This is a genomic window from Harryflintia acetispora (assembly GCA_004340125.1).
In the GTDB taxonomy this organism is placed as follows: domain Bacteria; phylum Bacillota; class Clostridia; order Oscillospirales; family Ruminococcaceae; genus Harryflintia; species Harryflintia acetispora.
This window is the reverse complement of the sequence record SLUK01000002.1, coordinates 339,271-395,926: the sequence shown is the minus strand read 5'-3', so window position 1 is coordinate 395,926 and position 56,656 is coordinate 339,271. Positions and strand designations below refer to the sequence as shown.

Sequence of the window (56,656 nt, the reverse complement as noted above, 5' to 3'; positions counted from 1 at the left end):
GAGCAGAAGCCGGCCGACGTCGCCGCGCTGCTCGAGTGCAAGGCTTCGGGCGCGGATGAGACGGTGGCCGATCTGCTCAGAGAGAAGATCCTGACCATCGGTGAGAACATGAACATTCGCCGCTTCGCCCGCTACGAGGGCCACCTCGTGACCTATATCCACGGCGGCGGGAGAATCGGCGTCATGGTCAACTTCGACACCGACGATGCGACCGCTTCCAAGGACGGCTTCAAGGCCTATGCCAAGGACATTGCCATGCAGATCGCGGCGGCCACCCCGACCTATGTGCGCAAGGAAGAGGTTCCGTCTGAGATCATCGACAAGGAGAAGGAAATCCTCACCGCTCAGGCGATCAACGAGGGCAAGCCCGCCAACATCGCCGAGAAGATGGTCAACGGCAGAATCCAGAAGTACTACAAGGAAGTCTGCCTTGTCGACCAGGCTTTCATCAAGGACGGCGATCTGTCTGTTGCACAGTACACCGACAAGATTGGCGAGGAGCTGGGCGGCAAGATCGCGATCGTCAGCTTTGTGCGCTTCGAGAAGGGCGAGGGCCTCGAGAAGAGAGAGGACAACTTTGCCGACGAAGTCGCTTCGATGATGAAATAAGGAACAATCGCTGAAAAAGGCTGGAACCAATCGGTTCCAGCCTTTTTTTGTCGTTTGGAAGGGGTTTCCCGCCGAAGGGAGCTCAGTCTTGCCGCTCCTGGCGCTTTTGGTAGAGAAGCTGTGCCGCCCGCCCGAGGATCAGGCCCTGTTCCACCGCGTCGAGCTGCCGGAACAGGTCGAGCAGCTGTTCTTCATTCTTTTCCCGGGCAATCGGGGCGGGGACAGCTTCCTGCTCACCCGTCAGCAGAAAATGTTCGGAGCAGGAAAGAAAATCTGCAATTGCAGATATATACCGGGCCGGCGGATCGGTCCCGCGCCGCTTCCAGGCGCTGAGCGTCTTTTCTGATATTTTGGTATGCTGAGAGAGTTCTTTCTGGGTATATTGGGACTCCTCCAGCAGATGAAAAAAGCGTTCGTTGATGGTCAATTCGTTCACCTCATATAAAAGAACCCACCGGTTCTCTCTTCCTTATTCTTTGCAGAAAAGATCATTACAGTAAAAAATGTCGAAAATAACTACAAATGCAGTTAACAATTCGACAAATGAAGATTATAATAAAAATGCACGAAAATCCAGGATGATAAAGGGGAAAAGGGGATAGATTGACCTTTCCGCATTCTCCTGTGATTCCGGGAAAAAGCAGAAATAAAAATAAACCTCGGTTCTGATCCAAGATACCATCCCAAAGGGGGAACCGCGGCCGGGAATATGTTGTATGAAACCTCCCTCCGGATAGGGGGAGATAAAAACGGAATAAACGCCGGGACCGGAGGAGGCGCCTTCGTGTCCTCTGGTTTGTTATACCATTCTTTTTCCACCGAAAAGGTTATGCGCGGCCGTACGCGGCGCATCCCCCTGCCGGCGGAGGATGTTATTTTTTTACCCAAAATGCGTTTAACCCCGGCGAAGGGACCGGCTTTCAGGATTTTTCCAGCCGCCCAGATACGCCGGGTTGGCGATAAGGAACAAAAAAGATATTGAATAAACGGGATTTTATTCCAATATATATATTCTAGCATCAACTGGTGTATTGCGCAAGGATTGTGTACAAACATTCTTTCGACATGGGTTCCTGCTTGTCACCTTATCTGGGTGTTAACGTCCGTTAACATATATTTCAGTAAAGACATGAGGAGGTTTACTACATGAAGAAGACCCTATCACTCTTGCTGGCTGCGTCCATGCTCGCTTCGATGGTGGCTGGCTGCGGCGGCTCTCCCGCGGCTTCGTCTTCCGAGGCTCCCGCGAGCAGCGCGGCCCCGGCTGCGTCCGAGGCTTCCAGCGAAGCGCCCGAGAGCCAGGCGGCTCCGACGGGCGAGAAGAAGGAGCTCACCCTCTGGCACTACCATGACGGCGACCTGAGCACCCTGGCCAAGGAGTACTGCGACGAGTACTCGGCGCAAAGTGATGTGGCAAACGTCACCTCGGTGCAGCTGCCCTTCGGCGATTTCAAGAAGCAGCTTTCGGTCGGCTCGGCTGCCGGCAGCCTGCCCAACATGGTGTTTATCGACAACTGCGACTGTGTTGCCTACTCCGCGATGGGGATGTTCAAGGACATCACCGAGCAGATGAAGGACAACGAGGACATCCACGACTATTATGAGCAGATCCTCAATACCTGCTACTACGAGGGCAAGATGTACGCGGTCCCGGCGAACTCGAACAACATGCAGATTTACTACAACAAGGATATGTTCGACGCGGCCGGCATCACCAAAATCCCCGAGACCTGGGATGAGCTCAAGGCGGACGCCAAAACCCTGACCAAGGACGGCGTCTACGGCTTCGGTATGTGCGCGGTGGGCAATGAGGAAGGCACCTTCCAGTACCTGCCCTTCCAGTACACCGCCGGCGGCGACAGCTACCAGCTCGACAGCGAATCCGGCATCAAGGCCATGACCCTGCTCGCCGACATGGTGCAGGACGGCTCGATGCCCAAGGACGTTGTCATGTGGTCCCAGTCCGATGTGCAGACCCAGTTCAAGGCCGGCCGCCTCGCCATGATGTTCATGGGCTGCTGGGCGATCGGCGGGCTCGAGAAGGGCCAGGAGGACGGCTCGGTCGCCTTCGAGTGGGATAACTTTGCCATTCCGAAGGACGCCACCTACGGCTCGGTCTACGGCGGCGAGAACCTTGCGATCGTCAAGGGCGACGGCGAGGAAGAGTCGGTCGATTTCCTCAAATGGTTCATGGAGTACGACCGCAACAAGAAGTGGAACATCGATTCCGGCCACTTCATCCCGCGCGAGAAGACCCTGAGCGATCCCGACTTCACCGACCGTCCGCACTGGAAGGTCGTCATCGACCTGATCCCGTATACCAACGCCCGTCCGGCGGATCCGAAGTGGCCTGAAATTTCGCTGGGCTACCAGCAGGCCCTCCAGGAGGCCCTGACCCTGCAAAGCACTCCCGACCAGGCGTGCAAGAACGGCCAGGCGGTCATCGACGCGGCCAGAGCATAAACTGAAAATCTCATAGGGGTGCGGGGGATAGATCGGCCCGTTTGCGAGGCGCGCCCCATTTCCAATTGAGGTAGGAGGTAGAGGGTACATTTTATACCGTTTTCATTTTGTCCCCGGTATGATCTGTACCCTCTGCTTTATTTTTGCCAAAATTCGGCCAAGCATGCGAAAAACCGCCCCGCCGGGGCGCTTCATGGCGGATCATTACGGGAAGGGAGCGCATGTGCTTTTGACGGATGAAAGATTTTAGGAAATTGAGGTGATAACCGTGAGAAAGAAAAAACATTACCTGAATACCGACCGGGTGGGCTATGGCTTTGTGTTACCCGCGCTGCTGTTCATGGGGGTATTCATCGTCTTCCCAATCGTCTACAACTTTATCCTTTCCTTCCAGCAGGTCGACGTGATGACCCTGATGTCCCCCCACAAGGAGTGGATCGGGTTTCAAAACTATAAGAATGTGATCGGGAGCCAGTATCTGCTCAAGTCCTTAAAGAACACCCTGATTTTCACGGTGGGGTGTATCTTCTTCCAGTTTACCATCGGCTTTGCGCTGGCCATCCTCTTTAACGGCCCGGCCAAATGCCTCAAGCCGATCAGCGGGCTGACTATGATCAGCTACATCATGCCCGCGACGGTCACCGCGATTCTTTTTAAATTCATGTTCGCCACCAGCGGCGGCATCTTCAACGAGCTGGGTCTCAGCCTCGGGCTGATCCAGGAGCCGATCGAGTGGCTCCTCAAACCGGATACCGCCATGTGGTCGGTCATCATTACCAACACCTGGTCGGGCATCCCCTTCAACATGATTTTGCTGCTTTCAGGTCTGACCACCATCCCGACCGAGATTTACGAAAGCGCGGTCATCGACGGAGCCAACAGCATCCAGAAGTTCTTCAAGATCACCCTGCCGATGATGAAATCCTCCATCGAGGCGGTGCTGGTGCTCGGCTTCGTCTACACCTTTAAATGCTTCGAGCTGATCTACGTCATGACCACCGGCGGCCCGGTCTATTCCACCGAGCTGATGAGCATCTACTCCTACCGGCGGTCCTTCATGGAGTTTAATTTCAGCGAGGGCGGTGCGATCGCCAACATCCTGTTTTTGATCCTCTTCGTCATCGGCCTGTTCTATACCAAGACCATTGGAAAGGAGGAGCTGATGTAATGTTCAGTTACCGTTTTAAAAGAAGAGCGGGCAGGGTGATCCCCATCATTATCGCGGTGATCCTTTTCATCATCATGCTCTTCCCGCTGTATTGGATGTTTACCTGTTCGCTCAAGACCGAGACTGAGATTTTTGCGCGGCCGCCCTACATGCTGCCGCCGCATCCGACGCTGAACGCCTATATCTCTCAGCTGACCATGGTGGAGAGCTTCCCGATCATCCCGTCGTTTAAGAACAGCATGGTGATCTCCCTGGCGACCATGGCCATCTCGGTGGTGCTCTCCACCCTGGCATCCTATGGGCTTGCGCGGTATGACATCAAATTTAAAAAATCGATTATTTTCCTGTTCCTGGTTTCCCAGATGCTGCCGCAGGTCTTCACCCTGGTGCCCAACTTTATCATTTTCAAGCACATCGGGATTTACAACACCTACTGGGCGCCCATCTTCGCCAATTGCACCACCGCCATTCCGTTTTCCATTTTGATGCTGCGCACCTACTTCCTCAACATCCCCAAGGAGGTGGACGACGCGGCCCTGATCGACGGGTGCAACCCGCTGACCTCCTTTTTCAGGGTCATGCTGCCCATCGCCTCGACCGGCGTGGTGGTGTCCTTCGTGTTCTCGTTCCTGTTCGGTTACGCGGACATGATGTACAGCCTGACCTTCGTCAACGACGCTTCCAAGTGGCCGGTGACCACCGGTATTTATAACGTGGTGGGCCGCTACGGGATCGAATGGAGCCGGGCGATGGCCTTCGGGTGCCTTGCCGTGGCCCCGGTTGTCATCATCTTTTTGCTGATGCAGCGCTACATTGTCGAGGGTCTGGCCTCGGGCGCCGTCAAGGGCTAAAAAACGTCTGGAAAATTTCTTCAAAATATTCTTCAAAATTACCGAATAAAGTACAATCCTGAATCGCCGGTTTTTCCTATTCTTTTTATAAGGAGAGATTCGGACAAATCTGAGTTACAAAGAACCCAAACAACAGGAGAGGAGCAAGAATAAATGGTAATCGACGTACATACGCATGCGGAATTCATGGAGCCAATGTACAAGGGGGACGAGGTGACCCGGCAGCGCAAGGAGATCATGGGGCGGGAGTTCCTGGGATACAGCGACATCTCGATGGCGCTGTTCCAGATGGACCACGCGGGGATCGACAAGCGGGTGCTGCTGCCGCTGGATCTGACCACGCAGTACGGCTGCACCATCGTCTCGAATGACGAGATGAAGAAACTCGTCGGGGAGGCGCCGGAGCGCTTCATCGGCTTTGCCAGCGTGGACCCCTACCGGGAGGACGCCATAAAGGAGCTGGACCACGCCTTCGGGGAGCTGGGGCTCTCGGGGCTCAAGCTCAACCCCTCGAAGCAGAAGTTCTATCCCACCGATTCGATCATGAAGCCGGTCTACGAGAAATGCATCGAATACGGCAAGCCCATCCTGTTCCATTGCGGGACCTCCTGGGAGCCGAACACCCCGGCGAAGTACTCGAAGCCCCTGTGCTTCGAGGAGGTGGCCATCGAGTATCCGGAACTCCGGATCGGCCTGGCGCACTTCGGCTGGCCCTGGGTGCAGGACACCGCGATGATGCTGCTCAAGTACCCGAACGTCTACGCCGACACCTCCATGCTCTATTGCGACCGGGCGAAGGACTTCTTCCACCAGATCTTCAAGGTGGACCTCAGCCCGCTGTGGATTGAAAACATGTTCTCGGATAAGGTGATGTTCGGCTCGAACTCGCCGCGCTTCGGGGAAGAGGACATGAAGTACGGGCTCGAGAAGCTGGGGCTGCGTGAAAGAACGCTTGCGAAGGTCCTGGGCGGCAACGCGATGAAATTCTTAGGGATGGAGGACTAAAGGCCATGAAAATGAAACTGGACTCGTTTGAGCTGCGCACCAAGAACGAATTCGATATGATCAACATCACCGAGCGGGTACATAAGTTTGTGGAGGAGAGCGGGGTCAATGAGGGGATGGTCTATGTGATGACCGCCCACACGACGACGAGTATCATCGTCAACGAGAGCCTGCCCTGCCTCGAGACGGACATCGAGGAGAAGCTCGAGGAGATGGTACCGAAGGACGCGCAGTATGCGCACAACCACTTCCTACCGAGCTACGGTGCGACGGGCGGGAACTGCCCGGGACATCTGAAGAGCATGCTCTGTAACTACTTCGCGTACTTCCCGGTCAAGGACGGGAAGGTGGTGCGCGGCCGGGCGCAGGAGATCTACTTCGCCGAGTTCGATGGAATCCAGGACCGCACGGTCTATATGCAGGTTGTGGGGGAATAACCCCTTCACCATTAGACGGCGTCCGGCTCCAAAGGAGCCGGACACTGCCGGACAACTGCCTAGAAAGGGAGGATTCACGATGAGAGTAGCCGCAGTAGGCGACAACTGCATCGATATTTACAAGGAACAAAACCGATATTACCCGACGGGGAACTGTGTGGATTTCGCGGTGAATATCCGTAAGCTCGGCGTGGAGGTCACAGTCGTCAGCCTGACGGGCACCGACCACTATGGCGACGAATTGATTGAAATGCTCAAAAAGTACGACGTGGATGTCAGCCACCTGCACCGCAAGGAGGGGAAGACGGGCACGGTGCTCATGCAGCTGGTGGGAAACGACCGGCTGCATACCATCAGCGACCCGGGGGTCTTCGCGGACTTCGACCTGACAAAAGAGGACCTCGAGTTCATCAAGGGGTATGACGTGATCCACAGCGTGATCTGGGGGAACGTCAACCAGTATATGAAGACCTTCAAGGAGTGGGGGAAGACGATCGTCTACGACTTCGCCACCGACCTTGACGATCCCGAGATCCAGAAGCTGCTGCCCTATGTGGACTACGGCTTCTTCTCCTACAAGCAGGATGATGATTTCATCCGGGAGTATCTGAAGGACTGCTGCGAAAAGGGCTTAAAAGTCGCGATCGCGACCTTAGGCGAGCACGGGAGCATAGCCTATGACGGGAAGAAGTACTACCTGCAGGAGGCGCTGCCGGTGACGGTGGTGAACACCGTGGGGGCCGGGGACAGCTTCATTTCGGGCTACACCTACGGGGTGATTGGGGGACAGGACGTGCCCGGCTGCCTGCGCAGCGGAGCCGAGATGTCCGCCAAAATCATCCAGCTCTTCGATCCCTATTGATTGAACGGAAAGGGGCAAAAACTTGAACAAGCTTAAAAAGAACAAGATCGCCGGCATGAATATCTGCTATAAATTCTTCTCCCTGAAGTATTTCCTGGACTCGATGGTCCGGGTCGGGACCGAGAGCATAGAGTTTTGGGGCGGCTTCCCGCACCAGTATATCGACGACATCTCCCACCCGCCCGTCGGGGAGGTCAAAAAAATGATCGAGGAGCGGGGCCTGCGCCTCAACTGCTACACCCCGGAGCAGCTGCTCTACACCTACAATATCGCATCGCCCGAGAGGGACATCCGGGAGAAGAGCGTCGAGTTTTTCCGCAAGAACATCTACGCCGCCTACAAGCTCGGTACCCGCAAGGTGCTGATGACCAGCGGCTGGGCCTACGAGGACTACGATAAGGAGGAGGCCTGGAAGTACTCAAGGGAATCCCTCTTCGAGCTCGGGGAGTATGCCCAGCATCTGGGGATGACCATCGCGCTGGAGAATTTGCAGCATGTGGAGAGCAACCTGGTCTATTCCCTCCCGGCGCTTAAAAAAATGCTGAGCGAGCTTCGGCACCCGAACATCAAGGCGATGGTGGACACCGTACCCATGCATCTGATGGGGGAGACGATGGCGGACTATCTCGACGCGTTCGGCCAGGACCTGATCCATGTGCACCTGGTGGACGGCGCGCCCACCGGGCATATGGCCTGGGGGGACGGCGAGCTGCCACTGGACGAGGACATGAAGACGCTCTGCGAGCGGGATTACCAGTACACCGTGACCTTCGAGCTGGCCCACGACAGCTACCTCTTCGACCCCGAGCCCGCGATGAAGCGCAGCTTCGAGCGGGTCAAACCCTATATTGAGTAAACGGTTCCGGGAGGGCGGCAATTTCGCGCAGCGATACCGGCACGAAACGTCCAGAAAGGAATGGTCATTCAAATGAAAATTGCAGCCGTCGGATTTTGCTGTATCGACGAGTACAAGGAGCTCGGCCGCCGTTATCCCACCGGCAACGGGGTGGACTGCGTGATCAACCTGGCCAAGAAGGGGATATCCGCTTCGGTGGTCAGCGCGGTGGGGAACGACGAGTACGGCAAGGAGATGTTCGAGGTACTAAAGCATTACGGGATCGACGCCTCCCACCTGCATGTGCGGGAGGGGAAGACCTCGCTGATGGAGATGGGGTTAAACGGGAACGACCGGGTTCATCTGTATAACCACCGCGGCGTGATGGCGGACTTTGCCCTGACGCCGGAAGACGTCGCTTTCATCAAACAGCATGAATACCTGCACACCGACTATGACGGGAGGATCGCTCCCCAGCTCCAGGAATTTCGCAAGGCCGGGGTGAAGGTGATCTTCGACTTCTCGGTGCACTACCAAAAGCGGGAAAACACCGATGCAATTATGAAGGAGACCGATTACGCGTTCCTGTCCTACGAGCGCCGGGACTCCTTCATCGAGGACTACCTGCGCCGCGCCAAGGCTTTGGGCGCGGGGATTGTGACCGCAACCCTGGGGGAAAACGGGAGCCTTTGCTACGACGGGGAACGCTTTTATGAGCAGCCCGCCATCCCGGCCGAGGTGGTCAACACCGTCGGGGCGGGGGACAGCTTTGTGGCCGGCTTCATGTATGGGGTCATGCAGGGCTGGGACATCCCGCGCTGCCTTTACAGCGGCACCGAGACCGCCAACGCGATCGTGCAGAAATTTGAGCCCTATTAATAATCATGGAGGTAGACGACAATGGAGAAACTTGGGAAAAAGCAGCTGAGCGGGATGAATATCCACTATAAGTTTTACACCCTCGAGTATTTCCTCGACTCGATGGTGCGTCTCGGAGTGGAGAGTGTAGAGCTCTGGGGAGCCTATCCCCACCAGCTCAACAAGCTGATCGACGATAAATCCTATCCGCCGGTCAAGGATGTGAAGCGGATGATCGAGGAGCGCGGCCTCAACCTCGTCTGCTACACCCCCGAGCAGGTAATCTATCCGATCAACATCGCGGCCAAGGAATCCTTCATACGCGACTTCAGCATCCGCTACTTTAGGGACTGCCTGGAGACCGCCGCCGAGCTCGGGACCGACCGCATGCTCGTCACCCCGGGCTGGGGCTACTTCAACGAGCCGGTCGAAGAGGCATGGGCGCGCTGCCGGGAATCGCTGCAGATTTTGGGCGAGCACGCAGAGAAATGCGGGATCATGATCGCGCTGGAAAACCTGCGCACCGACGAGAGCAACCTCGTCTATAACCTACCCACCCTGAAACGGATGCTTGAGGAGGTGGGCCACCCCTACGTCAAGGGGATGGTGGACACCATCCCGATGGCGATTAACGGCGAGACTGTGGGGGATTACCTCAAGGGACTGGGTGACGATCTGATCCATATCCACTTCCTGGACGGCGCCCCGCGCGGGCACCTGGCCTGGGGGGATGGAATCCTGCCGCTGGACAAGTACATGAAGGAGATTTTCGAGGCCGGCTATCAGGGCGCGCTTTCACTGGAGATCACCGACAACCGGTACGTCTTCGAGCCCGACGAGGCCGTGCGCAAATGCGCCGAGGCGATCGGGGCTTATATGTAAACCGCTTGGAAATTTTTGATACCACGGCTGTTCATTTTAGTGTCTGCCGGGGGCGATCCCGGCAAGAAATGGAGGGTAACAAATGGTAATCGACGTACACGTACATCCCGGTTTCTACGGCACCATCAGCAAGGATCCCGGGGAGGTCGAGCTGCGCAAGAAGGCGGCCGGATGGGATTTGATGTCCCCCCATCCGGAAAAGGTGACCTTCACCCAGATGGATGCCTTCGGCGTGGATAAGCTGGTGCTTCTGCCGCTGGACCTCACCACCACCATGGGCGGCTGGGTCTGCACCAACGAGGAGATCAAGACGCTCGTGGACCTGGCACCGGAGCGCTTCATCGGCTTTGCCAGCGTGGACCCGCGGCGCAAGGATGCTCCTGAAGTGCTCGAGCATGCCTTTAAAAACCTCGGGCTTTGCGGACTGAAGCTCAATCCTTGCAAGCAGGCCTTTTTCCCGGCCGATCCGATGATGGACCCGATTTATAAGCTGTGTCAAAAATATAACAAGCCCATCATGTTCCATGCGGGCATGTCCTGGGAGCCGAACTGCCTGATGAAATACGGCCATCCCTTAAACTTCGAGGAAGTTGCACAGCGCTACCCCGAGGTGCGCATGTGTATGGCGCACTTCGGCTGGCCCTGGGCGGTGGAGACGGCGGCGCTGATCTTAAAGTACCCCAATCTCTACACCGATACCGCGGCGCTCTATATGGATTCGCCCGAGGCGTTTATGGACCAGATCTTCAACAGGACCTGGGGACCGCTGTGGTTTGAGCACAACTTCGCGGACAAAGTGATGTTCGGCTCGAACAACCCGCGCTTCCGCAGCGCGCGGATCAAGCGGGGGCTGGACAGCATAGAGATGCGCGAAGAGACGCGCGAGAAGCTGCTCGGCGGCAACGCGCTGCGCTTCCTGGGAATGGAGGGCTAAACTTGAAAGATGAATCTTTCAAGATTGGAAAGGAATGGTCATTTCAATGGTAAAGACAACGACAATCGAGCTGCTCAGCAAAAAGGAATTCGAGCTGATCAAGATCACCGGGGATGTGCGCCGCCTGGTGGAGGAGAGCGGGATCCAAAACGGCGTGGTCTATGTCATTACGGCGCACACCACCACCGGTATTATCGTCAACGAGAGCCTCTCCTGTTTGGAAATCGACATCGAGGAGATGCTCGAGCGGATGGTCCCCACCGTCTACCCCTACGCGCACTCCCACTTTCTACCCAGCTACGGGGCGACCGGCGGGAACGCACCCGGCCACCTCAAGAGCCTGCTGGCGGGGAACCATGCGGTCCTGCCCGTGATGGACGGCAAGCTTTACTGCGGGCGGGCACAGGACATTTACTTCGCCGAATTCGACGGCGTGCAAAGCCGTAAGGTGTTCATCACCGTGATGGGCGAATAGTTTTAGATAGCCTCCAGTTTAAAGGGGGCCCGCAAACGGCAATCGCCGTTTGCGGGCCCCCTCTTTGTATGGGCGTTTTAGTTCAGCGCCGCGATATAATCCACAGCGGCCTGGCTGATCGCCTTGCCGATTTTCAGCATGTTGGCTTCGTTGCAGATCTGCTCGTACTCCTCCGGATTGGGCATGAACCCGAGCTCACAGAGGATGGCCGGTGCGAGGGTGGTGCGGCAGACCACATAGTAGCCCTCTTCCGTACCGCGGTCGTCCCGACCCGAAGCGTCCAGGATATGCTCGAGAAAGACACCGGCCATCTTCTCGGAAATGTCGTTGTAGTGAAAGACCATGCTGCCCTTCGCCTTTCCGGGGTCGATGTTTTCATTCAGGGAATTGTGGTGCAGAGAAATGAAGAGATCGGCATCGTGCCGCTCGGTGAAGCCGACGCGCTCGGTCAACTCCAGGAAGTCCTCGTCGCTCTCCCGGGTGAGGAAGACGTTCGCGCCCAGTCCCTCGAGGTATCTTGCCACGATGTGGGCGATGTACATATTGGCGTTCTTCTCCATCGGCCCGGTCACCCCGGCCAGTCCCAGGGCGCCCACGTCTAAAGCCCCGTGCCCGGGATCGACGACGATGTTGAGTCCCAGCAGCGGCCGCCCCTTGACGGAAGAAATCTGAGGCTTACCGGTGAAGCGGATGACGGTGGTGTTTTCGTCCTCATACTCGACGTTGTATCCGAAGTAGGATTCCGCCCCTTTTTTGCAGGTGAAGGTCAGCGTCCCGGCGCCGTCGTTTTTGGCGGTGATGGAATCGAAGAACCGGCTCTCGGCGGGGAGGACCCCGTTTGCGACGCCGTAGGTGTCGAACAGGCGGATGGTAAAGTTCCCGTCCTGCTTATCATCCACGACGAAGGAGGCAGCGGCGCTCCCGTGCAGAACAATCGCTTCATCCCCGCCATCCTGTTCTGCCGCGCGGTACTGGGCCGAGGCGACGGTGTTCTCTGCGCTCTCAAGCCCGGTGTCGAGAGTCACCTCGCTCTTCTTGATGAAGCCCCCAAAGGAGGTCTTATAGTAGGTGTCGGTCTGGCCGGTGATCTCGCCGACGCTGCCCGCCTTGAGGCTGGTCATAAAGTTTCCGTTGGTCAAAGACTCGTCGAGCACCGTCCCCAGGTCCACCGAGACCTTGTAGACCGGGGTGCGTCCGGCCCCGTAGAGGTAGACGTCCCCCTGCGACTCGACCTCGGAGGTCTCGCCGTCGTATTCCAGCGTGTAGGTCACCCGGCCGAGGTTCTCGATTTCCCCTGCCGTCCCGGCGGGGAGCTTTACCTCCTTGCGGTAGACGACGGGGGTCCCGTCCTCGGCGCTGGAGGCGGCCTTCAGCTCGTAGCTTTCACCGTCCAGTGTGGCGCTCACGCTGCCGCCCGCGGGCGCGGTGCAGCGGAAGACCATCGCGAGGCCCTCGCCCACCGCCTGGTTCGAGTCCGGCAGGGGCGGGGTATAGGTACTGATCTTGCTGATCTTGGTGGTTTCGTTCGCGTAGGGCCGGTAGATTTTCGCGGTGAGGGTCACGCCATCCTGCTCGAAGTCGTAGGTATTGAGCCCCTCATCGACCTCCACCAGCACGCCGAAGGTGCCGTTCGAGCTTTGGCGCTCGAGCTCCTCCCCCTCGAAATAGACCGGCTTGCCGGGGTCGGAGGTACCGGTGATGTAGTAGCTGTCCCAGCTGCGGTCGGGTATGGTCAGGCGGTCGCCGTCCAAGGGGCGGGTAAGCCGAAATTCGGTCGGGATTTCCAGGGAGGTGTCCGGCAGGATCTTTTTGTCGATATAGAGCATGGGGATGACGGCTTCCATCACGCTGTCGTTGCCCTTTAGCATGGAGTACCCGTCGAGCACGCCGCCCTGCAGCCCCTCGCAGTTGTTGACGAAGAGCATATCGCTAAGCGCCTCGGCGGTGGCCCCTTCGGCTTGCAGCGCGGTATAGACCGGGGTCTGGTATTTCTTTGCCGGGGTGAGGAAGGTCTCGAGCGCCGTGGCGTAGGGGGAGGCGAGGGCCCCGCCGGCCGAATCGCTCAGTGTTGGGGCGATGAAGTCCACGCTGACCCGGCAGGTATTGTCGAGGAATTTTTCCCGGTTCTGGGTACGTTCGGCCTTGTCCGAGAGCAGGAGCCCAAGCTGCTTGCCTTCGGCCTCCGTCACGTCCGACAGGTCGGACATCAGCGCCGCCAGATAGGTGTAAAACCCGTCGTAGTCGTTGACCTCGCTGTCGTCCGCGTCGCCGACCACGATCCCGGCCAGGGGATAGCTTTGCAGCAACTCCTGCGCGACTAAGAGCGCCTGCTTATGTACCTCGGGATTGTCCGGGCGGTAATAGAGCTTCTCCCCGAAGGCGATGGTGCTCTCGGGGAACTCGCGCGCGGCGTTGCCCTTGGGGAGCTTGTCTGAGCTCGTTCCCGCCGCGTAAGGGTTCACGACGGCGTAAACCGCGATCCCCTCGGCCGCGGCGCGCTCGGCAAGGATTTTCAGCGGGTCGAGCTTGCGCAAAAAGCCGGCGGAGAAGTTAAAATGCCCACTTCTCGGCAGTAGCTTGGAGAGGTACATTGCCTGCCCACCCGGCGCGCTCTCGTAAAATATGGCGTTGAGGCTGCTCTCCTTGGCAAAGCCGACGATCTCGTCGGCCAGCGCCTCCAGCTCCTCGCGGTCCTGCTTTTGGGCGCTGGGATATTCCGCATTGGCGCCCGAGTGGACGATCAGGGCGCGCAGTACGTCGGGCGCCGCGGCGGCAGCCGAGACTGGCAGGGCGGATTCGCCGTCCTCCTGCGTCTCCCTACAGCCGGAAAAGGAAAGCAGCAGCGCGCCGCTCAGCAGAATGGCCAGGGTCTTATGAAAGAGTCGTTTCATCGTGATTTGGACCTCCGTATGGTTTGAGAGCCTAAAGCTCGAAATCTTCTTTGGTATAGCTCGGCAGCTTGGGCGCACGGGTGGGGATCCGCTTGAGCGGACAGTAAAGAAACCTGCGGCAGCTGCCATGCGGCGGGACGGGGCCGCGCTTCTCGCAGAGGTACTGGTTTTTATCCCGTGTGGGAAAGCCGAAGCGGCAATATTGGCAGGCGGGGGGGATTTCCTGGGAAAAGAAACTCTGGCGGAACATAAGCCCGGCCTCCTTCCTGATAGGCTGAGCTTTTATTCTACCAGATTTTCCGAAAGATTTCTACCGTTTTCCCGCTTTTGCGCTTTCCTTTTTGCTCTCTTTGGGGTCGAGCCGGGAGCCGAACAGGTAAAGCGGCGCACAGACCAACAGGAGCACCGCCCCGCTCACCAGCAGCAGGAGGATGGTGGCGATCGGCGTGTTGGGGTTATAATACCCCACCGGCGGATAGGGGTAATAGATAGGGTAGAAGGTCTGCTGTGCCAGATGCAGCGAGCGGTAGAGCGGCCAAAAGCCGCCCAGCGTGAGCAGGGCATGCAGGAAGCGGCAGAGGGTAAAACGGCGAAAGGAGAGGCCCCGGCTACTCAAACAGGAACGCACCTGAAAATGGATCGAGAGCCCGGCAAAGGAGATCATCGGCGGAATCAGCACGGCCGGCAGCACCCCGGGCAGGGCAGCCGCCTGCAGGCAGCCGGTGGTCACCTCCATCATCCCGACGACGATGGCGCGCAGGGCGTCGCCCCCCAGCGCCGCGCCGGGCAGCAACGCGCTGAGGCGGTCCATCACTCCGCTGTAATCGAGCAGCTCGCCGCAGGCGGAGAAGAGAACCACGAAGGCACAGATCATGAGGATCCCGCTGGTGGCGTTGTTCACCGCAAGCACGAAGGCCTGCCCGGCCGGCAGCGCGGCCCCTTTGGTGCCGCCCTTTGGCGGAACGGGCGCGCGGCGTGAGAGGAATATCCCGATGAGCAGGGCGGACAAGATGTGCACCCCCAGCAGCGCGGCGCCGAAGGCGGGGGAGTGGAGCATGCGCGCCCCGATGGCCGTCACCACGAAGGAGGGCCCGGCATTGCAGCAAAAGCAGATCGCCCGCTCGGCCTGTTCCTTGTTGATCCTTCCGCTTTCGAGCATGCAGTCGATCGTCTTGGCCCCGACCGGGTATCCGCCGAGGAAGCTGAGCAGCACCACCGGGCCCATACATTCGGGGAGGCGCAGCAGGTGGCGGGTGAACAGTGACAGGGGGCGTGAAAGGAGCTCCCCCGCCGGGCTGAGCGCGATAAAACCGGAGACGGCCATAAAGAGATAAAGGGAAGGAATGATCACCTCGGCACAGGTGCGCAGCCCCCGCTTCACCCCCGCGGCGGCGGGCTCGCCCCAGGCCAGCAGCAGTATGCACAGCACGGCGCACCCGAGTGCCAGTGGCAGGTGGCGCAGCCGAAATTTCTCTTTCATCCGATCCTTCCTTTCTCATAGCCGCAGACGTTACCTCACATTCATATGAGGGCAAGGCCGAAATTAAAACCGTCTAAGCGGGGAGGCACGCTCATATAAATGGATATGAGGCGCCCGCGTAAAAAGGCGCAGAACGAGCAGGAAAGGAAGAGTGGGATGAGCGCGAAGCAGGGCATACGAAACCGCAGGCAACGCGAAGCGGAGCAGATGCAGCCCCCGAAGGAGAAAAAAACGCTGATCGGTTCCATCTTGCAGATGCCGGAGGCTTCTTTAAATAATATGTGCCAGATCGAGCTGATGTCCAACCGGGAGGCGCTGGTGGACGGCTGCAAGGGCGTGGTGGAATATAACGAGGACTTTATCCGTTTAAATCTCGGCAATATGACGGTGCGCTTTTGCGGCCGGGCGCTGCAGCTGCGCAGCATGAGCGAGGAGAGCGTGGTCATCGAGGGGTACATCCAGTCGGTGGACTTCATCAATTAGCCGGTCGGGGGAATGAACATTGTTTATCAGACTGTTAAGATATATCAAAGGGGTCGTGCGTTTTTCGCTCAGCGGGGGATTTATCGAACGGTTTTTGAACCTGTGTACCCGCGCAGGGGTCCCGGTTTGGGATACGGTGCGCAGTAAAACGGGGGTCACAGCCTGCACCACGGCGGCGGGCTACAAGCGGCTGCGCCCCATCGCCAAGAAGACCGGGGTGCGCATGCGCCTGATTGAAAAGGGCGGTATGCCCTTTACCCGCTTCCGCTACCGCAAGAGGATCGGCCTGCTGGTGGGGGCGCTGCTCTTCGCACTCTTCCTCGGCGGGATGAGCCGGTTTATCTGGAATGTCGAGATCGAGGGGGCCGAGACGATTAAGGAGGAGTACCTGCTGGACAACCTGCGCAAGGTCGGGGTTTACGAGGGAGCCTATATCGGGTCGATCGATACCCTCAACGCAGAGAACCAGATGATGCTCCTCACCCCGCAGCTGAGCTGGATCGCGATCAACCTGCACGCCTCGAGCGCCACGGTGGAGATCAAGGAGCGCCAGATGGCCCCCGAGCTGATCGACAAAAAGTCGCCCTGCAACGTGGTGGCTGCGCGCACCGGGCAGATCAAGTATATGGAGGTCTACGAGGGGCAGCCCATGCTCAAGGTCGGGGACACGGTGCAGGAGGGCGAGATCATCGTCAGCAGCTACATCGAGGGAACCCAGATTAAGGAGCGGGGATACTTTACCCATGCGCGCGCCAAGGTGATCGCCGAATTCCAGGAGGACGTGCGCATAGCGGTCCCGCTGCGCGAGGAGCTGCGCACCCCCACCGGCGAGGTGGTCAGGAAGCGCAGCCTCCACCTCTTCGGGCTGGACATCCCGCTGCACCTGACCGGAGCGCCCAAATCGCCCAGCGAACGGGAGACCGAGACGGGGAGCCCCAAGCTCTTTGGGGTTAAAATCCCCTTGCAGATCACAACCGACACCTACCGGCTGGTGGAGGTCCATACCGCCACCCTGAGTGAGGCGCAGGCCAGGGAACAGGCGCTGGAGCAGCTTAACCAATATGAAAGTGATTTTTCGTCGATCGGGACCATCGCCTCCAAGACGGCCAGCGGCCGGCTTGAGGGGGAGGAATATGTAGTGGACGCCCAGTTCCTGTTACAGCAGGACATCGCCCGCCAGAAGGAAATTGACGTCGTGGAGGAACCCAGTGCACAGCCACCGGCGCAGAGCGGGGAAACAAAACAGTAGGAAAGGAAAAAATTCTTAAAAAAACTGGCGGAAGTTCATAGAAAATCCTGAATTTTTTGTGAATTACTAAAAAGAATCAACACCCTGTGGCAAAGTGTGCTATAATAATGTGAGTAGTTTTATCACACGATGAAAAATGACATGGAAGAAAACGATACAGGGAGTCTTACACCAGATGGCGGAAAGAACGGTAGAAATCCAGAAGATCGAGCAGGCGCTGGCCCTGTTCGGCAACTTTGACTGCAACATCCGGCTGCTGGAGCGGGAGTTTGGGGTCGGCATGGTAAACCGGGCCGACCAGCTTAAAATCACCGGAGATGAACATTCGGTGCTGCTCTGCGAAAAGGCGGTGCACGCCCTGCTCGAAAGCCTGGAGCGGGGGGAGACGATCACCGAGCAGTCGGTGCGTTATTGTATCCAGATGGTGCGCGAGGGCAGCGAGGAGGAGCTCTCCTCCCTGGCGCAGGACTGCATCTGCATCACGGCCAAGGGGCGGCCGCTCAAGCCCCGCACCCTGGGCCAGAAGCAGTATAACGACATGATCTCTCAGAACACGGTGGTCTTCGGCGTCGGCCCCGCAGGTACCGGAAAGACCTATCTCGCGGTGGCCAGAGCAGTGCGGGCCTTCAAGGACCACCAGGTCAGCCGGATCATCCTGACCCGTCCCGCGGTGGAGGCGGGCGAGAAGCTCGGCTTCCTGCCGGGGGATCTGCAGAACAAGGTCGACCCCTATCTGCGCCCGCTTTACGACGCGCTTTTCGACATGCTGGGGGCCGAGGGCTTCACCCGTCTGCAGGAGCGCGGGAGCATCGAGGTCGCCCCTTTGGCTTATATGCGCGGCCGCACACTGGAGGACAGCTTCATCATCCTGGACGAGGCGCAGAACACCACCCCCGAGCAGATGAAGATGTTCCTCACCCGTCTGGGCACCAATTCCAAGGCGGTGGTCACCGGGGACATCACCCAGATCGACCTGCCCGACCACAAGGTCAGCGGCCTGGTCCAGGCGTGCAAGATACTCAAAAATGTGGACGATATTGCGATCGTCTACTTTACCGAAAAAGACGTGGTACGCCACCGGCTGGTGCAGGACATCATCAAGGCGTATGAGAAGTATGAGGAGGGCAAAAGAAACAGGTCATGAGTGTTGTAAAAGTGATGATTTCGGACAGGCAGAAAGAGGTCAAGATTCCCACCGGCATCCGCCTTCTGATCCGGCGCAGCTGCCACGCGGTGCTGGAGATGGAGGGCTTTCATGAGCCCTGTGAGGTGAGCGTCAGCTTCATCGGAAACGACGAGATCCGTCAGCTCAATAAGGAATACCGCGACAAGGATGCGGTGACCGACGTGCTCTCCTTCCCGAATTCGGACAACGGGCAGTACGACCTCAATCCCGACACCGGCTGCTACATGCTGGGAGACATCGTGATCTCGGTGGCGCGCGCGGCCGAGCAGGCCGAGCAGTTCGGCCATTCGCTGCAGCGGGAGATTTCCTTTTTGACCGTCCATTCGATGCTCCATCTTCTGGGATATGATCACGAGCAGGGCGGGATCGAGCAGGTGCGCATGCGTGAGAAGGAGGAGGCCGTGCTCGCCAAGCTCGGTCTCGAGCGCAACGCAAGCTACGTGCTCGACGAAGATGAGTAGACCGATCCGCAGCCTGCTTGGCAGCTTCAAGGTCGCCTTCTATGGCATACGCTACTGTATCGCCAACGAGCGCAACATGCGCATTCACCTTTCGATCGCGCTGGGCGTGGTCTTTCTCTGCGCCTTTTATTCCTTTTCGGCGGCGCAGTATGCGCTGATCGTACTGCTGTTTTGCATGGTGATCGCGGCGGAGATGCTCAACACCGCCATCGAGACGGTGGTCAACCTCCTCTCGCCCGGCTACAACCACCTCGCCAAGCTGGCGAAGGACATCGCGGCCGGCGCGGTGCTGATCTGTGCCGTCGGCGCGGCGGTGATCGGGTTGATTCTTTTTTGCGATCCCGGCGGGATCGGACGGCTTCTGGCGGTCATGGGGGCGCATCCGGTCCTCTTCTTCGGCGGCGCGATCGGGTACCTTCTGCTGGCGGCGGCCTTTATTTTTGTACCGGAACAAAAACAAAACCCCAGGCAGGGGAAAAAAGATGAATAGGGAATGGGTCCCGCAGTTTGGGCCCGGAGGAATATAAATGGAAACAAAATCCGCATTTGTCGCAATCGTCGGCCGGCCGAACGTGGGGAAGAGCTCGCTGATGAACCGGCTGCTGGGCGAAAAGGTCGCGATTGTGACAAATAAGCCCCAGACCACCCGCACCAGGATCACCGGGGTGCTGACTGTCGGGGAGACCCAGCTTGTCTTCACCGATACGCCGGGACTGCATCGCCCGCGCACCAAGCTTTCGCAGTACATGGTGCGCCAGATCGACGAGTCGGTCGCGGACGTGGATGTGGCGGTGCTGGTCTGCGAGCCGACCGGGGAGCCGGTGAAGGCCGAGCTCGACTTAATCGAGTCTTTCCGCAAAGGGTGCATGCCCGCGATTCTGGCCATCAACAAGATCGACACGCTGAGCGACAAATCTTTGCTGCTGCCCAAAATCCAGGCGATGAGCGAGCTCTATGAGTTTGAGGACGTCATTCCGCTGAGTGCTGTGACTGGGGACGGGACCGACATCCTTCTCGATAAGCTCTGCGCGATGGCGCAGCCCTCGCCCCACTTTTTCGAGGATGATACCCTGACCGACCAGCCCGAGCGGGTGATCGTGGCGGAGATCATCAGGGAGAAGCTGCTGCAAAACCTCAGCGAGGAGATCCCGCACGGCACCGCCGTGGTGGCGGAGAGCATGAAGGAGCGCGAGGGCGGCGGCATGATCGACATCCAGGCGACCATCATCTGCGAGAAGAAGAGCCACAAGGGGATCGTCATCGGAAAGGGCGGGCAGATGCTCAAAAAGATCGCCACCCAGGCGCGCGAGGACATCGAACGGTTTTTGGATTGCCGGGTGAACCTGCAATGCTGGGTCAAGGTCAAAGACGACTGGCGGCAGGATGAAAACATTATGCGCAACCTCGGCTTCAAATAAAGACGACAAAAACGAAACGGCAGCTCTGGTCCTCTTTCCCAAGGGATACAAAAGTTTCATCTGATAAAAGCTGGCCCATCGGAAACACTAAAATCTGCGGACAAAAGAAAGATTGTGCGCGATCATGTTTCTTAAGATGGGGAGGTTTTTCGGTGGAAAGGCAAAATGCATGGAATATCTTTTTACACACCGGCAGGGTGGAGGACTACTTAAACTATGTCAAGCTGCAAAACCAGAAGACCACGGACTTTAGGGAGGACCTGATTCCCGATGCGGATGACGACCGATGGGATCGTGATCGCTACAACCAATATCGATGAGTGCGACAGGCTGGTGACCCTGTTATCCGCCGAGATCGGCGTGGTTCGCGCTTATGCGAGAGGAGCAAAAAGGCCCGGGAGCAAGCTGAGCGGCTCTACCGAGCTGCTTGGCTACTCTCGCTTTGTGCTGTTTAAGCACAAGGACCGCTTCACCATCGACAGCGCGGACAGCAACGCCCTTTTTTTTGGGGTGCGCCAGGACCTTACAAAACTATCCCTCGCCTCCTATCTGTGCGAGTTGTGCGCCGACACCGCCCCGGCGGGGGAGCCGGCGAAGGAACAGCAAAGACTATTGCTCAACTGCCTGCACCTGCTCGAAACGGGCAAGCGTTCGGCGGAGTTTATCAAGCCTCTTTACGAGCTGCGTCAGATATCGCTGAGCGGCTATATGCCGGACTTGGTCGCCTGCCGGGAATGCGGGCAGTATGAGCGGCCGCTCTTCCATTTTTACCCTGTCAGCGGGGAGCTGGTCTGTGCCGGGTGCGACACGGCACCGAAAGCCGGGCAGTATGTTGAACTGAGCCCCTCGGTGCTGGCGGCCATGCGGCATATCCTCTATGCCAGCCCTGAAAAGCTCTACAGCTTTACACTGTCTCAACAGGCCCTTTTACAGCTGACGGCGGTCTGCGAGCGGTATGTCAAGACACAGCTCTCCCGCTCCTTTAAAACATTGGATTTTTATAACGCCATGCTGCCCAACTGACGGGAAATTTTTGAAGTACCGGAAACACGGATCTTGTACATAATGAGCCGATCGGGTACAATGGTGGCGGCGGGTGGTACATTTACCGGAAAGGAAAACCTATGATCGATCCAACAAAATATTATCATACACTGGAACTGGACAAAATTCTCGAGCGGCTCTGCTCCTTCGCCGGATGCGAGGTGAGCCGTGAGCGCCTGCTCGCGACCAAGCCGCAGAGCGACTACCGCGAGGTCTGCGGGGAGATGGAGCGCACCAACGCCGCCTATACGCTCTGCGTGCGGTACGGCGCGCCGGCCATCTACAATGTGCAGGACTGCGCCGCTGCGCTCAAACGGGCGCAGGTGGGCGCCAGCCTTTCGCTGCGCGAGCTGCTGGCCATCGCGCGGGTGCTCTATAACGTGCGCACCCTGAAGGCCTACCGCGAGCGCTGCGAGGAGGAGCACACCGCGCTTGACGAACTCTTCTGGGCGCTGGGGGAAAACAAATACCTCGAGGATATGATCGGCTCGGCCATCGTCTCGGAGGAGGAGCTCGCCGACGATGCCAGCGGCGAGCTGATGGACATCCGCCGCAAGATCCGCGCGGCGCAGGCCTCGGTGCGTGAGCAGCTGGACCGGATGATCCGCTCGCCGCACTACCAGACCTACTTGCAGGAATCAATCGTTACCATCCGGGACGGACGGTTTGTGGTCCCGGTCAAGATCGAGCACAAAAATGAGATCAAGGGCATGGTGCACGATACCTCCTCCTCGGGCGCGACCGTCTTCATCGAGCCGGCCGGGGTGGTGGAGCAGAACAACAAGATCAGGCTCCTCGAAGGGGAGGAGCAAAAGGAGATCGCGCGGATCATCGCCGCCCTCTCGGCCGAGTGCGGGAGCTATGCCGACAGCATCATGCTCAGCTTTGAAAAGCTCGTCGAGCTGGACGTTTGCTTTGCCAAGGCGCGCTACGGTCAGGAGACCCGTTCCGTCGTGCCCAAGCTGCGCGAGGACGGGGGGATCGACATCAAGGGCGGGCGGCATCCGCTGATCGATCCCGCGAAGATCGTCCCGATCGACATCCGCCTCGGCACGGATTTTGACACCATCGTCATCACCGGCCCGAACACCGGCGGCAAGACGGTGGCCCTCAAAACCTTGGGGCTGCTGACGCTGATGGCGATGTGCGGGATGATGATCCCCGCCGGCGAGGGCAGTGAGGTGTCGGTTTTTGAGTACATCCTCGCGGACATCGGGGATGAGCAGAGCATCGAGCAGAGCCTCTCCACCTTCTCGGCGCATATGACCAACATCGTGTCCATTTTAGAGGTTGCCAACGAGCGCAGCCTGGTGCTGATGGACGAGCTTGGCGCCGGGACCGACCCGGTCGAGGGCGCGGCGCTGGCGGTGGCGATCCTCGAGCGGCTGCGCCTCTTTGGCTGCAAGATCGCCGCGACCACCCACTATGCCGAAATCAAGATGTTCGCTTTGCAGACGCCCGGGGTGGAGAACGCCTGCTGCGAGTTTGACCTTGCCACCCTGCGCCCGACCTACCGGCTGCTGATCGGTGTGCCCGGGCGCTCCAACGCCTTTGCCATCAGCCAGCGGCTGGGGTTGGACGAGGGCGTGATCGAGGCGGCCAAGGGGCATGTGGCCAGCGACAACGCCCGCTTTGAGGATGTAGTCACCCAGCTTGAGCAGGCCAGGCAGTCCCTGGAGGAGGAACGCCGGAAGGTGGATGCCCTGGTGGCAAGCGCCGAGCGGGAGCGCCGCGAGGCCGAGGCCTTCCGGGAAAATCTCGAAAAGCAGAAGGAATTTGAAATTAATAAGGCGCGTTCCCAGGCGGGCCGGATCGTCAGCGACGTGCGCGCACAGAGCGAGAAGCTCCTCTGTGAGCTCGACGAAATCCGCAAGCAGAAGGACAATCCCGCCTTCTCTTCTCTGGCGCAGGGGGCGAAGGCCGGCTACCGTTCGGCCATGCGCGCACTGGAGGACAGGGCCAACCCGGTCAGCGGCGAGCGGCAGGAGGACTATGTGCTGCCCCGCCCGCTGCGGGAGGGGGACAGCGTTAAGATTAGTTCGTTTGGAACAAACGGGGTGGTGCTGCGCGAGCCGGACAAGTCCGGCAACGTCTTTGTGCGTTCGGGGTCGATCAAGACCAAGGTGCCTCTGAGCGAGCTGCGTCTGATCGATACGCCGAAAAATAAAAGCCAGCCCAGCGCCGGGAGGGTGAGCCGCACCTTACAGTCCAAGGCGACCCGCGAGGGCTCCACCGAATTCGACATGCGCGGGATGAACGCCGAGGAGGGGATCATGGAGCTCGAGCGCTTCATCGACGGATGCGTGCTCAGCGGGATCAAGAACGTCACCGTCATCCACGGCAAAGGGACCGGCGTACTGCGAAAGGCGGTACATGAGGCGCTGCGGCGCAACAAGTCGGTGCGCACCTTCCGCCTGGGCGTCTTCGGAGAGGGCGAGGCGGGGGTCACCATCGCCGAGCTGAAATAGCTATATTTTCTGCCCGAAAAACGGGCGGTTTGAGAGGAAAGAAGGATACATGAGAAAAACCAAAATCGTCTGTACACTGGGACCTGCCACCGATTCTCCGGAGATCATGCGGGAGCTGATCCTTGCGGGAATGAACATCGCGCGCTTCAATTTCTCTCACGGCACCCACGAGGAGCATAAAAAGAGGCTTCAGCTGCTACGCGACACCAGCGCCCAGCTGGGGATCCCGGTCGCTACCCTGATGGACACCAAGGGGCCGGAAATCCGGCTGGGGAACTTCAAAAACCACCGGGCGACACTCGAGCGGGGGAACCTTTTCATCCTGACCAGCGACGAGGTGGAGGGGGATGAGAACCGCGTTTCGATCACCTTCAAGGAGCTGGCGGGAGACCTAAAGCCCGGGGACAAGGTCCTCCTGGACGACGGGCTCATCGAGCTGCGGGTGCAGGCGATCGAGGGGACGAACATCATCTGCCGGGTGCAAAACGGCGGGGATGTCTCGGACAAGAAAGGGGTCAACGTCCCGGACATCGCGCTCTCCATGCCCTATATATCGGAACGCGACAGGGAGGATTTGATCTTTGCCGTGGGGCAGGACTTCGATTTTATTGCCGCCTCCTTCGTGCGCACCGCGCAGGACATCGCGGAAATCCGTAAAATCCTGGACGAGCAGGGCTGCGACAACATCCATATCATCGCCAAGATCGAGAACGCCCAGGGTGTCGCCAATATCGACGAAATCCTGCGGCTATCCAGCGGGGTGATGGTCGCGCGGGGCGATATGGGGGTGGAGATACCCTTTGAGGATGTGCCCGTGATCCAGAAAAAGCTGATCAAGAGGGCCTACAACGCGGGGAAATTCGTCATCACCGCCACCCAGATGCTCGACAGCATGATGAAGAATCCCCGGCCCACCAGGGCCGAGGCGACCGACGTGGCCAACGCCATCTATGACGGCACCTCCGCCATCATGCTTTCGGGCGAGACGGCGGCGGGCAAATACCCGGTCGAATCGGTCAAGACGATGGCCACCATCGCCCGGCGCGCCGAGGACGACATCGACTACGAAAAGCGCTTCTATGGGCAGGAGTACCCGGCCAGGGAGGACATCACCAACGCCATCTCCCACGCCACCTGCACCACCGCCTATGACCTGGGCGCCGCGGCGATCATCACCGTGACCAGTTCGGGGCGTACCGCGCGGATGATCAGCCGTTACCGGCCGCTGATGCCGATCATCGGCTGTACCTACGACGAGAAGGTCTACCGCCAGATGAACATGTCCTGGGGGGTTATCCCGCTGATGTGTCAGGTCAAGGAGAACACCGACGAGCTCTTCGAGCACGCGGTGCAGCAGGCCCAGAAGGCGGGCCTTGTGCGCAGCGGGGACATCGTGGTGATCACCGCCGGGGTACCGCTTGGCGTGTCGGGCACCACCAACCTGCTCAAGGTGCATGCGGTGGGCAATGTGCTGGTCACCGGGCAAGGGGTCAACAAGCTCTCCTGCACCGGGAACGCCTGCGTCGCCCACAGCGAGGAGGAGGCGCGTCAAAATTTTAACGAGGGGGATATCCTGGTGATCCGGGAGACCTCCAACGGGATTCTTGACCTGCTCAAAAAGGCGAGCGGCATCGTTTGCGAAACACAGGGGCTCAATTCCCATGCGGCCATCGTGGGGATGACGCTGGATATTCCGGTGATTGTGGGCGCGAAGAACGCTTCTTCGCTGATCAAGAACTCCACGGTGGTCACGGTGGATGCCGACAAGGGGATTGTCTGCAACGCAGGAAGATAGTTTTTTGCTGTTTTAAATCTTTACGGCCGAGGGGGTGTATTATGCGAGATAAACAGCCCTGGATCGACTATTGCCTCACCCTGCCGGGGGCCTATGAGGATTATCCCTTCGACGACCCGGACTGGACCATCCTGCGCCGGCAGGGGAACCGGAAAATTTTCGCCATGCTCTTTCATCTGCAGGGGAGACTCTGCCTCAACCTCAAATGCGATCCCATGCAGGCGGACTTCTGGCGGCGGGTCTACCAGGGGCGGGTGGTCCCGGGGTACCATATGAACAAGGTGCACTGGAACACCGTCTATCTCGACGCGGGCCTGGAGGCGGAGACCGTTCATGAAATGATCGCCCACTCCTACGAGCTGATCTGCCCGAAACGGAAAACTCATATAAAGTAAAAAAGCACCGGGGAGATAAACCTCCCCGGTGCTTTGGTTTTTATTTGCCGTTTTTGGGCAGGACGACAGTGAAGGTCGTGCCCTCGCCCTCTTTGCTTGTGAGGGTGATGGTGCCGTGGTGGTACTCCACGATGTGCTTGACGATGGACAGTCCCAGCCCGGTGCCCCCGGTCTGCTTGCTGCGGCTCTTGTCCACCCGGTAGAAGCGCTCAAAAATCCGTTCCAGGTGCTCGGGCGGGACGCCGATCCCGGTGTCGGATACTTGCAGCAGGGCACGCTCCTCCTTCTGCGAGAGCGATAGGGTGACCGAGCCCTTCGGGACGTTATACTTGATCGCGTTGTCCAGCAGGTTATACACCAGCTCGTAGAGCATGGGCCGGCGTCCATACAGCATGACGTCCTCGCCGCTGACCGAAATCTTGATCCCCTTTTCGCGGGCCGGGCTTTCCGTGCTGGCGATGGCCTCGTCCACGATCTCGCGTAAAGAGCAGGGGGCTACCTGTTCCTCGGCGGAACCGGACTCGATTTCCGAAAGGCGGATGATGTCGTCGATCAGCCGGATCAGCCGGCTGCCCTCGCGGTGGATCCGCGCGCAGGAGGCGCGGATATCGTCGCTGCTTTGGAGCATCCCGGTTTCGATCATTTCGGCAAAGCCGTTGATCGAGGTCAGGGGGGTTTTTAGCTCATGCGAGACGTTGGCCGCAAAGTCCCGGCGCACCTGCTCGGCCCTCTTCTCGCTGGTGATGTCCACGATAAAGACCATGATCCCGTCGAGCTGGCCGCGTTCATCCTGCGCGGGACTGACGAAGAAGCGGTGGCAGCCGCCCAAAATATCCTCCTCGTCGAAGGAGAGGCCGCGGTTCTCGCTCAGCACCTTTTGCAGCGCCTCCTGCAGCTGTAAGCTGCGGGTGAGATGCAGGATATTCTGCCCGGTGTAATCCATCCCGCCGGGGGTTTCGAGCATCTCCTGTGCGCTGCGGTTGATGGCCAGGATATTTTTCTCCCGGTCCATCAGGATCAGCCCTTCGCGCATGTTGCGGGTGATGGTGCCCACGGTGTCCTTCTGCGCTTTGAGCTTTCGGACATATTCCTCGAGCTGCCGCTGTAAGGCGCGTATCTTGCCGATGAAGGGCTCAAGCTCCCGGTAGGTTTTGATTTCTGTATATTCACCGGGGGTCAGCATCCCCTCGAGCTGCCGCGCGGCCTCGTTGACGGGACGCAGGATCATCTTGGTGAGCAGGGAAGCCAGCAGCAGCGAGAGCGCCAGGGAGAGCACCAGCACCAGCAGGATCAGCGGAACGGTGCCAAAAAACACATCCAGGATGCTGTTCATGGTGCGCGAGAGGCGCAGCAGGTTCCCGTTTTCCAGCGCCACGGCGTAATAGTAGGTGTCGGCGTTGAGGGTATCCGAATGCCGGGTCGCCTCGCCGAAGCCCTGCTCCCTGGCCTGCATGAATTCTTCCCGGTCGCCGTGGTTGGGCAGGGTGGAGGCGGCCAGCCCCGAGTCGAAGAGGACCGCCCCGTCTGTGCCGACAAGGGTCATGCGGGTGTTCCTGCCAAGGGCATATCCCACCTGGCGCAGCAGCTCCGGTACGTCCTGCGATTCCTCCACGCTGCGCGCGAGGGCATAACATTCGTCCTGCAACCCGCTTTTGACCGTTTCCCGGTAAAAGCCGTAGTACAGCACGCAGACCGACAGGGTGGTGGCGATGGTCACCAGCGCCGTCAGCAGCGCAAAGACTGAGAATATCCGTCGTTTCATAGTATGATGGTTCCTTTCTCGGGAAGGCTGCTCCGGCGGCATGGGGCCGCAAAGGAGCAGTCAGCCCTCGATTTTGTAGCCGACGCTGCGCACCGTTTTGATCAGGTCGTGCGCGCCCGCGCGCTCCAGCTTTTGGCGCAGGGTCTTGATGTGCATATCCACCGTGCGGCTCTCGCCCTCGAAATCGAATCCCCAGACTGCATCCATGATCTTGTCGCGCGAGAGGACCACGCCGCGGTTACAGATCATGTAATACAGGAGCTCGAACTCCTTATAGGTCAGCTCGCAGCCGTTCTCGCCCACCGTGACGGTGCGCCTCTCATAGTCGACGGTGACCTCCCGGCAGGAGACGACCTTCTCCCGCCCGCCGCCGCAGCGGCGCAGCACCGCGCGGATGCGCGAAAGGAGCTCCATCACCCCGAAGGGCTTGGTGACATAGTCGTCCGCCCCGGCGTCCAGCCCCTTGACCTTGTCGTATTCCGAGGTCTTGGCGGTGAGCATGATGACCGGGATGCCGCTGGTCTTGGCCGTGGCTTTCAGCCGCCCCAGAATTTCGGTCCCGTCCTCCTCCGGCAGCATGATGTCCAGCAGGATGAGCGCGGGAGTCTCCTTTGCGAGGGAGGAGAAAAGCTGCCTGCCGCTCTCGAATCCTTCGGACTCGAAGCCGCCGCTGTGCAGGGCATAGAGGATCAGCTCGCGAATGCTCTCGTCGTCCTCCACACAAAAAATCTTCGCCATACTGTCTCTCGCCTTTCCAATAGACCGCGCCCCGGCGGGGAGCGGCCCGATATAGTCTAGATGATCCGCCGGTCCTTGTGCAGCCCGGTGATCGAAAAGATGACCCATTCGGCGATGTTCACCGCGTGGTCGCCGATCCGCTCGAAATATTTGGCCACCAGCAACAGGTCGATCGAAAGCTCGCCGTCGCCGGTGTTCTGGCGCAGGGTGTCGATCAGCTCAAATTTTACCCTGTCGAAGAGGTCGTCCACCACGTCGTCGTAGGCGATCACCGCCTCGGCGAGCTGCTGGTTCTTCTGCACATAGGCGTCCACGCTCTCCTTGACCATCTTGATGGTGGCCTCGGCCATCTGGGGGATATGCCGCAGCGCCGGGGTGTAGTCCTGCCCGAGCAGGCGCATGGTCAGCTCGCTGATGTCCGCCGCGTGATCCCCGATCCGCTCCATGTCGGTGATCATCTTGAGCGCGGAGGAGATCATGCGCAGGTCGTTCGCCACTGGCTGCTGGGAAAGCAGCAGGCGAAGGCAGCGCCTCTCGATGTCCCGTTCCTTCTCGTCGATCTGTGCGTCAAATTCGATGGCGCGCTGCGCCAGGGCGGCGTCCTGTTGGCAGAGGGCCCTTACGGCGTCGCCGATGGCGGTCTCGATCAGGGCGCCCATTTCGATCATTTCATTGCCGAGCAAATCAAGCTCGTGGTCAAACCGGTTGCGCATATCTGTTCCTCCTTCTATCCGAACCTGCCGGTGATGTAGTCCTCGGTGCGCTTGTCTTGGGGCATCGAGAAGAGGTTTTCGGTGCTGTCATACTCTACCACCTCGCCCAGCAGGAAGAAGGCGGTTTTGTCCGAGATGCGCGTGGCCTGCTGCATGTTGTGGGTGACGATTACGATGGTGTAGTACTTTTTGAGCTCCTGGACCAGGTCCTCGATCTTGGAGGTCGAGATCGGGTCCAGCGCCGAGGTGGGCTCGTCCATCAGCAGCACCTGGGGGGAGACCGCCAGGGCCCTGGCGATACAAAGCCGCTGCTGCTGCCCGCCCGAAAGGCCGAGCGCGCTCTTTTTGAGCCGGTCCTTGACCTCGTCGAAGATCGCCGCCTGGCGCAGCGAGCGCTCGACGATCTCGTCGAGCTTCGCCTTGGAATGGATGCCGTGGGTGCGCGGGCCGTAGGCGATGTTGTCATAGACGCTCATCGGGAAGGGGTTCGGCTTCTGGAAGACCATACCGACGTTCTTGCGCAGAAGGTTGACATCATAATTATAATATATATCCTCCCCATCCAACAACACCCTACCGGTAATTTTGCATCCTTCGACCAAATCGTTCATCCGGTTGAGGGTTTTGAGCAGGGTGCTCTTCCCGCAGCCCGAGGGGCCGATGAAGGCGGTGATGCAGGTCTCGTCGATGTCGAGGTTCACATTTTTGAGCGCGTGGAAGGCTCCGTAGTAGAGGTCGAGATTCTCGATCGAAAACTTTTTCATATCGCTTCTCCTATACCTTGGCGATCTTTTTCGCGATCACCGAGGCGAACGTATTGATCAGCAGCACCGTCAGCAGCAGCACCACCGCGGTGGCGTAGGCTTCGCCCACATGGAGCCCCTCGTTCGAGAGGGCGTACATATGGATGGCAAGGGTGCGCCCGGACTGAAAGACGTCCTTTGGTATCTGCGCCACCGTCCCGGCGGTGTAGATCAGCGCCGCCGTCTCGCCGATGATCCGCCCGATGGCGAGGATCATCCCGGCCAGGATCCCGGGCACCGCCGAGGGGAGCACCACCTTGAGGATGGTGTGCAGCCTCCCGGCGCCCAGGCCGAAGCTGGCCTCGCGGTAGGCGTCGGGCACCGAGAGCAGCGCCTCCTCGGTCGAGCGCATGACGACCGGCAGCACCATGATGGACAGGGTGCAGACCCCCGCCAACAGGGAGAAGCCCCAGTGCAGCGCCGTGACAAAGAAGAGCATGCCGAAGAGTCCGTAGACGATCGAGGGGATCCCCGAGAGCGTCTCGGCGGTGAGGCGGATGATGGGAACGAGGCGGTTGCTTTTCTTGGCGTACTCGGTCAGGTAGATGGCGCAGCCGATCCCCAGAGGGGCCGCGATCAGCAGCGAGAGGATCACCGTCTGCACGGTGGTGATGATGGCCGGGAACATCGACACGTTGTCGGAATCATATTTGAAGGCGAAGAGCTCGGGCGTGAGGTGGGGGATGCCCATGATTAGGATATAGACGACGAGAAAGAGCAGGATGAATACGCTGAACAGCGCCGCGAGGGTGACGAGCAGAAATATGAGGAAGGAGAGGGGAGAGTGCAGATAGTTCCTTAGCCTCTGGCACAGGGTCATGCGGTTGATCGGAATGATTTTTTTCATAGATGGGATACTCCTTTCCTCAAGTCTTCTTCTTCCGGTTTAAAACCGAGAAGCAGAGGTTGAGCAGCAGGATAAAGACGAAGAGCACCACGCCGGTGGCGATCAGCGCCTCCCGGTGCAGGCCGGTGGCGTAGCCCATTTCGAGCACGATGTTGCCCGTCAGGGTGCGTACCCCTTTGAGCAGGCTGTCCGGGATGCGCGCGTTGTTGCCAACCACCAGGATGACCGCCATCGTCTCGCCGATTGCCCGGCCGATCCCCAGGATCACCCCGGCGAGGAGCCCCGACTTAGCGGCGGGCAAAACGGTGAAAACCACGCTGCGCTCGTGGGTGGCCCCAAGCGCCAGCGCCCCCTCATAAATCTCCTCGGGCACCGCGCGCAATGCGGATTCACTGATCCCGATGATGGTCGGCAGAATCATGATGCCGAGTAAGATCGAGGCGGTGAGTATGCTGTTCCCGGTCCCGCCGAAGGTACCGCGCACGAAGGGGACGAGCACCACCATCCCAAAGAAGCCGTAGACGATGGAGGGAATCCCTGCGAGCAGCTCGAGCGCGGGCTTTAAAAACCGGTACAGCCCCCTGGGGCAGAAGCGCGCCATGAAGATGGCGGTCAGCAGCCCGATGGGCACCCCGATGAGAATCGCCCCGGCCGTGACGTAGAGGCTGCCGACGATCATCGGCAGGATCCCATAGGAGGGAGGCACGTCCATCGGGGCCCATTTTTCGCCGCCGAGGAAGTTTAAGACCCCGATCTTCCCAAAGGCGGGCAGCCCGCCCGCGAACATAAAGACACAGATCAGCAGCACCGCGACGATCGAGGCGCAGGCGGTGATCAGGAAAAGGATTTCCATCCCCTTTTCCAGCACTTTTTTCTTCATCAGGAGCTTCTCCTTTTGTATCCGGATAGGACAATAAGCCGCCAAAGGCGGCCCATTGTCGTTTATGGGAGGGCTATTTCACGTCGGACCAGTCGGTGATCCCGCCGGTGTAGATTCCCTTGACATTCTCGCTGCTCAGGGCGGTGAGGGGGTTCTCGGTGTTGACCACCACCGCAATGCCGTCCAGGGCGATCTGGATACCACTCAGCTCTGCGGTTTCGGTGTCCTTGAGCTCGCGGGAAGCCATGCCGATGTCGCAGGTCCCGTCCAGAGCCGCCTGCATGCCGGCGGTGGAATCGCTCTGCTGAATCTCGATGGTGGCGGCGGAATTGATCGCAAGATATGCCTCCTTGAGCTTTTCCATCACCGGGGTGACCGAGGAGGAACCGGCGATGACCAGCTTGCCCTCGGGCTTGCTGCCGGCAAAGGGGGCGGGCTCGCCGACCTTGATGTAACCGCTCTCCTCGACGACCGCCTGTCCCTCGGCGCTGAGAATAAAGTCGATGAAATCCTTGGCAAGGCCGCTCGCCTCGCCCTTGGTGGCGATGTTGAAGGGTCTGGCCACCTTGTATGTACCGGAGGCGACGTTCTCGGCGCTGGCTTTCGCGCCGTCGATGTCCAGGGCCTTCACCGTGTCGCCCAGGGATCCCAGGGAGACGTAGCCGATCGCGTTCTTATCCGCCGCGACTCCGGTGAGCACCGCGTTGGTGGAGTTGACCTCGATCGCCTCGGGAGTGGTGGTGTCGCTCTTGTTGCCCGCGTCGTCCTTGACCTCGACGCCGAAAAGCTCGATGAAAGCGCCGCGGGTGCCGGAACCGGATTCACGGGAGATGACGGTGATCGCGCCGGACATCGCCCCGGCGTCCTCAGGGGAGGTCTCCTCACTAGAAGGATCGCTCGGCGTCTCGCTGGAGACCGGAGCCGTGGACGCGGGCGCGCCGCTCTCGGAAGCGGAGGAGGTTTCGCCGCTCCCGGAGCAGGCGGCCAGCATGGAACAAAGCAGGGAAAGGGCCAATAAGCCGGAAATCGTCTTTTTCAATTGTTTTTCCACCTTTCTTTTCATTGCAGGTCCAGTATAAGGCAGCAATGTAAAAGAGTAAGGGGACGTTTGTAAAATTGGGGTAAAAAGGATGGGAACCTTAAAAACTCCGAAACTCCCGTACACAAAAAGAAGCCCCTTCACCTGCGTTTTACGAAGGTGAAGGGGCTTCTTACAAATTCAGTTTTCCATTGCCTGGCGGGACTGTTCGACCATCATATCCTTGATCTTCATCAGTCTCGAAAGGTTTCCGCGCTCGTTTTCGTCCAGCTTCATCGAGATGTGCTTGATCGTCTCCTGCAGCATCGGGATCTGCACATACTCCAGGGCGTTGACCCGCCGGCGGGTCTTTTCGATCTCCTCGGCCAGCAGCTGGGCGCTCTTCTCCATCTGTGCGAGCTGCAGCAGATAGGGCAGCACGTCCTGCAGCGCCGCCACCGAGCTGTCGAGCTCGCCCGAGGTGAAGGCGAAGCCGTAGGAGTAGATGTCCGAAAGGTTCTCGACGTCGGTCGAGAACTCGAAGACCGGCACGTTGACGCTCATCACGTTCCTGGTCTCGACGTTGAGCTCCACGCTTTCCTTGGGGAGCATGAGCGCCTCCTCGAGCATCTCGGGGGACATGACCGCCGAAGCGACCGCGAAGCCGGAATACATCCGCATGATCTTCTGCTCGACGATCTCGCGGAATTCCTTGTTTTTGCGCACCAGCTCGAGAAACTTTTTCATCAAATCGTCCCGCTTGTCCTTGAGCAGCTTATGTCCGCGGGTGGCGGTCTTGAGGCGTTTCTTGAGGCGGGTAAGCTCCATACGGGTCGGGCTGACATTCATGGTAGCCATTGTGTGACCAATCCTCCCTTCCCGCTATTTCTCGCTCGGAAGATATTTTTCAATAAACTCCGGTTTGATCCTCTTGAGCTCGCTCCTGGGCAGGATGGAGAGCAGCTTCCAGCCGATTTCCAAGGTCTCGCCGATGTCGCGGTTGGTGTTAAAGCCCTGGGAGACGTACTGCTTTTCAAACTCGTCCGCGAACTTGGCGTACAGCTTGTCGATGTCCGAAAGCGCCGCCTCGCCCAGGATGGTCATCAGCTCCTTGGCGTCCTTGCCGCGGGCATAGGCCGAGAAGAGCTGGTTCATGGTGTTGGCGTGGTCCTCACGGGTCTTTCCGGCGCCGATGCCCTTGTCCTTGAGTCGGGACAGGGAGGGGAGCACGTCGATCGGCGGCAGCACGTTCTTGCGGTAGAGCTCGCGCGAAAGGATGATCTGCCCCTCGGTGATGTACCCGGTCAGGTCGGGGATCGGATGGGTCTTGTCGTCCTCCGGCATGGTCAAAATCGGGATCATGGTGATCGACCCCTTCGAGTCGGTCTTGCGCCCGGCGCGCTCATAGATGGACGCCAGGTCGGTGTAGAGGTAGCCGGGGTAGCCGCGCCGTCCCGGGACCTCCTTGCGCGCGGCGGAAACCTCGCGCAGCGCCTCGGCGTAGTTGGTGATGTCGGTCAGGATGACCAGCACGTGCATGTCCTTCTCGAACGCCAGGTACTCCGCGGCGGTCAGCGCCATACGCGGGGTGGAGATGCGCTCGATGGCCGGGTCGTTGGCCAGGTTTACGAACAGCACGGTGCGGTCGATCGCCCCGGTGCGCTTGAAGTCGGAGATAAAGAAGTCCGCCTCCTCGAAGGTGATGCCGATGGCGGCGAAGACGACGGCGAACTTGCTCTCGCTGCCGAGCACCTTGGCTTGTCTGGCGATCTGCGCGGCCAGCTTGGCGTGCGGCAATCCGGAGCCGGAGAAGATCGGCAGCTTCTGCCCGCGCACCAGGGTGTTGAGCCCGTCGATGGCGGTGATCCCCGTCTGGATGAACTCGTCCGGGTAGTCGCGCGCGGCCGGGTTCATCGGCACGCCGTTGATGTCGAGGCGCTTGTCCGGAATGATTTCGGGGCCGCCGTCGATCGGCTCGCCCATGCCGGAGAAGACCCGGCCGAGCATATCCTCGCTGACGGCCAGCTCCATGCTGTGCCCGAGGAAGCGCACTTTGCTGTGCTCGAGGTTGATTCCCGCCGAGGACTCGAAGAGCTGGACCAGGCAGTTGTTGCCGTTGACCTCCAGCACCTTGCAGTGGCGGATCTCGCCGCCGGGCAGCTCGATCTCGGCAAGCTCGTTGTAGGTGACGTCCTCGACGTCCTTGACCAGCATAAGGGGGCCGGCGACTTCCTGTATGGTGCGGTATTCCTTGATCATTCTGCGCTCGCCTCCTCTTTGCTCATCAGCTCGCCAAAGGAGCTGTCCATCTCGGCGACGGTGTCGCTGTAATATTGCTCGAATTCGCCTTCATGGATGTACTTGGCTCTTGCGATCCGCTCGCGCACCTCCATGGTGAAGATGTCGTTGATACCGGCGCCGCCCTCCAGCGCCTCCTTGCTCTTTTGATAGAAGAGCAGCACGAGCTTCAACATCAGGAAGCCCTTGCGCAGCGAGGTGTAGGTATCCACCTCGTCGAAGGCGTTCTGCTGCAGGTAGTCCTCGCGGATTGAGCGGGACGCCTCCAGCGTCAGGCGGTCGGGGGCGGAGAGGGAATCGTATCCGACCAGCTTGACGATCTCCTCGAGCTCGGCCTCCTCCTGTAAGAGCTTCATGGTTTCCTCGTGGAAGTTTGTCCAGCTCTCGTCGACGTTCTTGTTCATCCATTCGCCCACCACGTCGAGGTAGAGCGAGTAGCTGTCCAGCCAGCTGATGGCCGGGAAGTGCCGCTTATACGCAAGGTCGGAGTTGAGCCCCCAGAACACCTTGACGATCCGCAGCGTCGCCTGCACGACCGGGTCGGAGTTGTCGCCGCCGGCCGGGGAGACCGCGCCGATGGCGGTGAGCGTCCCCTGGCGGTCGTCCTGCCCGAGGCAGACGACCTTGCCCGCGCGCTCATAGAACTGCGCCAGGCGGCTGGTCAGATAGGCGGGGTAGCCCTCTTCGCCGGGCATCTCCTCGAGCCGCCCGGACATTTCGCGCAGCGCCTCGGCCCACCGGGATGTCGAGTCGGCCATGATGGCCACCGAGTAGCCCATGTCGCGGAAGTATTCCGCAATGGTGATCCCCGTATAGATGGACGCCTCGCGTGCCGCCACCGGCATGTCCGAGGTGTTGGCGATCAGCACGGTGCGGCACATCAGGGACTGGCCGCTCTTGGGGTCCTTGAGCTCGGGGAACTCGAGCAGCACGTCGGTCATTTCGTTGCCGCGCTCGCCGCAGCCGATGTAGACCACGATGTCGACGTCCGACCACTTGGCCAGCTGGTGCTGCACCACCGTCTTGCCGCTGCCGAAGGGGCCGGGCACCGCCGCGGTGCCGCCGCGGGCGATGGGGAAGATGGTGTCGATGACCCGCTGCCCGGTAATCATCGGAGCGTCGGGCGCGAGCTTCTCCTTGGTCGGGCGCTGGCGGCGCACCGGCCAGCGCTGGAGCATCTGGACCTCGACTTCGCTGCCGTCCGCCTTTTTGATTTTTGCGACCGGCTCGACGATGGTGTGCTCGCCCGCTTCAATCGAGACGAGTTCGCCCTCCACGCCGAAGGGGACCATGATCTTCTGGCTGATGAGCACCGTCTCCTGCACCGTGCCCAGGATGTCGCCCGCCACCAGATGGTCGCCCACCTTGGCGGTGGGGACGAACTCCCACTTCTTTTCGTGGTCCAGCGATGTGACGTCCACACCGCGGGTAATATTGGAACCGGTTTTTGCCTTGAGCACCTCCAGCGGGCGCTGGATGCCGTCGAATATATTCTGCAGCAGGCCGGGTGCCAGCTCGACCGAAAGGGGAGCGCCGGTGGAGACCACCTCGTCGCCCTTGCCTATCCCCGAAGTCTCCTCATAGACCTGGATGGAGGCCTTGTCGCCGCGCATTTCAATGATTTCTCCGATCAGCTTTTCGCGGCCGACGCGCACGACGTCGAACATGTTCGCATCGCGCATGCCTTCGGCGACGATCAGCGGACCCGAAACCTTGACTATTTTGCCTTGGCTCAATATTTTCACCTACTTTTCTGTTTGTTCATAAGCGCCGGGGGTTATTCGTCCTTAAAGAGGATATCCGCGCCGACGGCCCGCTCGACGCTGGACTTGACATTTTTGATCCCGAGCCCCAGGGTCCCGTCCTTCGAGGGGATGGGGATGATGGCGGGGATCTTCTCGTCCTTATACTTGTCCAGCACGTCGGTGATGGGGGAGAGCGCCTGCTCGGTGATGAAGATCACCCCGTATTCGTCCTTGGCCAGGCGGTCGATCAGCTGCCGGTCCGGGGCGGGCCCTTCGCTCTCATAGGTGTGAAAGCCGACCGCGCGGTAACCCAGTACGCTTTCCTTGTCGCCGATGACGGCAATCTTTTTACGCATAGGTATCCCTCAACCTTTCGCTGATATTTTTGCTTTCCACCCCGGCCTCCTTGGAGGCGAGCACGATCCGGATATCCTTGGCCTCGTTCTCCTTGCCCAGCAGGTAGCTGATGACCGGCTCGAGCCCAAAGGCGACGAGCTTTGCACCCTTGAGCAGGGAAATGATATAGTTTTCCGCTCCCTTCTCGAAGGCGGTCAGCGAGCTGCCCCGCCCGGAGAGGGTGTCGAAGAGGGGCGCGAAATGGGTGTAATACCTGGTGATGTAGAGCATGTCCCGCATGGCGTCGAACCCCTCGGCCTCGAAGGCCTCGTAGAGCCGCGCCGCGTCCAGGGTGCCCCCGTCGAGGAAAAGCCGCTGCAGCGCGGGCAGCTCCTGCTTCATCCGTTTGAGGCGCACAGCGGTGCGGATGTTTTCAATGTCGATCTGGGATTGCACCAGCTCGGTGAGGAAGGGGAAGCCGATCTCTTCTGCTTTCGCCAGCATACATTCGAGCACCGCGCGGTCGATCATAATATCCACAGTCTGGGGGTTGCCGCTCTTGGCGAGCGCCTCGCTCGCCTCGAAGGCGGCATTTGCCAGACGCTCGGGCAGCATGTCGAGCCGACGCTCCCGGAAGGCGCGCAGCAGCTCTTCCTTCGGCACCGTGCCGAGCGGGGACATCGACCTTAGCGGATCGCTGCCGAGAGATTGGGATTTGATGATCACCTTGAGGTTGTGCCCGTCGTACTTGTAGCGGAAAACCGAGAGCACCTCGCTCTCGCCGGTCAGCTCGGCCACCAGGTCGTAGGCGCCGGAAAGCATGTCGCCGATGGCCTGTTCATATTCGGCCGCCTCAAGCCGGGAGTGCAGGGAGATGTCGTTTGCGATCTTGTAGCTTTCCTCGAGGGTGGAGGCGTCCACCATCTTCTCGAGGTCGCGGCCGGTGAGCATGTTCTTTTCCAGCGCGCGCAGCCGGGCGGTGGCGTAGAGGTAATCCACGTCATGGATCTTGTTCAAATTATATCCCTCCCGCCTTAAAATCCGAGCAGCTTGATCACTTCGGGTTCAAGCTGATGGCGGCTGCCCTCACAGAGCACCTCGGCGGTGCAGTTGGTGTCGATATCCCCCTGGCGCAGGATGAGCCCGCCCTTGAAGTTGCCATGGGTTTTGGAAATCTTGATTAAGGAAATGTCGATATTTTTGATCTTATTGACCACGATCTTTTTAAGCAGGTCGGCGCCGATCTCTTCGGCGTCCCGCTCATTGAGGATGATTTCGGCGGGGCCGGTCTGGTACTTGGCGACCAATTTGGCGAGCAGCTCGACATAGTCCTCCTTGGGGAGGCCTACGAGCTCGTCTGCCGCGGTGGCAAAGACGTCGTCGATGACCGCGCGCCGCGCGCGCAGCAGCTCGTTGCGCTCACCGAGCGCCGCCTGGGACTGCGCGCGGCTGAGGATATTCTTGGCTTCCTCTTTGGCCGTGGCCACCAAGTCCGCCTTAAGGGCGTCCGCCTGGGCGTTGTAGTCGAGCAGGAGCTCTTCGACCTTTTCGTCGCTCGCCTGCTTGACCTCGCCGGCGTATCCCTTGGCATCGCTTAGGATCTTTTGAGTCAGGTTATCTAAACCGTTCAACCGGGAACACCACCTTTCTGTTTGTGTAATCTGTTTTCATTTAGAAAGGCATGTTGAAGATGAGCAGCATGGAGATCAGGAAGGCGAGGATCGCATAAGTCTCGACCAGAGCGGCCGAAACGATCGCCTTGGCGACCTGGTCGGGACGCTTGGCGACGATCGAAACGCCGGCTGCGGCGACCTTGCCCTGATGGATACCGGAAACGAGTCCCACGATGCCGACCGGCAGGCAGGCGGCGAAGACCGCGGTGCCGAGCCCCAGGTCAAGGCTGACCGCCCCGCCGAGCATGCCGGAGTTGAGCATGACGATGAAGCCGATCAGGAAGCCGTAGATGCCCTGGGTTCCGGGCAGCGCCTGGAGCACGAGCAGCTGGCCGAACTTGTCGGGGTCTTCGGTGATGACGCCGGCGGAAGCCTGGCCGACCAGACCAACGCCCTTGGCCGAGCCCATGCCGGAGAAGATGACCGCGACCGCGATCCCGAGATATGCCCAGAAGTTACCGTTCTGCAGAAAATCAAACATTTAATTGTCCTCCTTCGAATGAACCAGATTGTATTTTGTATTGGGTCTGAGGGGGAGAAACGGCTTGCCGCCGCCTTCATAGAACTTGCCGAAGAACTCCACATACTGGAGCCGCGAGGTGTGCACGTAGGAGCCCAGCGCGTTGATCGCCAGATTCAAAAGATGGCCGAACGCGAACACCACCACGAACACCAAGAATCCGATGATCCCGCTGCCGGTCATGGTCGCCAGGATATTGACCACCATGGCGATGACGCCGGTCGCAAGGCCCAAGGCCAGGATGCGGGAGTAGGAGAGGATGTCCGAAAAATAGCTGGTGATGTTATAAAGGCTCCCCAGCCCCCCGGTAATCTTGCCGAAGATCGAGGGCTTTTCCCGCCCGCCGGTGAGCAGCAGCCCCACGGCGCCGAGGATGGCCATCCACTTGCCGATTTCCGAGACGATCCCGCCGCCGGTGACCATACCGACCAGGAGCAGCCCCAGCCCGATGAGCACCAGGTACCAGAAGCCGATGTCGAAGAGAGCGTCCAGCACCTTGCCGCGCTTGATGAGCAGGTAGGCGTTGACCCCCATGCCAACGAAGATATGGATGACGCCGAAAACCATCGACATGATCAGGATGGTCATCGGTTCCTCCAGGGGATTGATCAGGGCGGGCACCACGATCTCCTTGCCAAAGAAGGTTTTGGCAAAGACGGTGATCACGTCGCCGAACCAGCCGCCGTAGATGGCGCCCCAGACGACGGTCGATATACCGCAAAGCCCGATCAGGCGGAACATCTTGTAGCCCAGCCCCTCCTTGTTGGGCATGAGGTGGGCGACGATGAACCCGGCGAGCACCAGCAGCAGCCCGTAGCCCGCGTCGGAGAGCATCATCCCGAAGAAGATGAAGAAGAAGGGCGCGATCAAGGGGTTAGGATCCACCGAGTCGGGCGCGGGCAGGCCGTACATCTCGGTGATGGCCTCGAAGGGCTCGACGAGCGAGTTGTTCTTGAAGCGCACCGGGGGCATTTCATCCGGCCCGGGCTCCTGGAATTCGTAGTAACAGGTGTAGCGCTCCAGTGCGCTCTCCACCTTTTGCTTGTCCGCCTCGGTCACCCAGCCGCTCACCAGGAAAGCCTCGGCGGTCAGCAGCAGGTTTTGCTTTGCGCGCTGCTGCGTGATGGCGGTGCCGAGCTGGTCGTAGGCCCTCTTGAGCAGTGAAGTGTCCTTCGCCTCCTCCTTGAGGGATTCGATCAGGGCGTCGTGGTTGGTCTGATAGCTTTCCAGGCGTTTGTCGATGTCCGCGATCGCCTTTTTCACCGTGCCCGTGAGCGCCGGCAGCGTGACGGCCAGGCCGTTTTTCTCTTTAAAGAGCTGCTGCACCTCGTCGAGGCCGCCCTTCTGTGCGAGCGCCGAAACATAGTGCAGATCGGCGTCGCTCGAAACGAGCTCCACCACGCAGGAGAGGGAAGCGGCCTCGCTTTTGAGCATATCGAGGTCGGTCTCCCGGGGAAGGGTGAAGAGCAGAACCTTGCACCAGCGGGTGGACAGCTTGTCCATCGGCACATCCAGGTCCGCCCAGGGCTCCAGCGCCTGCCGGGTGAAGAGGTCCTGCGACTGGAAGGACTTGACCTCCGCGATGTTGTCGACGATGCCGCGAATTCCCGAGGCGCGGGTGAGCGCCTCCCCGAGCCCTTCGAGATCGAGCAGCTCGTGCAGCGCAAGCTCATTTTTGCGGGTGAAGAGCCCCGCCTTGGGCTCGTATTCGAGCAGCACCGACAATGCGGAGGAAATCTCTGAGAGCTTGGTCTCATACTCATAGACCGACGGGTCGTCCCGTTTGGAAAGGGAATTGAGCGCCTCGTAATCCTCGATCTGCTCCGGCGAGATCATCTGCACGCAGCCCAGTCCCATCAGCCGGTCCAGGATTTCCTTTTTGTCCTCGGAAAGCGCATAGAGTATGAGCTTTTCCATTTTTAAAATCATACGCTATCTACAATCCTTTCCATCACGAACCGTGCCGCGGCGCGCATCTTTTCCTCACTGTCCCCGCGCAGCCGGCGCGCCTTTTCGGCCGCCTGCTGCTCGCTTTTTGCAAGGAGCGCTTGCGCCTCGGCTTCGGCCTGCGAGATGAGCTTTGCCGCCTCCTCGTTTCCGGCCTTGCGCGCATGCTCCAGCAGTTCCTTGCCCTGCCGCAGCGCCTCGGCCTGCGCGGCCTTCGCCTCGTTTTGCGCCGCCGTGCGTATGGACTGCGCCTGCTGCTCGGTCTCCACGATTTTATTCATGACCTCTTGCAAGAGTATCACCACCTTTACCCGAAACTGTAAATCCACAAAAAAAGGCAGAACCCAGAGAAAAGCCCACTATATCTTGTAGATTCACGCATGTTTCTATAATATAAAAAATTACCTGAATAGTCAACAAAATCTGGTAATTGTCTGTAATTTGTCAAAGAAAAATGCTCCCATCCTGTCTGGCGGGGGAAACGGGCTCAAAAAACGGGGGGCACGCACCCATATCCGGGCTGATTCATAGGATATACCAGCAGATTCCCGCGAGCGGGCCGGCGGCCCCGAAGGGGGGATTCTGCACTGCCCGCGTCGACGCGTCAAGACTTTAGCGGGATGGATCACTAGATACGATGGGGGTTACTAATATGAGGAAGGATCTTTGCTTCGCGCTCGTCGGCGGGGACCTGCGACAGAGCTGCCTGGCCAATTTGCTGGCGGGCGAGGGATATGAGGTTTATGCGCTCGGATTCGACGACTGCGTGGAGCTGACCGATGAGGTTTGCTGCACCGCCGACCTGGCGGGTACGCTGGCAAAATGCGACGTCGCGATCTTCCCGCTGCCGCTGACGGTGGACGGCACGGCGGTCAACGCGCCCTTCGCCAAGGAGCCTCCGGCGCTTAAGGCCTGCCTGCGCGCTTTAAACAAGAAGGCGCTGCTGCTGGGCGGCATGGCAAGCGAAGATGTGTGTGCGCTCGCACGGGAATACGGTTTTGCGGTGCTGGACTATTACCAGCGCGAGGAGATGATCGTGCGCAACTGCGTGCCGACCGCCGAGGGGGCGCTTTGCATCGCCATGCAGGAGACGGCCAAGACCATCTTCGGCTCGAAGTGCCTCGTCACCGGCTTCGGTAGGGTATCCAGGGCGATGACGGCTCTGCTGCTAGCCTGCGGGGCAAAGGTGAGCGTCGCCGCCAGAAAGCAGGGGGACCTGGCCTGGATCAAGCTGATGGGCGCCGAACCGGTGCCGATGGCGAAGCTCAAAGAAGCCGCAGCCAGCCAGGAGATCATCTTCAACACCGTCCCCGTCAAGCTCTTTAACGAGGAAGTGCTGTGTGCTCTACATAAGGATTGCCTGCTGATCGACCTGGCCTCCAAGCCGGGCGGGGTGGACCTGGATGCGGCGCGGCATCTCGGGATTCGGGTAATCTGGGCGCTCTCCCTCCCGGGCAAGGTCGCGCCGATCAGCGCGGCACAGATCATCAAGGATACGGTATTTAATATTTTGGAGGAAAGAGGTGCCTGAATTTCATGGATCGCATAAGGCTCGGCTTCGCAATGACCGGGTCGTTTTGCACGTTTGGCAAAACGGTCCCCCAGATCGAGGCGGTCAAAGACCTCGGCTACGACGTGTTTCCCATCATGTCGGCGATGTCCTATGAAACGGATACGCGCTTTGGCAAGGCGCAGGATTTTATCGACAGGATCGAGGAAATCTGCGGACATAAGATCATCCATACCATCAAGGAAGCGGAGCCCATCGGCCCCAAGGCCCTGCTCGACATTCTGGTGGTCGCCCCCTGCACCGGCAATACGCTGGGCAAGCTCGCGAACGGGATCACCGACAGCTCGGTGACCATGGCGGTCAAGGCCCATCTGCGCAACCAGCGTCCGGTGGTGCTGGCGGTGTCGACCAATGACGCCCTCGGCGCGTCCGCCAAGAACATCGGCGTGCTGCTCAATCAGAAGAACATCTACTTCGTGCCCATGCGCCAGGACGACCCGCTCAAGAAGCCGCAGTCCATCGTCGCGGATTTCGGCCAGATTCCCCAGGCGCTGGAGTGCGCGCTCAAGGGACTGCAGCTGCAGCCCGTTATTTTTTAACCCCCTTTTTGCTATCTTGCACAAAAGGGAAGCAGGTCAAACACAAAACCCTTAAGAATGGGCCCGCTGCGGAGTATCCGCAGCGGGCCCATTTTTATGTAATTTTAAATCACCATGGTCAAGACCAGGTAGTAGCCCACCATCAGTACGCTGAACAGCAGCACCATTGGAAGCGTCTTGCGCACCAGCTCCCCCAGGGTGATGTGGAAGTATTCCGCTGCGACCACCAGACAGACGTGGGTGGGGGAGATCAGGTTTGCCGCGTGGCACATGCACATCAGCAGAACCATCAGCGGCATGCCGCCGGGGATCGCGGCGAAGGCCAGCGGCGTGCCCAGCGCGATGATCCCATTGGTGCCGCTGATGATCCCGCCCAGGAAGAAGAGCAGCGCGAAGACCAGATAAGGCGGGATCGGCAGGCGGGACAGCGTGTCGGGGAGCAATTGCAGCACTCCGCTGTAGGCGATGTATTCCTTGAGCACCAGCACCAGGAAGGTATTGAGCAGCAGATTCTTTTCGATCGCGCTGCGAAACATAGGCAGCAGCTCCCTCATGCGGAAGCGGTAGACGAGGGCGCAGGCAGCGATCACGATCAACACGGAGAGGACGACGGAGAGCTTAAAAGCCAGGATCAGGACGAGGATCAGCAACAGCGACCACAGGTGCCGCACGAGGTTCAGCGCATCCCGCAGCCGGTTTTCGCTGCGGGGGGTTCCGGGGTCACGGGGCAGCCGGCGCAGGCAATAGAAGTATCCGAGCAACGCCAGCACCGCGACCGGGACGATCATGCCGAGCATGAACGTCGGCAGCGGGACCCCGGAGAGATTGGCCATCAGCAGCACGCCGGAATAGGTCGGCAGGGTGCTCTCCGGGATATGGCGGAACCAGCTGGCCGTGAACGCCTGCTCTTTGGGGCTTAGGTAGTCGTTGGTGGAGTCCTTGACGATGTCCCCGCACAGGATCATGGCGGCCGAGGAGGGCAGAAGCCCGATGAACAGCGGCGCGCCCGCCGCGTTGGCCCGGCGGTTGTGGAGCAGGCCATTGAGGTCCTGCTGAGCCAGCTTGATCTGGCTGCGCGCCTCCAGCATGCGCTGCAGGTAGGTGATCAGGTAGAGCGAGACCAGGACCGAGAGGGAATCCCAGTCGGCGAATACCTTCGCCGTCTGCCGCAGCAAGGCGGCCGGGGGAATCCGGTAGAGCAGCGCGGCGGCCAGTAGCCCACCCAGGATCGCCTGGTAAAGCGGACGGCGAAAGCCGAGCAGCAGGACGATCACAAGAAAAACGATCCCCAGGTAGACGATTTCTATCGGCATAAGTTTCCCCGCTCCATTCTTACATGCGTTCTTGATAGGAAAGCATAGAGAAGAAAACGCCCGCTGTCAATACTTATAAATTTGATAGCCCGCCGGGAAGGAGTCAGGAAAGGATTTTCAGCGTGGACCCCTGTGGGGAGGGGATGACCGAGATCTTTTGGGCAATCATGGTCTGCAGCTCGGGAACATGGGAGATGATCCCCACCAGCCGCCCGCCCTCGCGCAGGGAGAGCAGGGCCTCCATCGCGCTTTCCAGCGACTGCGCATCGAGGGTGCCGAACCCTTCGTCAATAAAGATGGTGCTGATGTTCACCCGCCCGTTGTAGTGGGAGACCACGTCCGCGAGCCCCAGCGCCAGCGCCAGCGAGGCCTTGAAGCTCTCGCCCCCCGAGAGGGTGCCCACCGCCCGCAGCTTGCCGGTGTAGGCGTCGAGGATGTCGATCTGAAGCCCGGTGTTCGAAATATAGCTCGAGCGGCCCTCCCGCCGCCGGAAGGCATACCGGTCGGCGGTCATCTGCCGCAGGCGCAGGTTTGCCACCGACAGGATGTCATCGAAGTACCGCCCAAGGACATACCGCTCGAAGGTCAGCTTTTGAGGGTTGTTGCCGCTGGCCAGGGCGCCCAGCGCGCCCGCATCGAGATACTGCGCATCCAGCCTGCCGCTGCTGCCGGCGATCCGGACGATTTCTTCGCGTCCCGCCCGGTTGAGCGAGAGGCGGGAGAGGAGCCGGTCCCGCTCGCCGGCTTGCTCCTGCTGCTGGGCGCGCAGCGCTCCCGCCGCCTCCTGCAGCGCGGCAAGGTCGGGCGGCGTTTTCCCCTCCAGCTGGTCGCAGAGCAGCCGGTATTGCGCCGCCGTCTCGTCGCGCTGACGCTGGCTAGATTGCAGGGAGGCGCGCAGCGCGTCGAGCTCGCCCCGCCGCGCAAGGCAGCGGGCGTGCTCCTCCTCGCCTGAGAAGCCGTTCTGCTCCAGCGCCGAGTGATACCGCTCCCGGCAGGCGGCCTCCTCCTTCTGCAGCGTTTCGAGCTGGGCCGAAAGCGAATCCAGCAGCTCCCCGAGGCTCTTCTTCTGGCTTCCAAGCTCGAGATACCGCTTGGTAATGGCCTGTGCCTCCTCGCGCAGCGCGGTCGCTTCGACTGTGAGCGCGGCGATCTGCCGCTGCGCCTCCTCCTTCGAAAGGGGAACGGAGAGCCGGGCTTCGAGCTCCTGCACCTCCCCGCGTGCTGTTTCGAGTCGGGCGGCGAGCCCGGAGCGCTCTTTTGTGAGCTCTTCGCGGCGGCGGGACAGGGCTTCCCGGTCGCGACAGGCGGAGCCGTCCAGCTTGCCGGGATCGAAGAGGGCCGCGATGGAAGCAGCCAGAACCTCCTGCTCGCGCTGTAGCGCGGCGGCGGATTCCTCAAGGGATTGTTCTTTCTGCTCGAGCGGCAGGAGGCTCATCGGATCCTGTGCTTCTTCTCCACCAAGGCCCGCCAGCCCCGCCTGCAGCGCGACCTGCGCCTCCTTGGCGGCGGAGAGGGATTCCTCCCGTCGCAGGCGCAGCAGCTCCAGGGCCTCCTGGCTCACGTCCGTCTGCGCCGCCGGGGCGGGGGCGGGATGTGAGAGCGAACCGCAGACCGGGCAGGGAGAACCGGGGAGAAGGGTGGCGGCGAGCAGCCCGGTCTGGGAATCGAGGAAAGCCTCATAACCCATTTTATATTCCCGGTCCGCATGGGCGAAGCGCTCCTTCGCGGACTGGTATTTCTTCTGCGCCTCCCGCAGACTGAGGCATAGCTCCTGCCCACGGACGATGGCCGCCTTTGCCTCGTCCAGCTCGCACCGGTGCAGCAGGAGCTCCAACAGCTCTCGGCGCCGGTCAGCCTCTTTTAACCGGCCCTCCAGCTGCGCGCAGGAGAGGTGCAAGGCATCGAGGCGCTCCAGCCCGGAGAGCCGCTCTTGCAGCGTGAGGCGGCGCTCTTCACATTCCTGCTGCCGTGCGCGCAGCGTTTCGAGCTGCCCGTATTGCAGCTCTGCTTCCTGAAAGGCAGGGGAGAGCCCTTGCAGCTGCCCGGCATACTCTTCCCTGGAGCGGCGCGCCTTTTCCAGCTGCACCGCCGTCTGCTCACAGGCCACCCGCTCCCCGGCGATGGCCACGGCCCGCTGCAGCCGGGAAAGCTCTTGGTGTGCCTTCTTTAGCCGGGGCTCCTCAGACAAAAACTCCTGCATTTTTTGCTCCAGTTCGCCGCGCCGCGAAAACCGCTCGCAGAGCTCCCGGGCGCCCGGCAGGTCGAGCGCCGCCAGCCGGGCCGCGAGGGAGCCGAGCCTTTCATCGCACCCGGCGAGGAGCCCTTCGTCCGCTTCGATCTGACGTTCCAGCAGCTCTAAAAGCCGCCCCGCATCGGGGAATTCCTGTGCGCACGCCTCCTGCAACGCGGGGTTGTTTTCGCAGGAGAGGGAGCGTGCCACGCTTTGCAGCAGGCGCAGGTTGTCCTCCTGCCGGCGGCGGATGTCCAGCGCATACTCGCGCAGCCGCTCGGTGAAGCGGTAGAGGCACTCGGTGGAGAAGACCCGGCGCAGGATTTTTTCCTTGTCCTTGCTGTCTGAAGAAAGCAGCCGCATAAAATCGCCCTGCGCGAGCATGACGATCTGGCGGAACTGCTCCCGGTCGATCCCCAGCACCTCGACGAGGCGTTCGTTGACGTTTTGGTTGCCGGTGAGCACTTCCTTTTGATCGATCGTCAGCTCGGCGCTTTCCGGCACCAGGCGCAGCCCCTTGATCCGCTTGGAGTAGCGGCTTTGCTTGGGCGCGCGGTGGACCTCGTACTCGTGGCCGCCGGCCTCGAAGCGGTAGCGCACGTAGCAGGTCTCCTCGTCCGGGCTGTATTGGCTTTTGAGCGAAAGGCTCTCACGCCCGTCGCCGCTGGGCACGCCGTAGAGCGCGAAGGAGATCGCGTCAAAGATGGTGGTCTTGCCCGCGCCGGTCGGGCCGCTCAGCAGGAAAACGCCGTCCTGCTCGAAGCGGGAAAAGTCGATTTCCTCCTTTTGGGCGAAGGGGCCGAAGGCGTTTAACTCGAGATATTTCGGCTTCACGGCTGCACCTCGCTTTCCTTTAAGAGCCTTTCAATGAGCCCGGCGCGCCCGGGGGAAAGCTCCTCCCCGGTGATCTGCCGGTAAAACTCCCCGAAAAGCTCCTCCACCGGACGCTGCGAGAGGTCCTCGCCCAGGTGCACGGGCTGCCCGTTTTCCTGGCCCGGGGTAATAAAGCTCAGCCCCAGAATATTCGGGAAGACGGCGCGCAGCTTCTGCATGGCGAAGAGGATCGCCCCGTCCCCCAAAATGTTGGCGTAGACGTAGTCCCCACAGCTGCTGTCCATTTGATTTGCGGGGTTTGCCAGCTCCTCGAAGGGGCCGGCGATGGTGCGCACATCCCGCAGCGGCTCGAAGGCATGGGTGGAAATATCGACTTTGCCGTTTTCAATCTCCAGCAGTGTGACGGACTTCCTATGCAGACTTTCCGAGAGGGAATACTTGAGCGGCGAGCCGCTGTAGCGCGCATTTTCTCCGGCCTTCTGCGGCGCGTGCAGATGGCCCAGCGCGGCGTAGTCGAAGCCGGAGGCCAGCGTGATATCCATGATGTCCGCCATGCCGATCGAGAGCTCGGAGCTCGAAAAGACCATGTCCTCCCGTTCCCGCCCGAGGGAGGAAAAGAAGCCGTGCGCCATCAGGATGTTGGTGCGGCTCCGATCGAGCAGCGGGAGGTTTCGCTCCATCAGCGCGGCGAAGGCGTCGTTGAAGGTGGAGATACCGTCGTCCTCGAGCAGAAGCCGCACCTGGGCGGGATAAAAATAGGGGAGCAGGTGGATGTCCACGCCGCCGGGCAGCTCGGCGCGCTCCAGCCGCGCGGCGGGAGTCCCGGCGATGGTCAGCCCCGCGCCCTTTAAGAGCCGGCTGCCGAAGGAGAGGCGCTGCGGGCTGTCGTGGTTCCCGGCGATCATGATGACCGGGATGCCGTGGCGAAGCACCAGCCGCTCGAGCACGCCGTCCAGCAGCTCGACGGCCTGGGCGCTGGGCACCGCGCGGTTGTAAATATCGCCGGCGACCAGGATGGCGTCCGCCTTTATTTCGAGGGCATAGTCGGCCAGTTGTTTCAAAAAATGTGCTTGGTCCTCGAGCAGGCTGTAGTCGAACAGCGTGCGCCCGATGTGCCAGTCCGAGGTGTGAATCAGTTTCATAGGTACGCTCCGTTTCATTTACTATCCTTATCATACCGCACTTGCCCCCCTGCGTAAAGCGGGAATGAATAGCTGCCGCCATGCGCTCCCATACTAAACGTTAGAAATTTTGGGAGGCGGGAGCTTGAAACTGAAAACACCGGTGATGATGAAGACGCTGGGCCTGACCTTGCATATGGCCCTGTTTTTATATCTCTGCGCCCCGGCCGTCGGCGGGGTGCTTTCAAAGGCGCTGCTGCCCGCCATACTGCTGCTGGGGGGCGCGGTGGTGCTGAGCTTCGCCACCCGCTTCAACCATGACCTGCGCCGGATCAAGGGCTTCCTGCTCGACCGGCTCTCGGGCGCCGGGGCGCTCGCGGCGCTGCTGCTTCTTTATATCTTCTGGGACTTCTGCAACCTGAGCTATTCCCCCATCAAGGCGCAGACCCTATCCGGCGTGCAAACGGTGCTCTATGCGCTCGTGCTTTGGGCGGGCATTTTGCTCTACGCCGTCAATCTGGAGCGGCTGGACAACCTGCTGATGAACATCACCCTCTGCGGGCTTTTCCTCGCCGGCTGCGCGCTTAGCGGGGTGGCGCTGCCCGATTACAAAGTGGCCTACCAGGTGATCGTCGCGGGTTTTGCGACCGGCAGCTTTTTCTTTCTCAGCGCGCAGTATAACAACCTTTTCAAGGGCACCGTGCTCACCGGGCTATGCGCGCTGACCGCCCCCGCGCTCTACCAAACGCTCGAGCGGCTGCTGCCCTCGGCCCTGGTCTTCGGGGTGCTGGGCGAGCAGCGTCAGGGACTTATTTCGGGCGCCGCCGGGCAGCTGCGCCAGTTCGCCCCGGCCGAGATGCTCCTCGGGCGGGGGAGCGGCTACGACATCACTTTGAGCCACTCGGCCGGCGTCTGCAACTTTTTGCTTGCCGACCTGCTCAACGGGGGCGTGGTGCGCTTCGCGCTGGCGCTGGCCGTTTGGCTTTGCGTGGGCTACTGCGCGCTCATGCTGCTGACCTTCCAGCGGACCCTGCCGTTGCTCTACCTGGTGGTGCTGGGGATGGTGCTGATCGATGCGCTCTTCTTCTCCAAGACCGGCTTTCTTTACAATCCTCTCTTTTTGCTGTTCTGCGCTTTGATCATCACCGAGCACACCCTCATCAAAAAGGGACAGCTCCGCTTTCAGGCGCAGTTTTAAGATTGACGGGCAGGGTGAAATGGACTACAATAGAGGAAACTTTCGCCAAAGGAGCTTCCATTATGCTGCTCGCCATCGACATCGGAAACACCAACATCGAGTTCGGCGTCTATGAAGAGACGGGGATCCGCGCGCGCTTCCGGCTGGGGACCAACCGGGAGATCACCTCGGACGAGATCGGACTGTTCATGATGCAGTTCTTCTCGATCAACGGGATCGACAAGGCGCAGATCGAGGACATCATCATCACCACGGTGGTGCCGCAGGTGATGTATTCGCTGAGCAACGCGATGAAAAAGTACATCGGCCTGACTCCGCTGGTGATCGGGGAGAACATCCGCTGCGAGATCGAAAACCGTTACGACAATCCCAAGGAGGTCGGGGCCGACCGGCTGGTCAACTCTCTGGCCGCCTTCGAGCGCTACGGCGGGCCGCTGATCATTGTGGATTTCGGCACCGCGACCACCTTCGACGTGGTCTCAAAGGACGGGGCCTATCTCGGCGGGTCGATCTATCCGGGCGTGAAAATCTCGGTGGAGGCGCTCTTTGAAAAGACCGCCAAGCTCCCGCGGGTGGAGCTAGTGAAGCGGGAGAGCGCCATTGGGAAGAATACCATCGGCAGCGTGCAGTCCGGCGTGATGTTCGGCTACGTCGGCGCGGTATTGCATATCGTCGCCCAGATTGAGCGCGAGCTGGGGGAGAAGGCAAGGGTGATCGGCACCGGAGGACTGGCCAACATGATCGGGGAGCAGCAGCCGGGGATTTTTTACGCCATCGACCGCACCTTGACCCTCGACGGGCTCAAGCTGATCTACGACCGGTACAAAAAGAGCTGTAAAGGCAAATAGCTTTATAGGATAAAAGCGGTGAAACCAAAGGGTAGACTCCTCTTTCTTCGGAGTGTTCCCGGAAATGGCTTCACCGCTTTTTTAGTGATAGAACTGTACCTTCCCGCTGTCGTTGAGATACTTGATCAGGATGACCGTCAGGGGTGCGAGGATCAGCCCGAGGAAGCCGAAGAGCCGCAATCCGCAGTACATGGCCGCGATGGTGACGATGGGGTGCAGCCCGATCTGGTTGCCCACGATCTTGGGCTCGATAAACTGCCGCACCAGAGTCACCACCCCCAACAGCACCAGAAGCCCGGCGCCCAGGAAGTAGTTTCCCCGCGAGAGCTCGATGATGGCCCAGGGGATCAAAATCCCCCCCGTGCCGATCAAAGGCAGAATGTCCAGCAGCGCGATAATCCCGGCGATGGCGATGTACAGCTCCACCCCCAAAGCCCACAGCCCGATCGCCAGCTCCACCATGGTGATGGCCATGATGATGACATAGGCCTTGAGCATGCGCAGCAGCGACCCGAAGAGGAAGTCCTTCGCATCCAGCACCATATGCCGGTAACGCATGGGCAGCTGGCGCAGCAGGAAGCTGGAGACCTTGTTATAGTCCGCCGAGATCAGGATGGAGGAGATCACGGTGAAGATCAGGGTGGTCAGGAACATCGGCAGCCCCTTGATGGCCGAGGTGACCCAGCCGACCGCCGCGGCAGACAGGTCGGCTACCGTATTTTTGAGGGTGTCCATCAGCATGCCGGACAGGGATTCGAGGTGGGTGGCGGCACTCGGCGTGAGCCAGCCCAAAAGGTCGTAGACCAGGGCGTTGAGCTGGTCCAGCGCCGGCTCCAGCCCTTCGGAATAGAGCTCGGGCAGACTGCCCAGAAGGCGGCCCAGCTGGGAGAAGAGCACCGCGAAGAGGGTCAGCGCGATGGTGGTGATCGCCAGGTAGAAAAGGGTGATCACCAGCAACGCGACCGGCTTTCGCCGGAAGGTGGTGTTGCGGGTGATGAAGGTGGTGATCGGCTTGAGCAAAAAGGCGATCAGAAACCCGATCACGAAGGGGAGGGTGCAGGGCACCACAAAGCGCAGCACCACCAGGACCACCGCGACGATCAGTCCAACGAACAGAACGTTGACGATAAATGCTACCCGTTTTTCAAATTCTGGCATCCGGTTCCCTCCCCGCCAAGATAATCTAATAGAGGATACCCAAAATTTTTGCCGGATATTCCAAAAATGGGATTCACAAGGGCCAAAGGCGCCGTCGGCGCCATAGCCCTCTGTGTAGAGGTTTGGAGGCAAAGCCCCAAGGTCTTTTAGCGTTCATAATGAGGGAAACCGCGCGCAGCGCGAGGGGGAAAACCCCGAGATGGGTTTTCCCCGCCTTTTATGAGGGGTTTCATAATATCACTATTTTGTTATAAAACGGCTCCCGTGCCCAAAAGGGCACGGGAGCCGTTTCGTTTACTCCGCTGTTTCGATGAATCCGCCGCCGCAGACGACGTCTCCCTGGTAGAGCACGCAGGACTGTCCCGGCGCGGGAGCGCGCTGCGGTTCGCGCAGAAGCACCTCGGCGCGCCCGTTTCCGAGCGGGGAGACCGCCGCCGCCGCAGGCCGCGCCTGGGAGCGGATCTTTGCTTCAAGCTCCATTGCCCTTGGCAGCTCGTCAAAGGGCTGCCAGACGCAGTCGCGCAGGACCAGGCGGGAGAAAAATTCCTGTCCCGCCTCGGCTAAGTAGATGTTGCCGGTTTGCGGATCGATTTGCCGGATGAAGACCGGGCGGCCAAGCGCGATTCCAAGGCCCTTGCGCTGGCCGACGGTGTAGTGGATGATCCCTTTATGTTTTCCGCAGGGCATCCCTTCGGGGGAGATGTAGTCCCCCTGTACGCTTTGACCGTAGTGCTCCTCGATATACCGGGGATAATCTCCATCTGGGATAAAACAGATTTCCTGGCTGTCCGGTGCGTCGGCGCAGGGGAGCGCGAGCTCCCGCGCGAAGGCGCGCACCTCGTCTTTGCTCATCCGCGCGAGGGGGAGCAGCAGATGCTGCAGCTGCCGTTGGTCCAGCCGGTAAAGCATGTAGGACTGGTCCCGCGGGAGGAATTTTGCCTTCTTGACCATGTAGCGTCCATCCTGCTCCACGACATCGGCATAGTGCCCGGTCGCGGTGTAGCGAAGCCCGAGCTCGTCCGCCTTCTCGGTGATGGCCCGAAATTTTACCAGCGGGTTGCAGACCACGCAGGGATTGGGGGTCTCGCCGCCAAGGTAGCTCTTTGCAAAATAGGAGATGACCTGCTGGGTGAACGCCTGGTGGCACTCGATCACATGCAGCGGGATGTCGAGCAGCTTTGCCGTCTGCCGCGCCGCCTCGACGGCCGGGCGGTGGGCGGGGGAAAACTCGCAGACCACCGCTTCTACATGGAGCCCTTGTTCTTTCAGCAGATGGGCGCATACCGAGGAATCCACCCCGCCCGAGAGGGCGAGCAGGACACCTTCTCCGCTTTTAGAGGTCATGGCAGGCTTCGCACTCACCGATGTTGCCGACGATCGGCTCGGGGTCGATGCCCTGTTTTTTATAATAGTCGCTGAGCGCCGCCTTGATGGCCTGCTCAGCGAGGACCGAGCAGTGGATCTTGGAGGTGGGCAGCCCGTCAAGCGCCTCGACCACAGCCTTGTTGGTCAGCGAGAGCGCCTCCTCAATGGTGTGACCCTTGACCATTTCGGTCGCCATCGAGCTGGTCGCGATCGCCGCGCCGCAGCCGAAGGTCTTGAATTTGACGTCCTCGATGACGCCGCCGTTAATCTTGAGATACATTTTCATGATGTCGCCGCACTTGGCGTTGCCGACCTCGCCCACACCGTCCGCATCGGGGATTTCGCCGACATTGCGGGGATTGGAGAAGTGGTCCAGAACCTTATCAGAATATAACATGGAATATCAAACCTTTCTATTTCAGTGATACTGTATCTTTATTTTTCCGCCGCCTTGATCCGCTCCCAGAGGGGGGACATGGCCCGCAGCCGGCTGATAACCGGCGGAATCTTCTCGAGGATGTAATCGACGTCCTCCCCGCTGGTATCCTCCGAGATGGACAGGCGCAGCGAGCCGTGCGCGACCTCGTGGGTGAGCCCAATCGAGAGGAGCACATGGCTCGGATCGAGCGAACCAGAGGTACAGGCCGAACCGGAGGAGGCGCAGATTCCCTCGTTGTCCAGCGAGAGGAGCAGGCTCTCGCCCTCGACCCCCTCGAAGGAGATGTTCACATTGCCGCAAAGCCGCTGCACAGGATCGCCGTTGAGGCGGGTGTGCTCGATTTTCAGGATGTTCCCGATCAGCTTATCGCGCAGCTTCGATACCCTGGCCACCTTCTTCGGGATGTCGGCGGTGGCAAGCTCGATCGCCCGCCCGAGGGCCACAATGCCGGCCACGTTCTCAGTGCCGGCGCGGTGAGCGCCCTCCTGACCGCCGCCGTCGATCAGGTTTTTGGGGATCATGCTCCGCCGGCAGAAGAGCGCACCCACGCCCTTGGGGGCGTGGATCTTGTGCCCCGAGAGGGAGAGCATGTCGATGTTCATCTCGTTTACGTCGATTTCGACGTTGCCGATCGCCTGCACCGCGTCGGTGTGGAAGATGACCCCCGCCTCATGGCAGATTTTCCCGATCTCGGCGATTGGCTGGATGGTGCCGATCTCGTTGTTGGCGAACATGATCGAAACGATCGCGGTGTCCTCCCGGATGGCCGCTTTGACCTTCTGCGGGTCGATCAGGCCCTGTTCGTCCACCTCGACGAGGGTATAGTCGTAGCCGCAGTTTTGGACGGTGTGCAGCAGGGCATGGTGCTCAAAAACCGAGGTGACGACGTGGCGCTTGCCCTTGGGGGCGAGGCGCGCCAGCGTCCCTTTAATGGCCCAGTTGTCCGATTCGGAGCCGCAGGAGGTGAAGAAAATTTCACCCGGCTTCGCGCCGATCGCCTTGGCGACCTTGGCGCGCGCCTCCTCGATGGCAAAGCCGGAATTCCGCCCGAGGGCATAGATGCTCGACGGGTTCCCGTATTCGGTGGTCAGGTAGGGCATCATCGCGTCGAGCACATCCGCGCTGATCCGGGTGGTCGCCGCGTTATCCGCGTAGATGAATCGTTTTTCAGAAGAACTCATATTGATAACCATTCCTTTCAGCGTTTGGAATTGTGGCTTCCAAACCTATGACCTCCATCGTCGCCCCGGGGAATCCCCCGGGACAGCGTGATCTTTTATTTTCCTCTTTATTATATACTTATTTGGTCTAATTTCAATAGTTTGTGAAAATATTTACGGTTTTGCCATATTTGCCGCGCGCACCGCCAGCTCGTCGCACCGCTCGTTTTGCGGATGCCCGGCGTGCCCCTTGATCCAGACATATTTCATTTCGTGCCGCGCGGTGAGATTGAGCAGCTCCTCCCACAGGTCGGGGTTGAGGGCGGGATCCTTCTTGTTGCGCATCCAGCCGTTCGTCCTCCAGCGTTTGGCCCAGCCCAGCGAGAGGGCGTCGAGCACATATTTGCTGTCGCTGATGAGCGTCACCTGGCAGGGCTCCTTGAGCGCGCGCAGCCCCATAATCACCGCCGTCATCTCCATGCGGTTGTTGGTGGTCTCGCGCTCGCCGCCGCTCAGCTCCTTTTGCTGGCCCTTATATTCCAATATGGCCCCCCAGCCGCCCGCGCCGGGATTGCCCGAGCAGGCGCCGTCGGTGTAAAGCGTGACTTCCTTTTGCATGCTGTCTCCTTTGCCGGGTGCGGCCCGGTCAACGACTCGAATATAAATATGAACAGATATTGTCTATTATATATCGAATGCCCTCTTTTAACAATAGTCTTGACGGCAAATCGGGAGAATCTGCATATTTCCCTTGGATTTGCCCACCAGCGCTTAAACCATTCTTTGGAGAGGCATACTAGCAATATCAACCAAAAGGATGGTAGGCAAATACTATGAAGGCAATCATCATGGCCGGCGGGGAGGGCAGCCGACTGCGCCCGCTGACCCTGGACACCCCCAAACCCCTGGTCCCCCTGTGCGGGCGGCCGGTGCTGGGATATATCCTCGCGCTGCTGCGCGCGCATGGGATCATGGACTGCGCCGTCACGGTGCGCTACCTGCAAAGCCGGATCGAAGAATACCTGCGCGAAAACATTCCTGAAGGCATGCAAGCGGTCCTCGTCAGCGAAGCGGTCCCGCTCGGGACGGCGGGCGGGGTCAAGAATGCCTGCGCCGATACGGACAAGGAGGTGCTGGTCCTCAGCGGGGATGCGCTCTGCGACGTCGATCTCGGCGCGGCGATCGACCGCCACCACGAGAGCGGTGCGGCTGTGACAATCGTTGGGAAAAGGGTGGAGGACCCGCGGGAATACGGGTTGGTGCTCAGCGATGAAAACGGCTTTGTCAAGGGGTTTGTCGAAAAACCACCCTATTCCCAGGCGGTCACCGACCTTGCCAATACCGGCATATAC

56 protein-coding genes (2 of these 56 running past the window's edge) are annotated in these 56,656 nt (G+C 59.9%); 28 read left to right on the top strand and 28 right to left on the bottom strand.

What is annotated here, in order from left to right; translation table 11 throughout:
• Positions 1-609, top strand: the 3' portion of a protein-coding gene (gene tsf, locus EDD78_RS04465; protein WP_079699191.1) for a translation elongation factor Ts. It extends 300 nt beyond the left edge of the window; the window shows 609 of its 909 coding nt (coding positions 301-909); its start codon lies off the left edge, out of view; it ends in the stop codon at positions 607-609.
• Positions 610-691: 82 nt separating this feature from the next.
• Here the strand turns inward: tsf and EDD78_RS04460 are convergent, their stop codons facing one another.
• Positions 692-1,036, bottom strand: a complete 345-nt coding sequence (locus EDD78_RS04460; RefSeq protein ID WP_165873109.1) for a helix-turn-helix domain-containing protein — start codon at positions 1,034-1,036, stop codon at positions 692-694.
• A gap of 719 nt (positions 1,037-1,755) precedes the next feature.
• Here EDD78_RS04460 and EDD78_RS04455 point away from each other — a divergent pair.
• The 11 genes from EDD78_RS04455 to EDD78_RS04405 all read left to right on the top strand — a co-directional run bounded on the left by EDD78_RS04455 (position 1,756) and on the right by EDD78_RS04405 (position 11,379).
• Positions 1,756-3,072 (top strand): extracellular solute-binding protein, encoded by a 1,317-nt coding sequence (locus EDD78_RS04455; protein ID WP_132084102.1) that lies wholly within the window; start codon positions 1,756-1,758, stop codon positions 3,070-3,072.
• 268 nt (positions 3,073-3,340) lie between these two features.
• A complete protein-coding gene (locus EDD78_RS04450) occupies positions 3,341-4,240 on the top strand; it encodes a carbohydrate ABC transporter permease (protein WP_341455989.1) in 900 nt (299 codons plus the stop codon).
• Positions 4,240-5,091: a carbohydrate ABC transporter permease gene (locus EDD78_RS04445; protein ID WP_079699194.1), complete on the top strand. Its 852-nt coding sequence runs from the start codon at positions 4,240-4,242 to the stop codon at positions 5,089-5,091. Before EDD78_RS04450 ends, EDD78_RS04445 begins: the two co-directional genes overlap by 1 nt.
• 153 nt (positions 5,092-5,244) lie before the next feature.
• Entirely contained in the window at positions 5,245-6,096 is an 852-nt protein-coding gene (locus tag EDD78_RS04440; protein ID WP_132084101.1) for an amidohydrolase family protein, read from the top strand.
• 5 nt (positions 6,097-6,101) lie between these two features.
• Positions 6,102-6,533, top strand: coding sequence for a secondary thiamine-phosphate synthase enzyme YjbQ (locus EDD78_RS04435; protein ID WP_132084100.1), 432 nt, complete (start codon positions 6,102-6,104; stop codon positions 6,531-6,533).
• 79 nt (positions 6,534-6,612) lie between these two features.
• Positions 6,613-7,395, top strand: coding sequence for a fructoselysine 6-kinase (frlD, locus tag EDD78_RS04430; protein WP_079699197.1), 783 nt, complete (start codon positions 6,613-6,615; stop codon positions 7,393-7,395).
• 22 nt (positions 7,396-7,417) lie between these two features.
• Entirely contained in the window at positions 7,418-8,251 is an 834-nt protein-coding gene (locus EDD78_RS04425) for a sugar phosphate isomerase/epimerase family protein (RefSeq protein ID WP_132084098.1), read from the top strand.
• A 72-nt stretch (positions 8,252-8,323) separates the two neighbouring features.
• Entirely contained in the window at positions 8,324-9,109 is a 786-nt protein-coding gene (gene frlD / locus EDD78_RS04420; RefSeq protein WP_132084097.1) for a fructoselysine 6-kinase, read from the top strand.
• A 21-nt stretch (positions 9,110-9,130) separates the two neighbouring features.
• Positions 9,131-9,970, top strand: a complete 840-nt coding sequence (locus EDD78_RS04415; RefSeq protein WP_132084096.1) for a sugar phosphate isomerase/epimerase family protein — start codon at positions 9,131-9,133, stop codon at positions 9,968-9,970.
• Positions 9,971-10,052: 82 nt separating this feature from the next.
• On the top strand, positions 10,053-10,904 hold the full coding sequence (locus tag EDD78_RS04410; RefSeq protein WP_079699201.1) for an amidohydrolase family protein: 852 nt from the start codon (positions 10,053-10,055) through the stop codon (positions 10,902-10,904).
• 46 nt (positions 10,905-10,950) lie between these two features.
• Complete coding sequence (locus tag EDD78_RS04405) at positions 10,951-11,379, top strand: secondary thiamine-phosphate synthase enzyme YjbQ (protein WP_079699202.1); 429 nt, start codon at positions 10,951-10,953, stop codon at positions 11,377-11,379.
• A 77-nt stretch (positions 11,380-11,456) separates the two neighbouring features.
• On the opposite strand, the gene EDD78_RS04400 is transcribed toward EDD78_RS04405, so the two are convergent.
• The 3 genes from EDD78_RS04400 to EDD78_RS04390 are packed head-to-tail and all read right to left on the bottom strand — an operon-like array spanning position 11,457 to position 15,750.
• Complete coding sequence (locus EDD78_RS04400; protein WP_165873108.1) at positions 11,457-14,270, bottom strand: N-acetylmuramoyl-L-alanine amidase; 2,814 nt, start codon at positions 14,268-14,270, stop codon at positions 11,457-11,459.
• A gap of 31 nt (positions 14,271-14,301) precedes the next feature.
• On the bottom strand, positions 14,302-14,520 hold the full coding sequence (locus EDD78_RS04395) for a hypothetical protein (RefSeq protein ID WP_079699204.1): 219 nt from the start codon (positions 14,518-14,520) through the stop codon (positions 14,302-14,304).
• 60 nt (positions 14,521-14,580) lie between these two features.
• The gene (locus tag EDD78_RS04390) at positions 14,581-15,750 is read right to left on the bottom strand and encodes a hypothetical protein (RefSeq protein ID WP_132084094.1); all 1,170 of its coding nucleotides are present in this window, start codon (positions 15,748-15,750) and stop codon (positions 14,581-14,583) included.
• A gap of 156 nt (positions 15,751-15,906) precedes the next feature.
• Here EDD78_RS04390 and EDD78_RS04385 point away from each other — a divergent pair, with 156 nt between their 5' ends.
• The 11 genes from EDD78_RS04385 (at position 15,907) to EDD78_RS04340 (ending at position 26,249) form a co-directional block, all read left to right on the top strand.
• Positions 15,907-16,233 (top strand): YabP/YqfC family sporulation protein, encoded by a 327-nt coding sequence (locus EDD78_RS04385; RefSeq protein WP_159448976.1) that lies wholly within the window; start codon positions 15,907-15,909, stop codon positions 16,231-16,233.
• Positions 16,234-16,252: 19 nt separating this feature from the next.
• Positions 16,253-17,482, top strand: coding sequence for a sporulation protein YqfD (locus EDD78_RS04380; protein WP_132084093.1), 1,230 nt, complete (start codon positions 16,253-16,255; stop codon positions 17,480-17,482).
• A 175-nt stretch (positions 17,483-17,657) separates the two neighbouring features.
• Positions 17,658-18,626 carry a PhoH family protein gene (locus EDD78_RS04375; RefSeq protein ID WP_132084092.1) on the top strand — a complete coding sequence of 323 codons (969 nt, stop codon included), beginning with the start codon at positions 17,658-17,660 and terminating at the stop codon, positions 18,624-18,626.
• A complete protein-coding gene (gene ybeY, locus EDD78_RS04370) occupies positions 18,623-19,129 on the top strand; it encodes an rRNA maturation RNase YbeY (RefSeq protein WP_079699209.1) in 507 nt (168 codons plus the stop codon). The genes EDD78_RS04375 and ybeY overlap by 4 nt, the downstream gene beginning before the upstream one ends.
• Entirely contained in the window at positions 19,122-19,619 is a 498-nt protein-coding gene (locus EDD78_RS04365; RefSeq protein ID WP_132084091.1) for a diacylglycerol kinase family protein, read from the top strand. Before ybeY ends, EDD78_RS04365 begins: the two co-directional genes overlap by 8 nt.
• Before the next feature lie 37 nt (positions 19,620-19,656).
• Positions 19,657-20,547 (top strand): GTPase Era, encoded by an 891-nt coding sequence (era, locus tag EDD78_RS04360; RefSeq protein WP_132084090.1) that lies wholly within the window; start codon positions 19,657-19,659, stop codon positions 20,545-20,547.
• Positions 20,548-20,699: 152 nt separating this feature from the next.
• Positions 20,700-20,867 carry a hypothetical protein gene (locus EDD78_RS13930; RefSeq protein ID WP_165873107.1) on the top strand — a complete coding sequence of 56 codons (168 nt, stop codon included), beginning with the start codon at positions 20,700-20,702 and terminating at the stop codon, positions 20,865-20,867.
• Entirely contained in the window at positions 20,818-21,570 is a 753-nt protein-coding gene (gene recO, locus EDD78_RS04355) for a DNA repair protein RecO (protein WP_132084089.1), read from the top strand. Before EDD78_RS13930 ends, recO begins: the two co-directional genes overlap by 50 nt.
• A 101-nt stretch (positions 21,571-21,671) precedes the next feature.
• Entirely contained in the window at positions 21,672-24,059 is a 2,388-nt protein-coding gene (locus EDD78_RS04350) for an endonuclease MutS2 (protein WP_132084088.1), read from the top strand.
• 49 nt (positions 24,060-24,108) lie between these two features.
• Complete coding sequence (gene pyk / locus EDD78_RS04345) at positions 24,109-25,854, top strand: pyruvate kinase (RefSeq protein ID WP_079699214.1); 1,746 nt, start codon at positions 24,109-24,111, stop codon at positions 25,852-25,854.
• Positions 25,855-25,895: 41 nt separating this feature from the next.
• A complete protein-coding gene (locus EDD78_RS04340; protein WP_132084087.1) occupies positions 25,896-26,249 on the top strand; it encodes an MmcQ/YjbR family DNA-binding protein in 354 nt (117 codons plus the stop codon).
• 40 nt (positions 26,250-26,289) lie between these two features.
• Here the strand turns inward: EDD78_RS04340 and EDD78_RS04335 are convergent, their stop codons facing one another.
• The 16 genes from EDD78_RS04335 to EDD78_RS04260 all read right to left on the bottom strand — a co-directional run bounded on the left by EDD78_RS04335 (position 26,290) and on the right by EDD78_RS04260 (position 41,822).
• Positions 26,290-28,011 carry an ATP-binding protein gene (locus EDD78_RS04335; protein WP_165873106.1) on the bottom strand — a complete coding sequence of 574 codons (1,722 nt, stop codon included), beginning with the start codon at positions 28,009-28,011 and terminating at the stop codon, positions 26,290-26,292.
• 60 nt (positions 28,012-28,071) lie between these two features.
• Positions 28,072-28,749: a response regulator transcription factor gene (locus EDD78_RS04330; RefSeq protein ID WP_117507598.1), complete on the bottom strand. Its 678-nt coding sequence runs from the start codon at positions 28,747-28,749 to the stop codon at positions 28,072-28,074.
• A gap of 56 nt (positions 28,750-28,805) precedes the next feature.
• A complete protein-coding gene (gene phoU / locus EDD78_RS04325) occupies positions 28,806-29,462 on the bottom strand; it encodes a phosphate signaling complex protein PhoU (protein ID WP_117507596.1) in 657 nt (218 codons plus the stop codon).
• A gap of 14 nt (positions 29,463-29,476) precedes the next feature.
• The gene (gene pstB, locus EDD78_RS04320) at positions 29,477-30,226 is read right to left on the bottom strand and encodes a phosphate ABC transporter ATP-binding protein PstB (protein ID WP_117507594.1); all 750 of its coding nucleotides are present in this window, start codon (positions 30,224-30,226) and stop codon (positions 29,477-29,479) included.
• Between the two features lie 10 nt (positions 30,227-30,236).
• Positions 30,237-31,112, bottom strand: a complete 876-nt coding sequence (pstA, locus tag EDD78_RS04315) for a phosphate ABC transporter permease PstA (protein WP_117507592.1) — start codon at positions 31,110-31,112, stop codon at positions 30,237-30,239.
• A gap of 19 nt (positions 31,113-31,131) precedes the next feature.
• Positions 31,132-31,992 carry a phosphate ABC transporter permease subunit PstC gene (gene pstC / locus EDD78_RS04310; protein WP_242942156.1) on the bottom strand — a complete coding sequence of 287 codons (861 nt, stop codon included), beginning with the start codon at positions 31,990-31,992 and terminating at the stop codon, positions 31,132-31,134.
• A gap of 73 nt (positions 31,993-32,065) precedes the next feature.
• Complete coding sequence (locus tag EDD78_RS04305) at positions 32,066-33,031, bottom strand: substrate-binding domain-containing protein (RefSeq protein WP_286168283.1); 966 nt, start codon at positions 33,029-33,031, stop codon at positions 32,066-32,068.
• Between the two features lie 180 nt (positions 33,032-33,211).
• Positions 33,212-33,868 (bottom strand): V-type ATP synthase subunit D, encoded by a 657-nt coding sequence (locus EDD78_RS04300; protein ID WP_117507588.1) that lies wholly within the window; start codon positions 33,866-33,868, stop codon positions 33,212-33,214.
• Positions 33,869-33,892: 24 nt separating this feature from the next.
• The gene (locus EDD78_RS04295) at positions 33,893-35,269 is read right to left on the bottom strand and encodes a V-type ATP synthase subunit B (RefSeq protein ID WP_132084085.1); all 1,377 of its coding nucleotides are present in this window, start codon (positions 35,267-35,269) and stop codon (positions 33,893-33,895) included.
• Positions 35,266-37,044 carry a V-type ATP synthase subunit A gene (locus EDD78_RS04290; protein ID WP_079699224.1) on the bottom strand — a complete coding sequence of 593 codons (1,779 nt, stop codon included), beginning with the start codon at positions 37,042-37,044 and terminating at the stop codon, positions 35,266-35,268. The genes EDD78_RS04295 and EDD78_RS04290 overlap by 4 nt, the downstream gene beginning before the upstream one ends.
• 41 nt (positions 37,045-37,085) lie before the next feature.
• Positions 37,086-37,409, bottom strand: coding sequence for a V-type ATP synthase subunit F (locus tag EDD78_RS04285; RefSeq protein WP_132084084.1), 324 nt, complete (start codon positions 37,407-37,409; stop codon positions 37,086-37,088).
• Positions 37,402-38,406, bottom strand: a complete 1,005-nt coding sequence (locus EDD78_RS04280; RefSeq protein ID WP_132084083.1) for a V-type ATPase subunit — start codon at positions 38,404-38,406, stop codon at positions 37,402-37,404. The genes EDD78_RS04285 and EDD78_RS04280 overlap by 8 nt, the downstream gene beginning before the upstream one ends.
• Before the next feature lie 17 nt (positions 38,407-38,423).
• Positions 38,424-39,020, bottom strand: coding sequence for a V-type ATP synthase subunit E (locus EDD78_RS04275; protein ID WP_165873105.1), 597 nt, complete (start codon positions 39,018-39,020; stop codon positions 38,424-38,426).
• 40 nt (positions 39,021-39,060) lie between these two features.
• Positions 39,061-39,543: a V-type ATP synthase subunit K gene (locus tag EDD78_RS04270; protein WP_079699228.1), complete on the bottom strand. Its 483-nt coding sequence runs from the start codon at positions 39,541-39,543 to the stop codon at positions 39,061-39,063.
• Positions 39,544-41,511: a V-type ATP synthase subunit I gene (locus EDD78_RS04265; RefSeq protein ID WP_132084081.1), complete on the bottom strand. Its 1,968-nt coding sequence runs from the start codon at positions 41,509-41,511 to the stop codon at positions 39,544-39,546.
• Entirely contained in the window at positions 41,508-41,822 is a 315-nt protein-coding gene (locus EDD78_RS04260; RefSeq protein WP_165873104.1) for a hypothetical protein, read from the bottom strand. Before EDD78_RS04260 ends, EDD78_RS04265 begins: the two co-directional genes overlap by 4 nt.
• Positions 41,823-42,181: 359 nt before the next feature.
• Here EDD78_RS04260 and dpsA point away from each other — a divergent pair, with 359 nt between their 5' ends.
• Both dpsA and EDD78_RS04250 read left to right on the top strand, forming a co-directional pair.
• On the top strand, positions 42,182-43,060 hold the full coding sequence (dpsA, locus tag EDD78_RS04255; protein ID WP_079699231.1) for a dipicolinate synthase subunit DpsA: 879 nt from the start codon (positions 42,182-42,184) through the stop codon (positions 43,058-43,060).
• A gap of 5 nt (positions 43,061-43,065) precedes the next feature.
• Positions 43,066-43,638, top strand: coding sequence for a dipicolinate synthase subunit B (locus EDD78_RS04250; protein ID WP_132084079.1), 573 nt, complete (start codon positions 43,066-43,068; stop codon positions 43,636-43,638).
• Between the two features lie 104 nt (positions 43,639-43,742).
• Here the strand turns inward: EDD78_RS04250 and EDD78_RS04245 are convergent, their stop codons facing one another.
• The 3 genes from EDD78_RS04245 to EDD78_RS04235 all read right to left on the bottom strand — a co-directional run bounded on the left by EDD78_RS04245 (position 43,743) and on the right by EDD78_RS04235 (position 49,157).
• Positions 43,743-44,951, bottom strand: a complete 1,209-nt coding sequence (locus EDD78_RS04245; protein WP_286170713.1) for a DUF401 family protein — start codon at positions 44,949-44,951, stop codon at positions 43,743-43,745.
• 103 nt (positions 44,952-45,054) lie between these two features.
• Complete coding sequence (locus EDD78_RS04240) at positions 45,055-48,015, bottom strand: AAA family ATPase (RefSeq protein WP_132084078.1); 2,961 nt, start codon at positions 48,013-48,015, stop codon at positions 45,055-45,057.
• Positions 48,012-49,157: an exonuclease SbcCD subunit D gene (locus EDD78_RS04235; RefSeq protein WP_165873103.1), complete on the bottom strand. Its 1,146-nt coding sequence runs from the start codon at positions 49,155-49,157 to the stop codon at positions 48,012-48,014. Before EDD78_RS04235 ends, EDD78_RS04240 begins: the two co-directional genes overlap by 4 nt.
• Positions 49,158-49,281: 124 nt before the next feature.
• Here EDD78_RS04235 and EDD78_RS04230 point away from each other — a divergent pair, with 124 nt between their 5' ends.
• The gene (locus EDD78_RS04230) at positions 49,282-50,334 is read left to right on the top strand and encodes a hypothetical protein (protein ID WP_132084076.1); all 1,053 of its coding nucleotides are present in this window, start codon (positions 49,282-49,284) and stop codon (positions 50,332-50,334) included.
• 62 nt (positions 50,335-50,396) lie between these two features.
• Positions 50,397-51,182: a type III pantothenate kinase gene (locus EDD78_RS04225; protein WP_079699237.1), complete on the top strand. Its 786-nt coding sequence runs from the start codon at positions 50,397-50,399 to the stop codon at positions 51,180-51,182.
• A gap of 81 nt (positions 51,183-51,263) precedes the next feature.
• Here the strand turns inward: EDD78_RS04225 and ytvI are convergent, their stop codons facing one another.
• The 5 genes from ytvI to rnhA form a co-directional block, all read right to left on the bottom strand.
• Complete coding sequence (gene ytvI, locus EDD78_RS04220; RefSeq protein ID WP_132084075.1) at positions 51,264-52,340, bottom strand: sporulation integral membrane protein YtvI; 1,077 nt, start codon at positions 52,338-52,340, stop codon at positions 51,264-51,266.
• Positions 52,341-52,634: 294 nt separating this feature from the next.
• On the bottom strand, positions 52,635-53,684 hold the full coding sequence (mnmA, locus tag EDD78_RS04215) for a tRNA 2-thiouridine(34) synthase MnmA (RefSeq protein WP_132084074.1): 1,050 nt from the start codon (positions 53,682-53,684) through the stop codon (positions 52,635-52,637).
• Positions 53,674-54,102, bottom strand: coding sequence for a Fe-S cluster assembly scaffold protein NifU (nifU, locus tag EDD78_RS04210; protein ID WP_132084073.1), 429 nt, complete (start codon positions 54,100-54,102; stop codon positions 53,674-53,676). The genes mnmA and nifU overlap by 11 nt, the downstream gene beginning before the upstream one ends.
• A 38-nt stretch (positions 54,103-54,140) precedes the next feature.
• Positions 54,141-55,325, bottom strand: a complete 1,185-nt coding sequence (gene nifS / locus EDD78_RS04205) for a cysteine desulfurase NifS (protein WP_132084072.1) — start codon at positions 55,323-55,325, stop codon at positions 54,141-54,143.
• A gap of 153 nt (positions 55,326-55,478) precedes the next feature.
• On the bottom strand, positions 55,479-55,922 hold the full coding sequence (gene rnhA / locus EDD78_RS04200; protein ID WP_079699242.1) for a ribonuclease HI: 444 nt from the start codon (positions 55,920-55,922) through the stop codon (positions 55,479-55,481).
• Positions 55,923-56,137: 215 nt separating this feature from the next.
• Here rnhA and EDD78_RS04195 point away from each other — a divergent pair, with 215 nt between their 5' ends.
• A protein-coding gene (locus EDD78_RS04195) for a sugar phosphate nucleotidyltransferase (protein WP_132084071.1) crosses the window boundary here: on the top strand, positions 56,138-56,656 show its 5' end (the start). It continues 1,782 nt past the right edge of the window; the window shows 519 of its 2,301 coding nt (coding positions 1-519); the start codon lies at positions 56,138-56,140; the stop codon falls past the right edge of the window.

What these genes read in the sequence shown, in the direction of transcription:
- EDD78_RS04375 (WP_132084092.1), top strand. Translation starts at nt 17,658, where the DNA reads ATGGCGGAAAGAACGGTAGAAATCCAGAAGATCGAGCAGGCGCTGGCC.
- EDD78_RS04265 (WP_132084081.1), bottom strand. Translation starts at nt 41,511, where the DNA reads ATGATTTTAAAAATGGAAAAGCTCATACTCTATGCGCTTTCCGAGGAC.
- EDD78_RS04395 (WP_079699204.1), bottom strand. Translation starts at nt 14,520, where the DNA reads ATGTTCCGCCAGAGTTTCTTTTCCCAGGAAATCCCCCCCGCCTGCCAA.
- EDD78_RS04335 (WP_165873106.1), bottom strand. Translation starts at nt 28,011, where the DNA reads ATGAAACGACGGATATTCTCAGTCTTTGCGCTGCTGACGGCGCTGGTG.
- nifU (WP_132084073.1), bottom strand. Translation starts at nt 54,102, where the DNA reads ATGTTATATTCTGATAAGGTTCTGGACCACTTCTCCAATCCCCGCAAT.
- pstA (WP_117507592.1), bottom strand. Translation starts at nt 31,112, where the DNA reads ATGAAAAAAATCATTCCGATCAACCGCATGACCCTGTGCCAGAGGCTA.
- EDD78_RS04235 (WP_165873103.1), bottom strand. Translation starts at nt 49,157, where the DNA reads ATGAAACTGATTCACACCTCGGACTGGCACATCGGGCGCACGCTGTTC.
- EDD78_RS04300 (WP_117507588.1), bottom strand. Translation starts at nt 33,868, where the DNA reads ATGGCTACCATGAATGTCAGCCCGACCCGTATGGAGCTTACCCGCCTC.
- pstC (WP_242942156.1), bottom strand. Translation starts at nt 31,992, where the DNA reads ATGAAGAAAAAAGTGCTGGAAAAGGGGATGGAAATCCTTTTCCTGATC.
- EDD78_RS04435 (WP_132084100.1), top strand. Translation starts at nt 6,102, where the DNA reads ATGAAAATGAAACTGGACTCGTTTGAGCTGCGCACCAAGAACGAATTC.
- EDD78_RS04410 (WP_079699201.1), top strand. Translation starts at nt 10,053, where the DNA reads ATGGTAATCGACGTACACGTACATCCCGGTTTCTACGGCACCATCAGC.
- EDD78_RS04340 (WP_132084087.1), top strand. Translation starts at nt 25,896, where the DNA reads ATGCGAGATAAACAGCCCTGGATCGACTATTGCCTCACCCTGCCGGGG.
- EDD78_RS04415 (WP_132084096.1), top strand. Translation starts at nt 9,131, where the DNA reads ATGGAGAAACTTGGGAAAAAGCAGCTGAGCGGGATGAATATCCACTAT.
- EDD78_RS04455 (WP_132084102.1), top strand. Translation starts at nt 1,756, where the DNA reads ATGAAGAAGACCCTATCACTCTTGCTGGCTGCGTCCATGCTCGCTTCG.
- dpsA (WP_079699231.1), top strand. Translation starts at nt 42,182, where the DNA reads ATGAGGAAGGATCTTTGCTTCGCGCTCGTCGGCGGGGACCTGCGACAG.
- EDD78_RS04350 (WP_132084088.1), top strand. Translation starts at nt 21,672, where the DNA reads ATGATCGATCCAACAAAATATTATCATACACTGGAACTGGACAAAATT.
- EDD78_RS04330 (WP_117507598.1), bottom strand. Translation starts at nt 28,749, where the DNA reads ATGGCGAAGATTTTTTGTGTGGAGGACGACGAGAGCATTCGCGAGCTG.
- recO (WP_132084089.1), top strand. Translation starts at nt 20,818, where the DNA reads ATGCGGATGACGACCGATGGGATCGTGATCGCTACAACCAATATCGAT.
- rnhA (WP_079699242.1), bottom strand. Translation starts at nt 55,922, where the DNA reads ATGCAAAAGGAAGTCACGCTTTACACCGACGGCGCCTGCTCGGGCAAT.
- pyk (WP_079699214.1), top strand. Translation starts at nt 24,109, where the DNA reads ATGAGAAAAACCAAAATCGTCTGTACACTGGGACCTGCCACCGATTCT.
- EDD78_RS04285 (WP_132084084.1), bottom strand. Translation starts at nt 37,409, where the DNA reads ATGCGTAAAAAGATTGCCGTCATCGGCGACAAGGAAAGCGTACTGGGT.
- frlD (WP_079699197.1), top strand. Translation starts at nt 6,613, where the DNA reads ATGAGAGTAGCCGCAGTAGGCGACAACTGCATCGATATTTACAAGGAA.
- EDD78_RS04385 (WP_159448976.1), top strand. Translation starts at nt 15,907, where the DNA reads ATGAGCGCGAAGCAGGGCATACGAAACCGCAGGCAACGCGAAGCGGAG.
- EDD78_RS04445 (WP_079699194.1), top strand. Translation starts at nt 4,240, where the DNA reads ATGTTCAGTTACCGTTTTAAAAGAAGAGCGGGCAGGGTGATCCCCATC.
- ybeY (WP_079699209.1), top strand. Translation starts at nt 18,623, where the DNA reads ATGAGTGTTGTAAAAGTGATGATTTCGGACAGGCAGAAAGAGGTCAAG.
- EDD78_RS04405 (WP_079699202.1), top strand. Translation starts at nt 10,951, where the DNA reads ATGGTAAAGACAACGACAATCGAGCTGCTCAGCAAAAAGGAATTCGAG.
- EDD78_RS04440 (WP_132084101.1), top strand. Translation starts at nt 5,245, where the DNA reads ATGGTAATCGACGTACATACGCATGCGGAATTCATGGAGCCAATGTAC.
- ytvI (WP_132084075.1), bottom strand. Translation starts at nt 52,340, where the DNA reads ATGCCAGAATTTGAAAAACGGGTAGCATTTATCGTCAACGTTCTGTTC.
- EDD78_RS04245 (WP_286170713.1), bottom strand. Translation starts at nt 44,951, where the DNA reads ATGCCGATAGAAATCGTCTACCTGGGGATCGTTTTTCTTGTGATCGTC.
- frlD (WP_132084097.1), top strand. Translation starts at nt 8,324, where the DNA reads ATGAAAATTGCAGCCGTCGGATTTTGCTGTATCGACGAGTACAAGGAG.
- nifS (WP_132084072.1), bottom strand. Translation starts at nt 55,325, where the DNA reads ATGAGTTCTTCTGAAAAACGATTCATCTACGCGGATAACGCGGCGACC.
- mnmA (WP_132084074.1), bottom strand. Translation starts at nt 53,684, where the DNA reads ATGACCTCTAAAAGCGGAGAAGGTGTCCTGCTCGCCCTCTCGGGCGGG.
- EDD78_RS04295 (WP_132084085.1), bottom strand. Translation starts at nt 35,269, where the DNA reads ATGATCAAGGAATACCGCACCATACAGGAAGTCGCCGGCCCCCTTATG.
- EDD78_RS04225 (WP_079699237.1), top strand. Translation starts at nt 50,397, where the DNA reads ATGCTGCTCGCCATCGACATCGGAAACACCAACATCGAGTTCGGCGTC.
- EDD78_RS04400 (WP_165873108.1), bottom strand. Translation starts at nt 14,270, where the DNA reads ATGAAACGACTCTTTCATAAGACCCTGGCCATTCTGCTGAGCGGCGCG.
- era (WP_132084090.1), top strand. Translation starts at nt 19,657, where the DNA reads ATGGAAACAAAATCCGCATTTGTCGCAATCGTCGGCCGGCCGAACGTG.
- EDD78_RS04250 (WP_132084079.1), top strand. Translation starts at nt 43,066, where the DNA reads ATGGATCGCATAAGGCTCGGCTTCGCAATGACCGGGTCGTTTTGCACG.
- pstB (WP_117507594.1), bottom strand. Translation starts at nt 30,226, where the DNA reads ATGAAAAAGTTTTCGATCGAGAATCTCGACCTCTACTACGGAGCCTTC.
- EDD78_RS04365 (WP_132084091.1), top strand. Translation starts at nt 19,122, where the DNA reads ATGAGTAGACCGATCCGCAGCCTGCTTGGCAGCTTCAAGGTCGCCTTC.
- EDD78_RS04270 (WP_079699228.1), bottom strand. Translation starts at nt 39,543, where the DNA reads ATGTTTGATTTTCTGCAGAACGGTAACTTCTGGGCATATCTCGGGATC.
- phoU (WP_117507596.1), bottom strand. Translation starts at nt 29,462, where the DNA reads ATGCGCAACCGGTTTGACCACGAGCTTGATTTGCTCGGCAATGAAATG.
- EDD78_RS04390 (WP_132084094.1), bottom strand. Translation starts at nt 15,750, where the DNA reads ATGAAAGAGAAATTTCGGCTGCGCCACCTGCCACTGGCACTCGGGTGC.